The following is a 57,671-nucleotide window of genomic DNA, read 5'->3' as shown; positions in this document are numbered from 1 at the left end:
AATTATAGTCATTCACTTCAATAGTGACAGGTTCAACGGCATAAACTTCATCAATCGAATCGTCTGACGTGATTAATTCAAGCAACCCTGAGTCCGCTATATCGTCGCTTTGCTCATCGTTATTAACATTCATGTTGTCACTAAACACTGCTTTTGCATTACTTGCCTCGAGTTTTTCAACCTCAGCTTGGCATATTGGGCACATATCTACATGAATAGATACGGCTAAGCTTAGTGATGCGGGAAGTGTTGCTGCACAGTATTGTGTCAGTAGTGTTTCACTCGGGTGATGTTTAATCATGCTGATCTCCCATTTCATTACGTAATTTCTGCAAGGCTAAACGTAATCGTGATTTTACCGTGCCTACTGGAATGTTTAATTGTTGAGCAAGCTGCTCTTGCGACATATCTTGAAAGTAAACACCGCGTACCACTTCTCTTTGTGCTTGTGGCAGTTTATCTAGGTAGCGCTTAATTTGTTTATCTTCAAGGTGGTCACTGTATTCGTGATGTGTATCTTCTGATTCATTCAATAACGGCCAGATGTCTTCGCTGATATTTTCTTCTTTGTTACTTTTCATTTTTCGAAGCATATCAAAGGACGCATTACGCATTACCGTATAAACCCACGTAGTGGCTGCGCCTTTGTCGCTGTTGTACAAATGCGCTTTTCGCCACACTGAAGTGAGCGTTTCTTGCACCAACTCCATTGCTTGGGCTTCTACACCAAACTGCTTAATGCCAAAGCGTTTGATCTTTGGTGCAAAATATTCAAACAAGTACGCGAAAGATTTTTTATCGCGAGATTGGGCTACATTAACTAATGCTTCCCTGAGTTCCGTACTTGGCGTTTCTGGCATGGCAGTATACTTACCTGTGTTAGGTTCACAACGTAATGTTTGTTGTTGACTTACCATAGTAAAATGTCCCGTTATAGCTTTTGTAAGTACCATTACGAGCTAAGAATGTAAGCGGATCAAAATTATTTTAGGCAAATTCGTTATTAATCACAGTATGGAGGAAATTCAGCAAGTTATCAAAATTAGTTTCAAATGCAAGTTGTTGTTTTTTCTCAATAGAAATAGGGAGAAGCTCAAGCCATCTGGCAACAACCCAAGTAAGTTGATTAAACTGGGTATGTTTATAAAGAGACTGTAGCTGTGGGTTATTAGAGAATACTTCTTCTAGTGCCACTTGAAGTAGTTGATGTTCACCAATGTCATGATTACTGCTATTGTACCAATAAGGTGTATTGCACGCAGAGACCTCGCCATGGCGTAACTCCTGTTCGTCTTGGTACACGTTATCTAGTTGCACACTTTTTGATGCAAAAACATCAATCAACAGCATACCGCTTTCGTCTTGATCAAAATCAATAATATCCATTAAACACCCTTGGGCGCTTATATTAAATGGTGTGTCGTGTTCGAAGGTGCAAAGTACAAAACCGCTGTTTGTTTTTAATGCGTTTCTAACCATCGTCAAATAACGAGGCTCAAATATACGTAATCGCGTATAGCCTTCAGGTAATATAAAAATCGGTAATGGGAAAATCGCACGTTTCATAAAGTCTACTTCTTTCAAACACTCTGCCTTTATTTACGTGCGCTCTATTGAAGTCGATCAGCTTTAGTTACATCGATTGTTTTACCGTGTAAGTGCATTCGCTAATTAAACCTCGTTCCCACATTTTTTATCATGTAAGCGATGTAATATACACTCAGTACACTTGCCACTGGCACCAACATCAGGGCTAACAATTCGAACTCGCTGTTCATCACTTATTCCCTATTTTTATTGCTTTTGTTGTGTTTTTACTACAAGTTGCTTTTCATCAATGCCACTATTATCAACAACTGGGTTGGTTTGTAGTAAACCATCTAAAATAGCTTGGGCATCAAAAGAAACGGCTTCTTTTACTGACTGTTCAAGTTCATGGGTTGCTTGTGATACATAAGTTGTCACCGTTTTAGTCAACATATCTGTAATATCTAAATCGACCTCTGTTGCATGTACTTGAGATGAACCTAATAAAAGTAAACTAGCCAGTGTCATGTTAATTGAAGTTTTCATAATGTTATTCCTTGTTTGTTTATTGGTTAATACACCTAGATACAATCAAGGGCTGTGCCATAAAGAAAAAAATCAATAAACCTTTGTTTTATAAGGATATAAAATAAAAATGTTAAGATTTGCAAAATATGTGTTAGTTAATTTAACTAACAATTTAAAAAATATAACCAAATAGTAGTGTATTTTTTAACATGCCGTAATCCATAAACTGGCAGCACCATGTCAATCAATTCTCAATTGATAATTTCAGCGTACACTTGTACACTAAACGTTAAATTGTAAGTGGTAGGATCTGTTATGTCTTTTGAAGCGCCCTATTCTAAAAAAGAAGAGCTATTAAATGTTGTTAGCCATGCTTTAGGTATTTTATTTGCTGCATTTGTAATTTGGGATTTATTTAAACAAGCTAACTCTGTAAAAGGTTACGCCAGCACAGTCGTTTATGGCAGCAGCTTATTTATTTTATTTTTGTCCTCTACACTTTATCACGCCAGTGTTCGTCCTAAATTAAGAGCGTTTTATAAAAAATGTGACCACTGTGCTATTTACATGCTTATTGCTGGCACATATACCCCTTTTTTATTACTCTCTTTATCTGGGATTTGGTCTTGGGCTACCTTGGTATTTATTTGGACAGTAGCTTTAGCCGGTGTTGCTTATAAACTGCTTGTTAAAAATGGCAATAAAAAAGTGTCACTCGCTACCTATTTATTAATGGGCTGGTTTGCACTGGCAATTATATACCCACTTTACTCAAACTTACCTATCAACGCACTATACTGGCTACTTACTGGCGGTTTATTTTATAGCGTGGGTACATTGTTTTACAGCGCTAAAAACACTCAATATAGCCACGCTATTTGGCATCTTTTTGTCATTGGCGGTTGTGTAAGTCATTATATTGCCATTACTCACTATGTGTATTAACTAAATACACATAGTGCCTTCCTAGCTAATCTCACAATGTAGCCTATTATTTCACTCAAGCTTTAGTAAATCACGGTGGTTATTTTAAAGTATAATTAAATCTCCCTAATGCTTTAGATGACTGTTTGCTATACTGTTTCAGGAACTTAAAACGCCATTGTTCTAAATGGACGCGGCTTAAACAACGCTAGGTGTTATTTACATTGTCACCATCTAATACTCGACCACAGATACTGAGCTTGTTTATAAAAGCAAGACTGGTGTTGATCACATTGTTAATCTCAACGCTTGCATCTGTGTATTCAATTTATCTACTCGATCAATACATTTATCAGCAAAAGCAAAACTCTATCAGAAAGGTGGCGGGTAGCTACGTTAACCATATTAGAAATAATCTTAACCAAGCACTTTCTGCAGCCTATCCTATTGCGGCATTAATTCGTACTCAAAATGGCGAGACTAAAGGCTTTGAAGAACTCGCTTCTGAAATGTTAAGTCTTTATCCTGGTCTTGACGCCTTACAACTTCATAAAAACGGTATTCTTACACACGTTGTTCCACTTAAGGGCAATGAAAGTGCTATCGGTAATAATGTTTTAGAGAACCCACTGCGAACGCAAGAGGCATTTTTAGCCAAAAAAACAGGTAAATTAACCCTTGCTGGCCCTTTTGAATTATTTCAAGGTGGTATGGGTGCAGCGGCTAGGCTGCCTGTGTATCTAGATACCTCACAGGGAAACCAGTTTTGGGGATTTGCCACTGCGCTTATTCGTTTTCCTGATATTCTTCAAAGCGTTAATTTAGCTCAACTGCCACAGGCAGGCATTGGTTATGAGCTTTCAAAAGTCATGCCCGATACAAATGATGTGCAAATCATTGCTACCTCAGACAACCAAATAACAAAAAACACGGTCGACTTTAACATACAAGTGCCAAACGGCGTTTGGGTATTTAAAGCCTACCCTATCAGGGGCTGGCAAGACAATAGTATGCTGTTACTTGGTATTGCTATTGCGGTTGTGTTTACTTTCTTAACTTCACTTTCATCTTATCTGATAACCCGATTAAGAGCGAGCCACCTAAAATTAGAAAAAAAAGTAGAGCAACGTACTCATGCATTACAAAATAACATTAAAGCATTAACTGATACCGAAAGACGACTTCTTTTAAGCCAAAAAGTGGGGGGAATTGCGACTTGGGAATGGGACATAAAAACCAATATAATCCGCTTTTCTGAACATGGTATAAGACTAATTACTGGCAATGTTAAACAATTAGAAATGACTAAAAATGAATACCTAGCCAGTATTCACCCAGATGATCGCGCCAATATAGTAGGCGATATAAATCAATGTATTGACGCGGCGAAAGAATATAATGTTGATCACCGTATTATTACTAAACGGGGTAACGTTCGTTGGTTTAATACTAAAGGGACTCTTGTTAGAGACAGCTCTGGCAGCGCAATTACCATGTTGGGTGTCTCGGTTGATATTACTGAACGTAAATTAATTGAAGAAAAACTGCATTTATCCTCTCGGGTTTTTAGAGATACCCATGAAGGGATTATTATTACAAATGCTGATAAAGTTATTGTTGATGTCAATCCTGCCTTTTGTCATATAACCGGTTATAGCCACGATGAAGTTATAGGCCGCAATCCATCATTTTTAAATTCGGGCAAACAAACAGAGTCATTTTATAAAAACATATGGAAACAGCTCAGCCTATATGGTCATTGGCAAGGTGAAGTGTGGAACTGTAAAAAAGACGGTGAACTTTATGCTGAGCTACTTAATATTTCAGTTTTAAAAGACGACAACAACGTTACTTTTTACTTAGGAATATTTACCGATATCACCCAAGCTAAACGCCAACAAGAGCAACTTAGCCGTATTGCACATTATGATTTATTAACTAACTTGCCAAACCGCGTATTGCTTGCCGATAGGCTCAGCCAAACCATGTTGCAATGCCGTCGCCATAACAATTCTCTGGCGGTGGTGTTTCTTGATTTAGATGGATTTAAGCATGTTAATGATTCTCATGGCCATGATATTGGCGATAAGTTATTAATTGCACTTTCAATCCGTTTAAAAGATGCACTTCGTGAAGGTGATAGCTTGGCCCGTATTGGTGGCGATGAATTCGTTGCTGTATTAACTAATTTAGGATCAGTTGCCGATTGCGTACCTGTACTTGAGAGGCTACTGGCTGCAGCAGCAAAACCTGTCACTGTTAACGATATTGTTTTGAATGTCTCTGCCAGTATTGGGGTAACAATATACCCAGAAGATAATTTAGATGCTGAACAACTGATGCGCCATGCCGATCAAGCCATGTATATTGCCAAACAAATGGGCAAAAATCGTTATCATTTATTCGATACAAGTCAAGGAGATACAGTTAAAGCACAGCAAACCGGCATTACACTTATCCGTGAAGCCTTAGCTAATGATTGGTTTGTACTTTATTATCAACCAAAAGTAGATATGCGAACGGGTAGTATGATTGGCGTTGAGGCATTAATACGCTTGCAACACCCAGAGCGCGGGTTGCTTAGCCCTATTGAATTTTTACCTGTAATTGAAAACAATGCGCTAATGATAGACGTTGGCGAATGGGTTATTAACGCTGCATTATCTCAAATTAACCACTGGCAAATTTTAACACCTAGTTTAAACATAAAAGTGAGCGTTAATGTTGCCGCAGTTCAATTACAGCAGCCTGAATTTACAGCGCGGCTAACTGAATTACTATTGGCACATCCACAGGTCGATGCTAGAAACCTAGAGCTAGAAGTACTGGAAACCAGTGCGCTTAACGATGTAGCCCACGTATCTAAAACCATGCAAGATTGTAAAGCTTTGGGCGTTGAGTTTTCATTAGATGACTTTGGTACGGGTTACTCCTCACTCACATACTTAAGGCGTTTACCTGCAAGCCTAATAAAGATAGATCAAAGCTTTGTTAGGGATATGCTTGAAGACTCTAACGATTTAGCAATTGTAAAAGGCGTTATTGCACTGGCCAAATCGTTTAAACGAAGCGTTATAGCTGAAGGCGTAGAAACCCCGGAACATGCAGCAACACTAATGCTACTTGGCTGTTATTTAGCACAGGGCTATGGTATTGCTAAACCAATGAAAGCCGCAGATATTCCTATTTGGCTAGACGAATGGACCGCAGATGAAATTTGGGCTTTAACTGACTTACAAAAAATGGATTATTAATTTATTGCCAGCGGTGTTTTGCCATATTAATTCGTTGATTATTAAAAGTAACGCCCTCAGCAAGTAACTTTTCTCGTTGTATTTGATACTGCGCACAGCCCTGTGCAAACGCTATTTTACCTTGGCTGTTAACCACTCTATGCCATGGGATAGTAGAATCTTTAGGCATCTCTTTTAATAATCGACCAACTAGCCTTGCATTATTAGGATACCCTGCAAGCGCCGCTACTTGGCCATAACTGGCAACACACCCTGAGGGTATACTCGCAATAATAGTGTAAATAACCGTTTCTTTATTAACGTCCATTATTGTTTAAATACTCCTGACTGAGTAATTCAAATTGCTGCCAAATTTTACGGGCAACAGGACCATGGTGCATAGCATGTTGACGAAAAGCACGAATTTGCGCGCTAAACTGATGCTCTCTGTCTGTTACTATTATTTGCTGTAATGAGCCCGCGGTAATTTCTTTTTTACAGTGGCCTAAGCTCATCATTGCCCATCCTGCACCTGACAATAAAAACGACTTTAGGGTAGATATGTCATCTATTTTCATTACCGCAGCCCCTTTAGAATAAGACAACCTGTCGCTGTCTATGCTCAAGCCACTTTCAAACATCGCTAAACACGGGTAAAGTTGTAACTCATCGTAGGTAAGCTGCTTAGGTAAAATCCCTTTTGCGCCAACAATGCCTATATCTAGCTTGCCTATCGGTAAGCTTTCTAAATCGCCGGTGGCATGAAATAAATCAAACCATGGGCCAATCCCAAGCTCGGCTTGGCCGGTATTCACTTGCTCTAAAGATACAAACCGTTTACCACTGGTTAAACGAAATTCTGTACTAGAAAAATGCTTAAAAGTATTACTTATGATCTCGTTATAACTTTGCACATGACAAATTTGCTCATAGCAAACTCTATATTGCGCTTCATTCCCCAGCGCCAGCTCGGTTGCAAGCTGTGTAAGCTGCTCATTCGCGTTTAAAAGCTGTTTAGCTTCACGATGAAAAATACGTCCTTTTTCGGTAAGTTGTAATCGGTATTTAGAACGGTCGAGTAGATCAAAACCTAATTTCGCCTCTAAGTTTTTAATCGCCAGTGTCAATGCAGGCTGAGTTTTATGTAACTTTAATGCAGCGCCACTTAAGCTCGCACTTTGCACAATAGCATCTAAAATTTGTAATTGATTAAGTTTCATAGTCAGCCCAGCACATTATAAGTAAAACTTATTGAGTTTCTAAAATTTAATGAATTTTATTTTATATGTTTGCAGCGTATGCTGCACTGACTTATTTAGCCTTTTTTTATCATGGAGATATCATGCCACTGTTTCGCTTATGTTTACTATCTGCGACATTACTAAGTTTAATAGGCTGCTCGGAGCCCGAGAAAATAGTTAAAGAAGAGCCGATTCGCCCTGTTAAATTATTTAGTATTGGTCATGATTCGCAAACAAACATACGCAGTTTTCCTGCGGAAGTCGTTGCAAACCAGGGCTCGTACCTGGCTTTTAGGGTCAATGGTGAGTTGGTTGAATTTCCTGTATTAGCCGGTGAGCAGGTAAAAAAAGGGCAACTATTGGCGAAATTAGACCCTGAAGATTTTCAATTACAATATAATGAGCGCAAAGCGCGCTATGAACTGGCTAAGTCGCAGCTAAAACGTATTAAACAACTATTTGATAAAAATATCACCAGTCAATCCGAGCTTGATCAAGCGGTTGCCAATGAACAAGTCGCTGAGTCAGCGTTTAAAATTGCAGAAACGAATTTAGAGTACAGCGAACTTCGCGCTCCTTTTGCTGGCATAGTAGCCAAAGTATTTGTAAAAAACTTTGAAAGTATTCAAGCAAAACAAAATGTTTTGCGCTTAGAAACCCGCGATTTTATGGATGTAGCAATACAGGTTCCTGAAAAAATCGTGGCACGTATTCAAAAAGATACCCAATATCAACCTATGGTTGAATTTGATGGCTATCACGACAAGCAATACAAACTCACGCTTAAAGAATGGGATACCCAAGCCGATCCTGCAACACTCACCTATAAAGTGGTGTTTTCATTACCGGTGCCAGAAGATTTTAACTTACTTGCGGGTATGTCGGGACAAGTGATGATAGATTTGAGCAAAGTTACACGCTCACAAACCCCCTACACTATTTTACCTATTGAGTCGGTATTTTCAGATCCTAATAAAAGCCTAAGCGATAATGCCTATGTGTGGGTTTTTAATCAGCAAACTGGCACTGTGCATAAACAAGCAGTACAAGTGGGTCAATTGCATCACGACACTATTGAAGTGCTTAGCGGCGTAAAAGAAGGCCAACAAATTGTCTCTGCTGGTGTTCACTCTTTACAAGAGGGCATGTCTGTTCGTCCTTGGAATAAAGAGCGAGGCTTATAATTATGGGCTTTGCGCAACTATCTATTGAGAAAAAAGTCATTAGCTGGATGTTTACGCTGTTGCTGTTAATTGGCGGCAGTGTATCTTATTTTGATTTAGGCCAGCTGGAAGACCCTGAATTCACTTTAAAAAAAGCCATGGTGATCACTTTATACCCGGGCGCCTCTCCACAGCAAGTCGAAGAAGAAGTCACATTTCCGATTGAAAATGCCATTCAACAGCTCCCCTATGTTGATTATGTCACCTCTATTTCATCCAATGGTAAATCACAAATTACCGTAGAAATGAAAAGCACCTATCGTAAACAAGAGCTTAGACAAATATGGGATGAAATGCGTCGTAAAATAAACGACCTTAGCCCGTCGCTGCCAAGTGGTGTTTACCCCAGTAATGTGATTGATGATTTTGCCGATGTTTACGGCGTTATGTTTGCCGTCACGGGCGATGGCTACTCGTATGATGAATTAAAAGACTATGTTGATTATTTAAAACGTGAACTTGTTTTAGTCAAAGGAGTGAGCAAAGTTACAATTGCGGGCCAACAGCAGCCACAAGTAATGGTTGAGGTATCGACGCAAAAGCTTGCCCAACTTGGTATTGCGCCTAGTCATATTTATGATTTACTGCAATCACAAAACACCGTATCTAACGCTGGACGTATTCGCGTGGGTGATGAGTCTATTCGCTTGCACCCTACTGGTGAATTTAAAGATGTAAAAGAACTTGAAACCTTATTAATTTCAAAATCAGGTGCCAGCGAACTCATTTATCTAGGCGATGTTGCAAAGGTTTACCGTGAATATGCTGAAGTACCGACCAATGTGATTCATTACAATCAACAACAGGCTCTGCTTATTGGTGTGTCGTTTATGTCTGGGGTCAATGTTGTTGATGTGGGTAAACACATAGATGAGCACTTAGCATCTCTTGAGTATCAACGCCCGCATGGTATTGATATTAGCTCAGTGTATAACCAACCTAAAGAAGTAGAGCAGTCGGTAGATGGCTTTATTGTTAGTTTAATAGAGGCCATTGCAATAGTTATTGTAGTACTACTTATTTTTATGGGCTTTAAAAGTGGGGTTTTAATCGGCGGTATATTATTACTGACCGTATTAGGCACCTTTATATTTATGAAACTGTTTGCGATTGACTTACAACGTATATCATTAGGTGCGCTAATTATTGCACTAGGTATGCTGGTCGATAACGCCATTGTTGTGACCGAAGGTATTCTCATCAACCTCAAGCGCGGACAAACAAAGCTTAAAGCGGCAGTTAATATTGTCGATCAAACTAAGTGGCCACTACTTGGCGCAACAGTTATTGCCATAACCGCTTTCGCACCGATTGGTTTAAGCTCAGATGCCAGTGGTGAATTTGCTGGTAGCTTATTTTGGGTGCTGTTTATTTCTTTGCTCTTGAGCTGGATCACCGCAATTACGCTCACGCCGTTTTTTGCCCACTTGATGTTTAAAGAAACCGAATTTAAACACGAACATAATCAAGAGCATGAAGACCCTTACCAAGGCATCATATTCAATGGTTATAAAGCGATATTAAATTTAGCTATGCGCTTTAGAAAAACAACCTTAGTCCTTATGGTTGCTCTTTTATGCAGCGCTGTAGTGGGGTTTGGTGCTGTGAAGCAATCATTTTTTCCAGCCTCGAATACCCCGATGTTTTATGTCGATTACTGGCAAGATCAAGGCGCTGATATTCGCGCAACCCTTGAGGGCATTAAGCAGCTAGAAGCTTATTTACAAAAGAATGAACTGGTCACAGAAATCACCAGTACGGTTGGCCAAGGTGCGCCGCGTTTTATGCTGACTTACGCGCCTGAAAAATCCTACCCTGCTTATGGACAGTTAATTATTCGTGTCACCAATCGTGAAGCCGTCGCAAAAGTCATGCAAAAAGTGCGCGATTACGCAAAGCAACATCCACTGTCAGCAAAGTTAAAAGTAAAACCAATGGAGATTGGCCCCTCAACTGATGCCAAAATAGAAGCGCGGTTCTCAGGCCCCGATCCGGTTGTTTTAAGACAGCTTTCATCACAGGCTAAAGAGATTATCGCTAAAGACGACGGTGCCTTTAACATTCGAGATGATTGGCGTGCACGCACTAAAATGATTCGTCCGCAATTTAATGAACAAAAAGCGCGCCGTTTGGGGATCACCAAATTTGATCTTGACCAAGTTCTGTTAACGAGCCTGTCGGGTAAGCAAGTGGGTGTGTATCGTGATGGTACGCAATTATTGCCTATTATTGCCCGTTCACCGGCAAGCGAGCGTTTAAATGTAGACAGTGTTCACGATTTACAAATTTATAGCCCTGTTTTACGCGTGTTTGTGCCGGTTACCCAAGTGGTTGATGAATTTATTGTTGAGTGGGAAGACAGCTTAATTATGCGTCGCGATCGTAAACGCACCATTACTGTGATGGCAGATCATGATGTTTTGGGTGATGAAACGCCTGCAAAATTATTTGCTCGGGTTCGCGCTGAGGTTGAAGCAATTGATTTACCCCGTGGCTATGAAATGCAATGGGGCGGCGAGTTCGAATCATCAAGCAAAGCGAAAAAGGCTATTTTTGGCTCGTTACCACTGGGCTATTTAGCAATGTTTGCAGTAACAGTATTACTGTTTAACTCAGTGAAAAAACCTTTGGTTATTTGGGCAACTGTACCGCTGGCTATTATTGGTGTTAGTGCAGGCTTATTAGTGATGAATGCGCCGTTTAGCTTTATGGCGCTACTGGGCTTATTAAGCTTAAGCGGCATGCTAATTAAAAACGGCATTGTACTGGTTGATCAAATAAACTTAGAACTGAGTGAAGGTAAATCGCCATATCAAGCAGTGTTTGACTCAGGCGTAAGCCGTGTACGCCCTGTAGCCATGGCCGCTATCACGACAATACTTGGCATGATCCCATTACTATTCGATGTATTTTTTCAGTCGATGGCGGTCACCATTATGTTTGGCTTAGGGTTTGCCACCATACTTACGCTAATTGTAGTGCCGGTTTTATACACTGTGGTATTTAGGATTGATTACCCCAAACAGTAGGCTAACAAAAAACGCAGCTAAGGCTGCGTTTTTATTTGCTTTTTTACACAAGCTTAATTACTTTTTTAAGCTTAACGTGCCACTGCTGCGGGTTTTGTTTCCTGTGGCAGTATTTGCTTTGTGAGTATTTGATTTACCCACATAAGTAGTAGAGCGTTTTTGGTAAGGGGTATTTCGACTATTTTTTTTAGCGTGCTTTTGTTGCTCGTCATTATTTTCACGACGTAGTTTCCCGCCCTGAAAATCACGCTTATGAGCAGATTTAGCGCCACTATTTTTATCTTGTTCAGTGTACTTGCGCTGTTCAGTATCATCATAAAGTGAGTGTTCTTGCGTTTTACCTGAATCAGCAATTGAATCGTTAATGACCGCCATTTCAGCGTCGCTTAAATGTCGCCACTGCCCTACTTTTAAGCCTTTGAGAGTTACGTTCATAATACGCACACGTTTTAGTGTAACCACTTCGTAACCTAAGTATTCACACATACGGCGAATTTGACGGTTTAAACCTTGGGTTAAAATAATGCTAAATTGCTGCGCACCAGTCTGAGTAACTTTACACTTTTTAGTCACGGTATCTAAAATAGGAATACCGTTCGCCATTTTATTTACAAACTGACGATTAAGTGGTTTGTCTACAGTTACCACATATTCTTTTTCGTGGTTATTGCCAGCTCGCAAAATTTTATTAACGATATCGCCTTCATTGGTTAAAAAAATCAGCCCTTCTGAGGGTCTGTCTAAACGACCAATCGGAAATATACGTTCAGGATAATTAACGGCTTTAACTATATTACTTTGAATTTTACGCTCTGTGGTACAGGTAATGCCCACAGGCTTATTATAAGCAATATACACACGTTTAGGTGGTGCTTTTAATTGTTTACCATCAACCAAAACTACATCTGATTGGGCAACTTTAACACCCATTTCTGGTAATTCGCCATTAACGGTAACACGACCTTGCTCAATATATTTATCGGCTTCGCGGCGAGAGCAAAACCCGGTTTCACTAATAAATTTATTTAAACGCTTCAAGTCTGTCATCAGGCAAATCTTCTTAAATATAAAGGCGCATAGTTTAAACTACTCAAGCTATTTTTTCGCGGTTAATTTTCGCTAATTTACGCCATAGGTATTCAAGCGGGCCTTGCTTAAAATACCGGCAATAAATAGCTGTAAATATAAGCTGTACAATCACTAAGCTAATGGCGAGCAGCCAATAATCGAGTCGATTAAAACCAAGCGTCCACTGCGGAAAAAACACTTTAAACAATAATAACTGCATAATGGTTTGGCTTATGTATAAAGTAAACGCTAAGCGTCCAACTTGTTGGATAAGCCCCCCTATGTGGGCGCTGTTGTCACAAAGTTTAACGATTAAATGAATATAAAGCAGTGCAACACATAAGGCAGCAAGTTCATTAACAGGCTCTTGTAAGGCATAACCAATACCTTGATTGTATGGCACTAACATTAACCTTAAGCTAATAAATAACGCACTTAATAGAATAAGCTTAATAAGCAGCGCCTTACTAAGCCCTTTACTAAACACACCGTATTTGTAAGCCAAAATACCAATTAGCATAAACCCAGCACTAGCCCACAATAATAAAATAGGCACAGCCAACAACATATAGGCGCTCATTGCTATATTTTGGCTAAAGTGAGCACCGATGCTTTGGTAGTAACTAGTGTATATTTCGTAGTACTCGGGGGAATCTCTGTATAAGGGCGTCTCATTAAGTCCTAACATAAATATGGCAATGGTCATTAAAGAAATAAAAGTAAAAAGCGCCGCTTTGTTTTTAAGCTCTTCATTCGTGTAATCTAAATAGCGCAATATAAATAAACCTGACACCCCATATAAAAACAAAATGTCGCCCGCCCACAATAAAAAACCATGTATTAAGCCAAACACAATTAGCCAATGTAATCGTTTTTTTAGTGGCTCAGTGCATTGGTATCGCTGATACTGAATATAAAGACCCGCACCAAACAGTAAAGTGAATAAAGTGCGAAACCGACCTTCAAAAAATATAAGGCTTAGTATGTTTAGAAACTGATCGCTAGGTGGTGGTGTTGTGAGTGGCGTATAATTAAGCTCGAAAATAGCGAAGGAAAAACAGTTAATAAACACCAGACCAAGTACGGCTATGCCCCTTATAAAGTCCATATTATAATTGCGCAAAGCATGAATTCCCTAAATATTATCTTTATAGCTATCGGCCCATTGTACCGCTTGTTTGTATAATTTTGGTAAAAAAGCACTGTCTAAATTAATCAGTAATACCGCTTTCTCAAGCGCCCACCAGCTTCCTGTTTCGTAGGCTTTGACTGTTTCAAGGATATAATATAAGTTATTTTTTTCACCAGTTAACGCTGCTTTTATATCTTCCGGGAATGGAAGTTTATCAACCAGCAAGTCCATTGGCTTGTCTAAAATAGCATCGAGCAGTGAAAAAAGCCCCGTTAAAAATGCTTCACCTTGAACCTGCTTAGCAACTTTAGCGGCTATTAATTCACAAAACCGTGCGCGAATAACGCACATCTGCATGAGCTCTATAGGCTTAGAGCGTGCTGTATGGGCAGTGACAATTAAACTAACAAACTTTTTTAAACGCGCTTGGCCGAGGTAAACTAACGCTTGTTTTAATGACGAAATTTGGCTTTGTAGCGGAAACACACCGCTATTTAATAAACGCAGTAACTTGTAGGCCAATGCCGCATCAAGCTCAAATAAACCGGTGATCACTTTAACATCAGGATCTGGCTTCATTACTTCCGAGTAAATGGCGATCACTAGGCCGTAATTATAGTGAATATCTTTTTGTTCTATCATCACTGGGCGCGCAAAATAATAACCTTGAAAATAATCAAAGCCCATTTTACGGGCCAATTTATATTCTTCATCGGTTTCTATTTTTTCGGCTAGTAGTTTAATATTTTTGTACTTTTTAAGCTTATTAACCACCAGCGGAATTTCAGCAAGTGGAGTAAGGCGAATATCAAATTTAATTAAGTTGACCAGCTTTAAAAAGCGCTCCCACTGCGGCGTATAAACAAAATCATCAAGGGCTAATTTGTAGTTACTGTGAAATAGTTTGCGACATAGCTCGTAGGTATCGTCGGTGGGCTCTATGGTTTCAAGTAATTCAATGACAACATCTTTACAAGGTAAAAAATCACACAAATCAAGTTTTAACGACTCAGGGCCAATATTGATCAATGCTTTTTTACCCGAGGTAATGTGACGAGTACCTAGGTTAAGCTGGTTTTCCATGATAAGCCTCGCCGTTGCTTGACCATCAGATACACCAGGAAAGCAATTTTCAGGACTATCGCGAAATAGCAGTTCATAAGCAACTACATTTTGATTTCGATTTAGTATTGCTTGCCTTGCCACAAATACAGACACATTACCTACTTTATATTATTTCCACCAGACTAAGTAATTAAAGCGTAAATAAGAACGGATGTCACTGAACTTTATAAAATTTTTTAATATAAGTATGTTATATAATCAGTTACCACACTATCCCAACTAAATCGTGCATCAGCAGCTCGCCTTTTTATTGCTTGCCATTGCTTAGGGTTTGTTTGATATAGGCTAAGTGCCTCAGTTAAACTCTGCAAGAGTGCATCAGCTTGTGTACTTAGCGTATCGCCGTTAAAACAAAATCCACTGACATTATGCTCTACGGTATCTTTTAAACCTCCGACACTGTGCACTAAGCAAGGTTGGCCGGCTCGCATTGCGAGCATCTGGCTAATCCCACAGGGCTCAAAAGAACTCGGCATTAAAAATAAATCACCTAATTGATACATTAAATCGCCAACACCTTGCCCATAGCCTTTTAAAAACAAAAAGTTGTTATTACGTGCCATGGCGCAGGTAAAAAGGTGTTCAAGTTTACTATCGCCTGAGCCAAGTACAAGTAAACGCCCCTTAAATTGATTAATGATCTGACACACTGAATCAATAGTCAGGTCTTTGCTTTGTTGCTGGCAAAGTAACAATACTTTTTGCTCAGTGAGCCGCCCTACACTTGTTACAAGTGGCCCTTGCTTATCACACGCCATAAATTGTAAAACACGCTGATGGGCAATGTAGTGGCTGCTGTGTAATTGCGCGCTTTTTGCCATCCAACTAAACAAAGTCGATTCTATTTGCTCTAATAGCTGACTATAGGTTGCTTCATGTTCGTCTTGAATTGCGTAATCACAGCCGTTGAGTATGCCAATTAATTTGCCTTGCTCAGCCGCTTGTTGTAAATCTCGTTCAAGTCCTTCGCCACCAAAGAATCCGTGGGCGTCATTACTTGCTATTTGCACTTCTTGGCTATAACTCGGTGAAACCACATGTACTTTGTCGGCTAAATTAATGGCACTGCGCATAGGGTTAAAGCAATGCGGATAACGAGGGTCACATAATCGTTGCCCGTCGTAACTTAACGAGGGAAACCATGCTTCTAAGCTGGAATCATCCCCTTTAAAAGGACGAATTCCCTGCAAAGCTAAATTGTGCACCGTATATACCAAGCGCAGCTTAGCAAGCTTGCCATAACGAGGGTTAAATTTAAGTAACACGGCCACACAGGCAATGTGCCAATCATGCAAATGTAATGTGTTGGGTTGTGTTAATACGCCCTGTATCAGGGCTTCACAAATAGCGGCATTAAACAGTGCAAACTTGGTTGCATCGGTAGCAAATGGTCTATTATCGTTGTCGTTACAATACACACTCAATGATTGACTAAAAAGAGGATGACTTATAACTATTTGCCTCACTCCTTTTTGATTCTGTGGAATTTCAAACAAAGATAAAACGTGGGTCTCTGACTTAAATGCCACACTCACTTCACCAATAAAACAGCGCTCACCTAGTTCAAAACCATAATCAGGAATAACCACATCTACCGTCAGCCCCTGCGCCACTAACGCCTTTGGTACATCACGAATAACATCAGCAACACCACCAACTTTGGCATTAGGTAACGCATCATTCTCTGCAGCAACCATTAATACATGCATTAATTTACTCTTATAGTTTGCTGCAAGGCTTTCGCCTTGCTCTTTTAATTATTATTTATTAACGATGTGACTTATTGTCTAACTTCATCAGCATATCGCGGGTGACCAATACAATCCCTTTTTTTGATACCCGAAATCCATTGGCTTCATCGGTTTTACGATCAAAACCAATCTCTAATCCAGGTGGGATCTCACAGCTTCTATCTATAATTGCTCGCTTAATTTTACACCCTCGATTTACAATAGCACCGGGCAAAATAACCGACTCCTCAATGGTACAATATGAACGAATATGTACATTAGAAAATAATAATGATTTTCTCACTAACGAGCCGGAAACAATACACCCACCCGACACCGTTGAGTCAACCGCCATCCCTCGGCGATCATCATCATCAAAAATAAATTTGGCAGGAGGAAGTTGCTCTTGGTAAGTCCAAATTGGCCAAGTAGGATCGTACAAATCCAGTTGAGGCTCCGGCATAACTAGTTCCATATTTGCTTCCCAAAACGAATCTAGAGTTCCCACATCGCGCCAATAGGGTTGTCCTACTTGTGCGGGATCTCTAAACGGGTAGGCAAACACATTATGTTCTTCAATAATGGCAGGAATTATATCATGGCCAAAATCACGCCCTGAGCCCTCTGTTTGCGCATCTTTTTGTAGCTGCTCAAATAAAAACTCAGTATTAAATACATAATTTCCCATTGATGCTAAACAGGTGCCTGGTTTACCAGGCACTGAGCTGGGCTCGGCAGGTTTTTCGTCAAAACGACGTACACGACTTTCTTCATCAACCGTCATCACACCAAAGGTACCCGCAGCTTCTTCAACCGGTACTTCTAAACAGCATACCGTCATGTCGGCGCCATTTTCTACATGCTTTGCCAACAGCCCGCCATAATCCATACGATACACATGGTCGCCAGATAAAATCATCACATATTTAGGTAACTCATGGCGAATGATATCCATATTTTGAAATACCGCATCGGCAGTACCGCAATACCATTCATCACCATGGCGCTGTGACGCAGGTAATATTTCAACTGACTCACCTAATTCCTTTTTAAAATGCCCCCACGCACGATTTACATGGCGAATCAGTGAGTGTGATTTATATTGCGTTGCAATTCCGACACGTCTTACACCTGAGTTAATGCAATTTGATAGTGGAAAATCAATAATACGATGTTTACCACCAAAATAAACGGCGGGTTTAGCACGCCAGTCGGTTAGCTCATGCAAGCGAGAACCGCGACCTCCGGCAAGAATTAAAGCGTAGGTTTCTCTGGTTAAATTACTTATATAACGATTTGCATAACTGGGCATATTACTCTCTCCGTTTAGTGTCAGCTGTTAGTGTCAGTGTTTGTTTTTACTGTTTGGTGTGTGGTATCTAGTGGAGTTAAATGCCATATATCATCACAATATTGACTAATTGTTCTGTCACTAGAAAATGAGCCACTGGCGGCAGTATTTAAAATACTCATTTGAGTCCAGTAGGTTTGATCTGCATAGGCTTTATCAACATCACGTTGCGCAGCTATATAGCTGGCAAAGTCATGAGCGGTTAACCAAGGATCGTTGTTACCTTTAATGCCATTAATCACATCGTCAAATAAGCCAGGTTCAAATAGATTGAAATGGCCACTTTCGAGTAAGTGCATCACACTATTCAAATCAGGGTTATTCGCAATTATTTCACTGGGGTTATAATGCGCTTTTATGTCGTCAATGTGCTCAGCTTGTGCGCCAAATAAGAAGAAGTTCTCAGCCCCAACAGCGTCACGTATTTCAATATTAGCGCCATCTAGGGTGCCTATTGTTAGCGCGCCATTCATCATAAACTTCATGTTGCCGGTACCTGAGGCCTCTTTGCCTGCTGTTGACACTTGCTCCGATAAGTCCGTTGCAGGGCAAATGGTTTCCATGGCGGTGACATTATAATTAGGTAAAAACGCGACTCTTAGAAAAGCAGATACCTGTGGGTCTTTATTGATCACCTCAGCAACATTATTAATGAGTTTAATGATTTTTTTAGCCATCATGTAACCCGGTGCTGCTTTACCACCTAATAAAACGCAACGAGGCACCATACCTTGTGTGTCGCCACGGCGTATGCGGTCATATAAATGAATAACGTGTAAAATGTTAAGTAACTGGCGCTTATATTCGTGAATACGTTTTACCTGCACATCAAATAGCATATTAATATCAAACTCTACGCCACATCTTTGTTTTACTAAATCAACTAAGCGTTGTTTGTTTTGCTGTTTTGCTTGCTGCCACTTTATATGAAACTGCGGGTCATCGTAGTAACGACGTAATTGGCTAATTTGTGCAAAATCACCTATCCAGTCTTTGCCTATTTTTTCGCTAATGATCTGGCTTAAACTCGGATTGCAGTATGCAAGCCAGCGCCGTGGAGTAACACCATTGGTTTTGTTGTTAAATTTATCAGGCCATAGCGCATAAAAATCTTTAAACAAACCCGCGGTTAATAACTGCGTGTGTAGTGCTGCCACACCATTAACAGAATAGCTGCCGACAATGGCTAAAAAGGCCATACGTATTTGCGGCTCGCCCCCTTCTTCAATTAATGATAAATCCCGTTGTTTTTGCACATCACCTGGCCAATGCATGGCCACCTCGGCTAAAAAGCGGGCATTAATTTCATAAATAATCTCTAAAATACGCGGTAATAATTTAGCAAATAACGATACCGACCACTTCTCTAATGCCTCTGGTAGTAAAGTATGATTTGTGTAAGCCATGGTTTTGGTGGTGATATTCCATGCCTGATCCCAATCCAGTTCATGGTCATCAACTAAAATTCGCATAAGCTCGGCAACCGCAATACTTGGGTGGGTATCGTTAAGCTGAAACACATGATGCTGAGCAAATTCAGTAAAATCATTACCGTATTGTTCAATCCATTGTGTAAGTACATCTTGAATACTTGCCGATGATAAAAAGTATTGTTGACGTAATCTCAGCTCTTTACCATTTTCACTGCTGTCGTTAGGGTACAACACCATGGTTATTTGCTCAGCGAGATTTTTTTGTGCTACCGCTTCAGAATAACTTCCAGCATTAAATTCTGTTAAGTTAAATTCGTCCGTTGCTTCAGACTTCCAAAGTCTAAGGGTATTAACAATATTATTTTTATAGCCCGGAATAGGTACATCATAAGGCACTGCTAATACATCTTGAGAACTGATCCATTGGCGATGCTCACGGCCAAATTTATCGGTGTAGCTTTGTACATAACCAGAAAACTTAACCCGTTTAGCTTGCTCCGGTGCGCTCAATTCCCAAGGATGACCTTCTCGTAACCAGTTATCTGGTTGCTCAACCTGATTACCCTCTTTTATTGACTGATTAAACATGCCATATTCATAACGAATACCGTAACCGACCACTGGCAGCGCTAAACTGGCACAGCTATCTAAAAAACAGGCCGCTAGTCGCCCTAAGCCGCCATTGCCTAAACCGGCATCATGCTCAGCTTGTTCAACACTTTCAAGCTCAGTACAGTAAGCTTGCAGTGCCTTTGTAACTTGTGATTCTAAATCTAAATTTAATACTGCATTACCCAGCGCTCTGCCCATTAAAAACTCTAACGATAAATAGGCTGTTTTACGGCGTTTTTGTTGTTTTATTTGTTGATTGGTTTCCCTACAGCGTGCCACTAACCGGTCTCTGATCGTCAGTGCTAATGCATGATACAAATACAGCTGTGACTCGCCCACCACATCACGCCCTAAGGTGTAATAAAAGTGTCGTGTTAAATCATCACTTAAAGTACTTTCGTCAATCACTGGGCCTGCTTGCCAGCCTTTTACTACACACACTTGCTCGTCTTGCTTAGTCATAATCATCGCCTTCTAAATTGGCACTAAAAACCCAACTACTTTGTGCTGAAATATTTACGGTTGCATCTTCTTGAATAACAGATGATGCGTTATTTACACTTGATAATACTAACGTCCATGGCGCGATAATGGGCGATTGTGGTAATTGGCAGACCACAGGCTGTTTACTAGCATTAAGAATAATTAATAACGCATGCTTATTTTGCTTATCAAGTAAGCTATACATTAAAAATTGCCGTGTATCTTCATGCCAATGTGTTTCATCCATTTTTTTACCTTGCTCGGTAAACCACTTAACGGTGAAGCGCTCATCAATATCATCCAAAAACACACTGTGTTTAAATGCACTGTGACCACGCCTGATTTTTAGCGCATCATCAATAAACTGAATCAATGAATGATTCAGTTGTGAGTCTTTCCAGGCAAGCCAGCTGGTGCGATTATTTTGACAGTAAGCGTTATTATTACCGCCTTGCGAGTGCGCCATCTCACTGCCAGCGGCTATCATTGGCACGCCTTTGGAGAGTAATAAGGTGAGTAGAAAGTTTTTTTGTTGTTGTAAGCGCAAACTCATTACTTCTGGGTCGCTGGTAAATCCCTCAATCCCGCAGTTAAACGAATAATTAGCGCTATGGCCATCTTGGTTGTTTTCACCATTGGCCTGGTTATGTTTTTGCTCATAACTGACTAAGTCGGCTAACGTAAACCCATCATGGCTGGTAATAAAGTTAATGCTATTTAGCGGGCCTCGGTTACTGTGTTCAAAAATATCAAACGAGCCATGTAAACGCTTTGCGACATCACTAATAATGCCTTTTTCACTTTGCCAAAAGCGTTTAATCACATCACGATATTGATCGTTCCACTCTCGCCAAGGTGAAGGAAATGCACCAAGCTGATAACCACCAGGGCCTATATCCCACGGCTCACTGATCAGTTTAACTTTATTTAACACAGGATCTTGGGCAATTGCTTGTAAAAAGGTGTGAGACGCACTAAAGCCCGTATTTGAACGCGCTAAAATGGTGGCTAAATCAAATCGAAAGCCATCAACGCCCATAACTTCAACCCAGTAACGTAAGCTGTCGAGTACCAATTGTAAGGTTTTAGGGTGATCGATATTTAACGTATTGCCACACCCTGTATCATTAATATAAACATTGGGTTGCCCCTCAATGGTGCGATAATATGTCAGGTTGTCGAGCCCTCGCAGAGATAAAATAGGGCCATCATTTCCTCCCTCTGCGGTGTGGTTGTATACCACATCCAAAATAACTTCAATATTGGCGCGATGTAACTCACTCACCATTTGTTTAAATTCGTTTATATCGTCATTAACCAAATAGTCTTTATGAGGAGTAAAAAAATTAAGACTATTATAGCCCCAGTAATTTTGCAGTCCTTTAGCGGTTAAAAACTGTTCGCTTATAAAAGCATGCACAGGCAAAAGCTCAATAGCCGTTACCCCTAAACTTTTTAAATGCTCAATAAAACTGGGATGACTCAAACCTAAAAATGTCCCTTGTAGCGCTTTAGGGATATCAGGATGGCGACAGGTAGCACCTTTAACATGGCACTCATAAATAACGGTATTGGCCCAACTATGCTGTGGCTTATTATTTGAATAAGCAACCGGCGCAGTCACTTTTGATTTAGGCATATCTATCGCATTATTAACCACGCTTTTAGTGCCAATGGGCATTTGCCCGTAATGACGTTCGCTCCAAGTAAATTCGTTAAACAAGTCTTTTGCATACGGATCAATCAGTAATTTATGCTCATTAAACAACATGCCTTTTTCTGGGCTGTATTCGCCATCAACCCTAAAGCCATACAATGCGCCTGTGCTTAATGGGGCTATGTGAATGCTCCATACGCCGCCTTCATTAATATTCATGGCTATTTTTAATATTTCTGTATGACCACTTTTATCAAATAAGCACACAAAAGCTTGGCTTGCATTAGGGGCATACAAGGCAAAGTTAACGCCTTGGTTTTGTACACTCGAACCCAGTGGCAAAGGCGCACCCTGAGTAACCTCAAAGCAATTACTCATCATTCACCTTTTCTAAGTAAAGTGTGGTTAAGCCACCAATATTAACTGTAATACTGTGATCAAACCCATGACTTGGCTGAACGACTGAATGGATAAGCTGGTTTTTATCCTCTGTGACACGATAACCTGAGCCAAAAAAGCAAACTTCATCGGTATTTAATACCACTTTATATGTGCCCTTCGCTGGCACACCTAAGGTGTAGTGTTGATAAGCCGTTGGTGTAAAGTTAGCGACAATAACCATAAAGTGGTCAGCATTTTTAGCATAACGAATAAAGCTAAACATACTCTGCTGGCTGTTATTATTATCTATCCATGAAAAGCCCGTTGCACAGCTATCAAGCTCATATAAAGATGGATGCGCTTGATACACTTGATTAAGACGTTTAACCGTATGCTGAATCCCTTGATGGCTTTGATGCTCAAGCAAGTGCCAGTCTAGTGAATGGTCATGATCCCACTCTTTGCGCTGTGCTATTTCGGCGCCCATAAACAGTAATTTTTTGCCTGGATGTGCCCACATAAACGCATAATAAGCACGTAAGTTTGCAAACTGCTGCCAATCGTCACCGGGCATTTTGTTTAGTAGTGATCCCTTGCCATGCACCACTTCATCATGACTGAGCGGTAAAATATAATTTTCACTAAATGCATACACCATAGAAAATGTCATTTTATGATGGTGATATTTTCTAAATAACGGATCTTGCTGCATATAATCTAAGCTGTCATTCATCCAGCCCATATTCCATTTATAACCAAAACCTAAGCCATTGTGTTCAACACTTTGCGTGACCCCAGGCCAAGCCGTTGACTCCTCGGCAACCATCATAATGCCGGGGTTATTTTTATAACTGCGTAAGTTCACTTGTTTTAGGCACTCTATTGCCCCTAAGTTTTCTCGACCGCCATAACAATTAGCTACCCACTGTCCTTCTTTACGACTGTAATCAAGGTAAAGCATTGACGCCACCGCATCTACACGCAGTCCGTCTATGCCAAATTGGCTAAGCCAATACATCGCATTAGAAATTAAAAAGCTTTTTACTTCAGGGCGGTCATAATTATAAATATAGGTGTTCCAATCAGGATGAAACCCTTGGCGCATATCAGCGTGTTCGTATAAATGGGTGCCATCAAAGCAATGTAAGCCATGTGGGTCGCTTGGAAAGTGCCCAGGAACCCAATCAAGTAATATGCCTATGTTAGCTTTATGACATTGCTCAACTAAGTATTTAAAGCTGTTGTAATCACCAAAGCGGCTCGTAGGTGCAAACAGCCCTACTGGCTGATAACCCCAAGAGCCATCAAACGGGTATTCACTGATCGGCATAAGTTGTAAATGCGTGAACCCCATTTCAATCACGTAGCCTACAAGCTTATCTGCAAGCTCGGTGTAGCTTAAGTAACGGTTATGCTCAGCGCGTTGCCAAGAGCCTAAGTGCACTTCATAAATACTAATAGCGGCATCAATATGATTACGCTTTTGGCGATTTATAATCGCTTGTTCACTTAGCAAAATAGGCGCTGGTTTGTACTGTAATATACTGGCAGTGCCCGGTGCTTGCTGCATTTTAAATGCAAAAGGATCGGCTTTATCTAAAACTTCGCCACTGAGCGTAGTAATAGCAAATTTGTAGCACATGTCTGCACTTAAACCCGGGATAAATAATTCCCATACCCCACTTGCCGGATGAAATCGCATAAAATGGCGATTCGCTTGCCAAAAATTAAACTCACCAATAACCGATACACTGGCGGCATTAGGCGCCCACACACAAAAACGAACACCATCTACCCCTTGTTGTGTAGTAAATTGCGCACCTAGGTGAGTATAAGCATGCTCAAGGCTACCTTCGTTAAACAAGTACATAGCCTGTTCATCCAATGTACTGCTGAAGCTGTATTCATCATAAAATCTAACATCGCTATTTTCATAACTAACCTGGCATTGGTAAACACTGCTAGGCATGCTTGATAACTCAGCGATAAATAAATCACTGTGTTTATAGCGTAACGCGCTAATAACTTGACCATCAATTAACAGTTCGACGCGTAATGCCGCTGGCAAATACACGCGTATTTCAGTGCCACTTTGGGTGTTGTGCGCGCCTAAAAAACTAAACGGGTCTTTAAATCGCCCTGCAGTTAATGCGTTTACCTGTGCGTCATAATCAACTAATTGCGTTGATACCCTATTTTTAGTACTGCCCATTTACGCATTCCTTATTGAATGTATTGCAGCCAAAAGAGCAGCATTATCTTTAAAAATATCGTCGCACGTATGTGTGAGTACCCGTCGCCAATTAGGATACTCTTTATCGGTGCCAGGAATATTGACTGGGTAGTGTTGCTTGTCTAAATCATCAAGCTGTAATGCAAATAAACGAGACGGCGATTTAGCTAAACATACAGCCAAAGTGCTATAAACGTCAAAAGCATCCGTGTTAAGTGACAAGGAAGTGTTTTGTGGGTTTAAAAAGCGTAATAACCGGTGTTGCTCTTGCTCTCGCTGCTGAACTAACTGCTGATACTCATCAGTATCAATCAGCCCATACTGCTGTTTAATTTTTAAATCGCTATGCTGCCACCAGCCCACAAATGGCGGTACATCATGATTGGCTATCATCAGCAGGCATTGATCGCTAAGGTCATCGCTGTTTACAAACTCATCATTTTGTTGTTTTTCAAAATAAAATAAGCTGTTTGAGAAAATGCCACTATCAACCAGTGCCTCTTTTACCTCCGGTGGAACAACCCCTAAATCTTCGCCTATTACTATGGCCTGATTAAGATGAGATTCAATTTTTAAAATTGCTAATAAATGCTCAAATGGGTAGTACACATAACAGCCATCTTGGGTATTATTGTTTATGAAACACCACCACAAACGCCTAATCGCCATTACATGGTCGATTCGTAACCCGCCTACTGCATCCATATTGGCGCGTATGAGTGAACGATAAAACTGATAGTTATTGTCAGCAAGGCGCTGCGGGTTTATTGCTGGCAGCCCCCAATTTTGGCCGTTAGGTGCCCAAGGATCTGGTGGTGCGCCAAGGGTTGCATCTTGACTAAATAATCCCTGCTGATATTTAAATTCAGTGCCCTCATTAGCACAGCCCACCGCTAAATCATTAATTAAACCAATCGCCATCCCTTGGGCAATACAATGCTGTTGGCATTGCGTAAGTTGGCTGTGTGCTTGCCATTGGAGGTAATATTCAAATGTGGGCTCTGTGGTTTCTAACATAGCAAGTACATCACTGTACTGTTTACAAAACGCACTAAATTCGTTTTGCCGTGCTTGACTGCCCTGTTGTTGAAAATGCTTAAAAAGCAGCTTAAAAGCAGCATATTTACACTCAGTAACCGTTTTATAATCAATAAAGGCTACACCTTGGTCGCTGTATTTACTTGAGGTATTAGCAGATAACAACTTAGTTAAATCCGAATTGTTAAAGCTGTCTGGCGATAAATTAATTGCGATATATAGCGGATTGAGTAAGGCACGATTGTTTGGGTTGTAGGGGCTGGCGCACTCAGGGTTATCTGCAAACAATAAGTGCAATGGGTTAAGTAAAATATAGTCCATATTTTGCTTTGCACATAAGGTTGCCAACTCAAGTAAATCACTAAAATCGCCAATCCCGAGTCCGGCTTTATTTTTTAATGTATATAACTGAATTGATAAGCCAAAGCGTTTTTTATCCGCTATTTGGTAGGCTTGTTTAGGGGTCGACCAAATTTGTGTTTTCGCTGATTGCTCACCCATCGTTAATAACGCATCATAATAGCCGGTTGGTAAATGCGTCAGTGGTAGCGCTATTTCTATATAACGACACCCATTTACAAAGTACTCACCTAATGCTGCATACTGAGCAATGTGTTCAAATTGCAGCTTTATATTTAATGCTGCCACAGTTAATGTAATTTTGTGATGCGTATCAGCTTCATTAACACGCACCTTTAGCACATTACTAGCCTGATCTATTATGCTAACAGCAGGTGCGAGTGTTAACCACGTAGCCGCATCCAATTGATAATTTAACTGGGTTATTTGCGCCGTATCACGTGTGTCAACGCCACAGCAGTGCAAAGCAGATTTACGGGTGTCTTCGCTAAATATAACGTGTTCACCCGTATACTTAGTGTATTCGTAACCAATACCATGCAAATAAAACAATTGCGATAGTGCGTCCATTCAGCGACCTTAATTAATGCGTTGTGTATTTACTATACTATTTTCTGTACCAAAATTATTAGCAATATACCCATCAGCCTGATGATCGTTATCCCACTGTTTACCATTTATTAAATAGCGAAAATGAAACTCTTTATCAACGGGAAGACGTTGCTTGCATTTAAATACACCAAGCTTTTTGTTGTGCTTCATTGGCACCGGCTGCCAATCATTAAATTCTCCAAGTAAACAGACATCATCTGCATCTGGGTGAGAAAATTCAAAGGTTACTTCTGCTTCATTTTTTGTTTTAAAAAAGCGTTTATTCAACATAATAGGCTCCAACTAAACCATAAGGGTTATTCATCTTTGCCACAGGCCAAACAGCTTAAAAAGGCGATGTGGAATCCATTCATTCACATAAAAACAGCTTTAAAGTTAATCAAAACTTTATTTACGCATTATTACAGTGCGTTATTTATTTTACCGCACTGGTTTGGTGCAATTTTAACCATTAAAACTGATTTTTAAGTAAGCACTGCAACTGAGCAACTTTTAAACCAACTACACCATAACAGCTAATTAATTTGCTTTTGTCCTTAAACACATACTTATTAATTTTTATTACTACATTAAAACTATAAAAACCTTTAGCTTAACAACATCATCAGCGATAATAACTATCTACTCAGCCAACCCGATGAACACTTAAATACAATGTTGAAAAAAAGCATCCTTATTACTTCTGTTATCGTCTTTAGTATCATTACGGCTGTTGTAGGCAGTTCAATTTATACACTATATAGTAAAAAGGTGGTCTCTGTAGACCCAAAACTAAAAGAAATTTCAGGCATTGAGTTTGATAAACATAAACGGCTTTGGGCTATTAACGATAGTGGCGACGAGCCTAAGCTTTATAGGCTCAATGACGATGGTTCAATTGCAAAAGAAGTACTCGTCACGAATGCAAAAAATATAGACTGGGAAGATATGACGCAAAATAAGTTTGGTCATTTCTTTTTAGGCGACTTTGGTAATAATAAAAATGAACGTAAATGGCTAACAATTTATAAAATAGAAAACCCCATAGATATAAAAACCAATACAACAGAAGCTGAAATTATAAAGTTTACCTACCCAGAATTAGATGGCAGCCCAATACAACCTGATCAACGTAATTATGACTTAGAAGCGTTTGTGGCTTTTGGTCGACATTTATACTTGTTTACTAAAAATCGCACAGAGCCATTCGATGGAATTACTAACGTTTACAAAGTAGGTGACCATGCAGCGAATTTTGATGCCCAGCTGATAGATTCATTTAAAACGTGCACCACCATGGAAAAGCTTTGCTGGATCACATCCGCAGCACTTAGCCCAGATAGAACAAAGCTCGCACTATTAGATTCAACCAGTATTTGGCTGTTTGAAAACTTTAAAGGCGATAAGTTTTTCTCTGGCGATGTATTTAAAATTGACTTAGGTATTGTAACCCAAAAAGAGGCAATCACCTTTTATGATGACAATACCATCGCCTTTACCGATGAAGAATTCAAAGGCATTGGCGGCAATGTTTATTTTATAAAGCTCGACCAAGTAACCAAAGTGAAAGTGCAGCGAAGCCATCCTCAGCCGCAGTAGTTTAAAATAAATCTATTTCTGAGGAATTAACTTGTACACTGATTAAGTTCTCGGCAAGTAAATCTTCATAGATACAAAATTTATCTCGGCCATTATTTTTTGCATAATAAAGCGCTTTATCTGCGCTTTCTAGCACTGCAATTGGAAAATCATAAGGACTAATACGCGCTAAACCAGCACTGATCGTCATATTTTCAACAAAAGGAAACGATGTATCTCTAATGAGCTGTATAAATTCAGCCATTTTATTACTGATTGAGTCAGCGTCTGTGGGCTCAAAAACAATCACGAATTCTTCCCCACCAAAACGAAAAATTAAATCTGTTGAGCGAAAAAAGTGACGCATTTTTTGCGCTAATACGAGTAACACTTCATCTCCACAGATATGACCGTATTGATCATTTATATTTTTAAAATGATCAATATCTAAAATAGCCAGCCAAGATGTTGATGCCTGCTTTTGTTGCCTTTTATCCTTATCTCGGGATGAGCCGTGCATTTTTAATACTTGTTTTTCAATTAGCTGTTTTATTTTTTTCTCAAATGTCTGTCTATTTAACAGCCCCGTTAATTTATCTCTTTCGTTTTCATGGAGTATCACTAAATAGTTTTCAAATATGCGGCAAAAAGCATTTAGCATCACTTGAGCCGAACTATCTAAACTTTTTGAAACCACAGAAATGGCAGCAACTGTTTTTTCTTGGCGGGTAATGGGGAGCCAACGGCGTTCAATTCCATCGGCAGACTGAACAGTAATAATACAGGCAGAACGTAAACACGATAGAAGTTCATCCTCAGGCTGTGCAACAATTTGTCGTTGTACCCACTCGAATTGCTTTTCACCCGTGACTTTTAAGCAAAGACTTTGCTCAATAGTCAGTTGGCCTTGAACTTCTATATCTTTATAAACTGAGACTTCTTTACAGCCTATAAATTCTTGGATGGTCGATATCAAACTATATTCAAGAGAATCTACATCTCTATTTTTTGTTATTTTGATGACTGAATTCAGTAAATTTTCTTGCATTGTACTCCCTAAAGCAAACTGGGCGTTTGAGCATTAATAAAATTTAGCATAGACCACGCAGTGGAATATGCTAAATAAAAATTAAAGCATCAATGCTCATCCAGTTTAGGAGCCGCATTATTAATAGATTAAGAACTGTAAGTGCTATTTTAGCTATTGGTCATGCAATTAATAAACTTCTCAGAGAGCTGTGTTATAGCCACTTTATCAGTGTACATAGGCTCGTTATTTTTTATTATAAACTCAGCACATTGTGCTTGAGATTGTTTGAATTTTTGCTTACATGAATTTACCGATTCGCCAATTACTTCTTGGTAGATGCTTTCATCACACAAGCTATCGGCAAATTGACTCGCCCCGGTAATAATTTCATTAATGCTGACAGGAGAGGATTCTAATTTGAAGAATATATCGCTGTAAGTTTCAACCGTTATGCTCTGTGCAGGGTCAAATAAAGTCGCTTTTGCACTTAAATATGAGCCACCTATTAATAATGCCACAGCAGCCATTGTTGTGTATTTCATAACTTTTCCTTGTAAAGTCTTTGCGCAGTGGTGCCAAAAACGTCCTATTTCACTCACACCTTATTAGCCAATGCTAATAAGATTAATAACTGTATTGATGAGATTTTTTAAGTACTGGAGGATTGCAACAAATGCAGGGCTATAAACCTATTGATTTGGTTAAAAACATTCCTTGTTCCTAATATCAAGTAGACTACAATCAAGTTAGCTTAAATGCAAATAATTAATGCTCACTGAATGTACTAAATAAATCGAATTAACGCTTAAATTTAGTCTCTAAAATAACCGATGAACGGGTACGCTCTACCCCATCTAAGTTACCAATATCATCCAGCAAGTGGCTTAACTGCTCAAGGTTCTGTGCTTCTACAATAGCAATTAAATCAAACTCTCCACTAATTGCATACAACTGAGAAATCGCATCAATTTGCTTTAATTCAATATTAGTTTTTGTTGTTAGCTTCTGTTTTACTTTTATTGAAACATGCGCAAAGACCAAGCTATTTAAAAAGTCATCTCCAAAGTCAACGCTATAACCCTTAATGATCCCACTTTGCTCTAATTTTAGCATTCGGCTTTGCACCGTTGAACGAGATAAACTCAAATGCCTTGCAAGATCAGAAATGCTAGCGCGGGCGTTCGTTTTTAATACTGAGAGTAGTTTTTCATCTTGGGGAGTTATCATAATGCTAATTAAATTCGTTAATTTGACTATTATTCTAATCATTTTTCACAAAATAGCACTGCAAATTTCATTCATAACCTTTGATAATGACATTTTTAATAAGTAAAACACATTGTATTGCTGAATCATCCTGACCTTATCGTTATTTTTTCAGCAACGTATTTTTTTATGTGAATAATTTAGGTGTAAAAATGCAAGTAACCAGAGATTTATTTAACGACGTAATGGTCCCTAATTACAACCCTTCAGCTGTTGTTCCTGTTCGCGGTGAAGGCTCACGTGTGTGGGATCAGAACAATAACGAATTTATCGATTTTGCCGGTGGTATTGCAGTTAATTGTTTAGGGCATTGCCATCCTGCATTAGTCGGTGCACTTAAAGAGCAAGGCGAAAAAATTTGGCACTTATCAAATGTAATGACCAATGAGCCAGCTCTTCGTCTAGCTAAAAAAATGGTTGATGCCACGTTTGCTGAAAAAGTTTACTTTGCAAACTCAGGGGCTGAAGCAAACGAAGCAGCATTAAAATTAGCACGTCGCTTTGCACTGGATAAATTTGGTGCTGAAAAAACTAAAATTATTGCTTTCAATAAAGGTTTTCATGGTCGTACATTTTTCACTGTGACAGTGGGTGGCCAAGCTGCTTATTCTGACGGTTTTGGTCCAAAACCTGCTGATATCGTGCATTGTGACTACAATGATATTGCCGCTTTTGAAGCCTTAATTGGTGATGATACCTGTGCGGTAATGATGGAGCCATTACAAGGTGAAGGCGGCATTGTGCCACCAACCAATGAATTTGCACAAAAAGTACGTGAACTGTGTACTAAACACAACGCACTACTTATTTTTGATGAAGTGCAAACCGGCGTTGGCCGTACAGGTCACTTATACGCATACGAAGGTTTAGATGTTATTCCTGATATCTTAACGACGGCTAAAGCCTTAGGTGGCGGTTTTCCAATTGGCGCTATGATCACCACCACGGAAATTGCAGCACACCTAAAAGTAGGCACGCATGGTTCTACATATGGTGGTAACCCGTTGGCTTGTGCTGTTGCAGAAGCGGCATTTGATACCGTTAATACGCCTGCTGTATTAGATGGCGTAAAAGAGCGTGAACAAATGTTCCGTGATGGTTTAAATGCAATTAATGAAAAATACCATGTATTTAGCGAAGTCCGTGGTAAAGGCTTACTAATCGGTGCGGTATTAAATGAGAAATTTGAAGGCCGTGCTCGTGACTTTTTAGTAGCAAGTGCAAATAACGGCTTAATGAACTTAGTAGCCGGTATGAACGTTATTCGTTTTACACCTTCATTAGTGATCCCATTTGAGGACATTAAAGAAGGCTTAGCTCGCTTTGAAAAAGCAGTAAGAGATGTAGTAAACGGTTAATAACTAAGTAAAACATAACTAAGTCCTGAGGCAAACACACGTTTACCTCAGGATTTTATATGTTGTTGGAGCAAGTAGTTAATGCAAGTATTACGTCCTATTACTGTCAATGATTTTGCAGCACTTAAAGAGATTGCCATTGAGTCTGGCCATGGCTTTACCTCTTTACCTGTCGATGATGGGCAACTACAAGAAAAAATTGCTCGTGCGCAAAACAGTTTTACTAAAAACGTAGATAAGCCCATCGACGAAAGCTATCTATTTGTTTTAGAAGACAGTGAAACCGGCAAGGTAATTGGTACTACCGCCATAGAAGCGGCCGTCGGGTTATCTGTACCTTTGTATCATTATCATCTAGGTAAAACCGTTCACCATTCACCCACTTTAAACGTTTACAATACCGTAGATATTTTGAGTATGTGTAATGACTACACTGGCTGCTCAGAAATATGTACTTTATTTTTACGTGAAGACAGTAGAAAAGGCTTAACGGGACGTTTTTTATCACGTTCACGTTTTTTATTTATGGCGCAACACAGTGAGCGCTTTGCCGACACAGTAATTGCTGAGATGCGTGGTGTTAGCGATGAAGACGGTCACTCGCCATTTTGGCAATGGTTGCAGGAACACTTTTTTAGCATTGAATTCCCACAAGCAGACCATTTAGTGGGGTTAGGCGATAAAGTGTTTATTAGCGAACTCATGCCTAAATACCCTATCTATGTGAATTTGCTGAGCAAAAAAGCACAAGCGGTGATTGGCCATGTGCATGATAAAACCAAACCAGCACTTAAACTGCTTGAAAAAGAAGGTTTTGAACACCGCGGATACGTTGATTTATTTGACGCAGGCCCCACAGTAGAAGCAAAGCTCGGTAATATTCGCAGTATTCGTGATTCACAGGTGTGCCCTATTACTATTGGCGAGCTTGAACATATCAATGAGCAAAGCTCAGACACCCTTGCTATTTGTAATCAAGGGGTTAGTGATTTCAGAGCCACATTCACCAAACATGCTCATTACAATCAGGCAAAGCACACCTTAATCATCAGCCAAGAAGTAGCTGATGCACTTCATTTAAAACAAGGAGATGCAGCGCGATTTTTCCGCCTGTAACATTATTTATGAACACACAACTAATTAATAATCAATGGCTTGTAGGCAAAGGCCCTGCGTTTGATTCTATTAACCCAAGTAATGGTGAAATTGTATGGCAAGGTAATGGCGCCAACGCAGAGCAAGTTGACAGTGCCATTAAAGCGGCAAGAGCCGCGCAAGTTCAATGGGCAGACATGCCAATTGAGCAACGTATTACCATTTTAGAAAACTTCGTAGCCCAATTAAAAGAACACAGCAAAGAGTTTGCCACTATTATTGCTCGTGAAACAGGTAAACCGCTATGGGAAACACGCACAGAAGTGGGCGCGATGACAGGCAAAGTGGCCATTGCGATCCGTGCTTACAATGAACGTACTGGTACAACCGAAAACCCAATGCCTGGTGCAAAAGCCTTTATTCGCCACAAACCTCACGGTGTGGTCGCTATTTTTGGTCCGTATAATTTCCCTGGGCATTTACCAAACGGCCATATTGTACCAGCCATACTAGCCGGTAATACCGTGGTATTTAAACCATCAGAATTAACTCCTCATGTAGCACAGTTTACCTTAGAACTATGGTTAAAAGCAGGCTTACCTGCTGGGGTTATAAACCTCGTTCAAGGTGAGTTAGAAACAGGTAAAGCGCTGGCCTCACACAAAGATATAGATGGCCTATTTTTTACTGGTAGCTCAAACACAGGTCATTTATTACATAAACAATTTGCTGGCCACCCAGGTAAAATTTTAGCGCTTGAAATGGGCGGTAATAACCCGCTAGTGGTTAAAGATGTTGCTGATGTTAGCGCCGCTGTGCACGATATTATTCAATCGGGTTTTATCACCTCTGGCCAACGCTGTACTTGTGCACGCCGTTTATTTATTGAAAAGTCGCCCAATGGCGATGCTATTTTAGAAAAGCTGATCAGCGCCACTAAAAATATCCTAGTAGACGATAGCTTTGCGGACGATCAACCTTTTATGGGTGCCATGATCAGTGAAAAAGCCGCATTAGGCATGGTTGCAGCGCAAGCTAAGCTAGTTAAACAAGGTGCTGAGATTCTTGTTGAGCTTAAACAGTTAAAATCAGGCACTGGGTTTGTAAGCCCAGGCATTATTGATGTCACTAACATTAGTGAAATTGCCGATGAAGAACACTTTGGCCCGCTTATAAAAGTATATCGTTACACTGATTTCAATAGCGCTATAACAGAAGCAAACAACACCAGCTTTGGTTTATCTGCTGGTTTACTTGCTGATAGCGAAGATGATTACAGTCACTTTTTAAAACGTATTCGTGCCGGCATTGTTAACTGGAACCGCCCTATTACAGGCGCATCAAGCGCAGCGCCATTTGGTGGTATAGGTGCCAGTGGCAACCACAGAGCCAGTGCATACTACGCTGCAGATTATTGCGCATACCCAGTGGCCTCTGTAGAGTCAGAAAAAGTTAATTTACCGCAAACCCTCGCGCCGGGCTTAATAATTGAATAACAATTTAAACAGATTTAAGGATTTACCATGCATACTGATGTAAACACATTATTTGATAACCTGTGGCAAAACTATCTAAGCGTAACGCCATCGGCTGACAAAATTCATGACCTATTAGGCTCAACGCAAAAAGACGATATAATCAACGATCATATTGCGCTGCGTACCTTTAATATTGAAAAAGTGGGCCTTGAAAAACTGGCAGCGCACTTTTTAGCCATTGGCTACAAAGAATGTGGTGAGTACCATTTTGAAGCAAAAAAACTCTACGCTAAGCACTACGAGCACAGCGATCCAACGCAACCTAAAGTGTTTATTTCTGAGTTATTAGTTGAAAAATGCTCGCCTGAGCTTCAAGCAATTGTCACTGATATGGTTTCACAAATTGACGAAAGTGCGGTGACTGCCGATAACTTTTTATATTCAGGCACGCATTGGCAAGTAAGCACTGATACTTACAAAAAGCTATTAGCAGAGAGCGAATATGCGGCGTGGATGTCTGCGTGGGGTTATCGTGCAAATCACTTTACTGTGAACATTAATACCTTAGCTAAGTTTGATAACATCCATGATGTAAACCAAGCTCTTAAAGATGCAGGTTTTTCACTTAATACCTCAGGAGGCGAAGTAAAAGGCTCACCAGAGGTGCTATTAGAGCAATCATCAACATTAGCTGATGAATACGCTGTAACCTTTAGCGATGGCGATATGTGCATTCCTAGCTGTTTTTACGAGTTTGCTATTCGTTATCCAAAACCTGACGGTGAAATTTACACAGGTTTTGTCGCTGCCTCTGCAGACAAAATATTTGAAAGCACCAACGCACGATAACCAAAGTGTGTTGAATTTAAAAAGCCCACTTTTGGGCTTTTTTTTGCCTAATGAATGGGTTAAAACAATTTTATGTATCGATAAAACGATAAATAAAAATGACAACAATCAATTGCCCCCTTATGGGCATGCAGGCTTATGTGTGTAAACTTAAACGCAGTTGCTCATTTCAACTGCGTTTTTTTGCTAAAAAAGGAACCTGCGCTTCCTTTTTAAAATTATAAAAACAACGGCTTATAGTCGTTTTCTAGTTGTTCGAATGACAAATCGCCAATAAATCGACCAAAGCTGAGCCACGTAGCAAGGCCTCTTAAATCTTTAAAATGAGGCGGCACAAATTGCGGATTTTCAATGACACCTAAGTCATGCAATTGCGATATTAATCTAAAGTCATCAATTGATATTTTACCCACCAGCAATAATGGCAACTGATCAATTCGACCAAGCTGTATCGCCACCCTAATTAAGTTGTAAACTAAAACAAAGCCTTTTATGTAAGCAATATCTTTGGTAAAGGGTAAGCCGGTTGCGGTACTGCCTCTAAAAACGCGCTGTGCAAGAGTATAGCTGTCGTCTTTTGATAAACCTTGAGCAACGTAATCTCGGTAAATATCGATAAACTCAGCACCATCAATCACTTTCGTCACCGCTTGAATACGGTTTACTAATTTTGATAAACGACGTGGTGTTGATTTAAGAGTAATAATTTCCGTCAGTACTGCAAGCCCCTCTTGGGTAACCGTAGAGCTTGGTGTGCCTTTACTCAAGCAAGTTAAATAAGGTTGCGCTAAGCCATTTTGAGTCGTGCCTACATGGATCCATCCCTCGTGCACTTCTAAAATATCTAATTCGCGCTGAGAAAACTTAACATCTTGATTGAGCTTAATATTATTAGCACCTGCTGCCGCATCGCTGACAATACCATCACTTAGCATCACCTCTACGTTTATTCCCGGCATGCTGGCATTGACCTGTTCAGATAAAATTCGCACCGCGTCGCTGGCATCAATATTTTTAGGATCTTCAGGCAAAATATCCGCTGCAAGTAAATTTTTTAAAGGCTGTTCGAGCATATTAGCCAGTTCTGATAGCGATGGCTCACCGGCATGAAACAAATCTTTAGGATGACCAAATAGCTCCACTGATAAGTCATGAAACTCTGGCGTACCGCGGTATTCAAGCATGCTCAGAACCGTTTTATATTCGGTACACATTTTACCCATATATTGTGCAATTGGGTTTAATTGCCCCAACTGGTTAATAATATTGCGGTGCAGTGTTGAAAATGCTTGGCGCAACTCGCTAGGAACAAACCCTAAATCGCGCTGTTGATAATAAGCACGATCAATAAGTGGATTTTTTTGACATTTTTGTCTAAAAAATTCCTCTTTAATTTGTTTATCCCAATTTATTGCATCGAGTATTCTAATGGGTGTTTGCAATGCAATGAGTTGGTCGGATAATTCACGAGTTTTCAAAAGTAACGCTTTGTCTATCATGGTAAAAGCTCAACAAAAAGTGAACTTTGAGCATAATTTATAAATGAAAAATAACAAAGCAATATCATACTTTTTAGACTATTGTTTTTATGATGATCGACCCTCACTTCTATAGCGTATGAGTGATTAAATAAAAGGGACAAACAATGAAAAATGAAATCGACAATAAACAGATTCTAGCGGTTTACGAACGCATTCAACAACGCGGAGAAGTCACAGAAGAAGGTAAATTTTATCAAGGGATCACTGCATTTTCTGATATTGACGGCTATACCGTCTATTTACAAGGCAGTGGTGTTTTACTTCGCTTTGGGTTTCATAATACTTATCACCTTGATTATGAACATGACAAACACAAAGACGACTTTTTGAAAAAACTTTACAACATAGCTAATGAAGAGTGATGCGATCAACAAATAGAAGAAACAGACCAACCAGTTCGCGCAATTTGCAGTTTATTAACCGAGTTATTGCGCAATTAAAAGCAGAGCCTGAAAAACTGCAACTCATCAAAAACAACCTTGCTTATTACCGTGCGCAAACGCATTTAAAACGTGGATTTTTACTTGCAATAGAACGCTTTGATTGGGTATTTGAAGCGACCGATAATATTGATGAAATTTGCGACCAAATTATGGCTGACGATTATATTGGCAACCGTTTAAGACGTTATCCTTTGTTATTTAAAGGCGTTGTTGAAACCTAAACAGCGTCTTTATTTATCTCTTCACTAAGTTAACATTTCTGTAAATTAATCTCATATTACACTTCCTAAATCTTTTTTCTTGGATCTTCCCACAAACTCGCCTTACCGCTTTTTAAAGTAACCTGCCCACAAAAAATACAATTAGTACTCTAATATTTATCACACTAATAAATAAATCACTAAAAGTTTCACCAATTATGTAAAAAAAATATTTACACCGCAAAAAGCAATCAAAAAAACACACGTAACAAGTTGTTATTAAATGATATTTTATAAAAATCCAGCTTGTTAATATAACTTCATTTTAGACTTATTTTATTAATTATTTATCCACATTTCAGACACTCACCATTTGCACGAACCTTGAATTGTTAGAGCTATTACCTTAAGCTTATCTTTATTGAACGATCAATTAATAAAAATTATGCCTAAAGTTGGAATGGAACCTGTAAGGCGTCAGCAGCTAATTGACGCAACAATAGAGTCAGTTGCTCAAAAAGGGTTACAAGCAACCACAATTAATAGTATTAGCAAAAATGCGGGGATGTCCTCTGGCATAATTAGCCATTACTTTGGTGGGAAACAGGGGCTAATTGAAGCAACTGTGCGTTACTTACTGTCTAACTTGAAAGATGACTTGATCAGCAAAGTAGATGAAAAGACCACGCCAACTCAAAGGTTAATGTTTATTGTTGAATCAAACTTTGCGCTAGTACAACAACGAAAAGACACCACTCGGACGTGGTTAAGTTTTTGGGCGCAATCAATGCACGACAAGGAACTTCATCGTTTACAAAATGTAAACAGCAAACGCTTGCAAAGCAATTTAACCGTTTCATTTAAGCAATTAATGCCTTTAGCGCAAGCAAATCTCGCGGCAGAGTTAACCGCAGCAATGATCGATGGTTTATGGCTACGAGCCGTATTAAGCCAATCAGACGAAAATCAGTTTAAACACAGTGAATCACTGGCTAAAAACTACGTGCATTCACTTATCAAGCAATATGGAGCCTAACGTGACTACACCTATCTATCAAAACTTTATCAACGGTCAATTCCTTGCAAACAAAAGCGGCGAAACATTTGATGTAGTAAATCCTGCAACCGGCCAAGTAATTTATGCCGTTGAAGTTGCCGATGAATACGTTCAAAACGCAGCAATTGAAAGTGCAAAACAAGGCTTTAAAGTTTGGTCAGCCATGACCCCTATTGAGCGCAGCCGTATTTTATTAACCGCCGTTGCTATTTTACGCAAGCGTAATGATGAGCTTGCACTAGTTGAAGTGCTCGATACCGGTAAACCAATGCAAGAAGCTAACTGCGTAGATGTTGAAACAGGTGCAGATGTAATTGAATATTTTGCAGGCCTTGCCCCTGCACAAGTTGGTCAACAACAAATGGTTGGCGATGACTTTTACTACACACGCAAAGAGCCTTTAGGTATTTGTGCTGGTATTGGTGCATGGAACTACCCATTACAAATTGCATGTTGGAAGTCTGGCCCTGCCCTTGCAGCGGGTAATGCATTTATTTTTAAACCTTCAGAAGAAACCCCGCTTGGCGCAATTAAATTAGCAGAGGTGTTTATTGAAGCAGGTGTACCCGCTGGCGTATTCAATGTAGTTCAAGGCGCGAGTGAAGTAGGCCAATGGCTTACTGCACACCAAGATATTGAAAAAGTATCGTTTACTGGTGAAGTAGGTACCGGTAAGAAAGTCGTCGCCAGTGCTGCAGGTACATTAAAAGATGTGACTATGGAACTAGGTGGTAAATCGCCGTTACTTGTCTTTGACGATGCCAATATAGAGCAAGCAGTAAGCGCGGCAATGTTAGGGAACTTTTATACCCAAGGTGAAATTTGTACTAATTGCACTCGTATCTATGTTCACAAAAATGTGTACCAGCAGTTTATTGATGAGCTTAAAACTCGCACCGAAAACAATATTATTGCCGGTGATCCACAAGATTTAAACACTAACTTTGGCGCGCTTATTTCTAAAAAGCATCAAGATTTAGTGCTGAGCTACATCAACAAAGGCCTTGAAGAAGGGGCAACGCTATTAACCGGTGGCTCAACGCTTTCACCAGCATCTGCGCCAAATGGTTATTTTGTAGCGCCAACCGTATTTGTTGATTGCAACGATGAAATGACCATCGTTAAAGAAGAAATTTTTGGCCCAGTAATGAGCGTTTTAGTATTTGATGACGAAGATGATGTAATTGCACGTGCTAACGGCACTCACTTAGGTTTAGCTGCAGGCGTTTTCACCAGCGATATTAAACGTGCTCATCGCGTTATTCATCAGCTACAAGCCGGTATTTGTTGGATCAATGCTTACGGTAACTCGCCGGCAGAAATGCCTGTAGGTGGCTATAAGCAATCAGGTATCGGCCGCGAAAACGGCATACAAACGCTTGATCATTACACGCAAACTAAGTCTGTTTATGTTGGTATGGCTGACATAGAAAGCCCATTTTAAGGAATCATTATGAACCACTCTTTTGATTATATTATTGTAGGCGCAGGCTCTGCAGGCTGTGTGTTAGCAAATCGCTTGTCTGAAGATTCAAGTAACAAAGTATTGTTACTTGAAACCGGCGGCAGCGATAAAAGCATCTTTATTAAAATGCCCACTGCTCTGTCGATTCCAATGAATACCGATAAGTATGCGTGGCAATTTCATACGCAGCCAGAAAAGTACTTAGATAACCGTGAAATGCACTGCCCACGCGGTAAAGTGCTTGGCGGCTCATCATCTATTAATGGCATGGTGTATGTACGTGGTCATGCGAAAGATTTTGATGAATGGCAGCAACATGGCGCTAATGGCTGGGATTATCAAGCCTGTTTACCGTATTTTAAAAAAGCAGAAAGTTTTTACCTAGGTGAAAACAGCCATCGTGGTGGAAAAGGCCCCCTTGGCGTTAATAACGGTAATAACATGGAAAACCCTTTGTATAGCGCCTTTATTGATGCTGGTGCTCAAGCGGGTTATGCCACTACAGCTGATTATAATAGTGCTCAACAAGAAGGCTTTGGCCCTATGCACATGACCGTTAAAAACGGTGTGCGCAGCTCAGCCTCTCGTGAATATTTAGATCCGATTAAGCATCGCAGTAATTTAACAATTGTAACCGGTGCACTTGCGCAGCGCGTTATTTTAGACGGTAAAAAAGCAACCGGTATTGAATACAAGCTCAATGGCACAGTTAAAACAGCCAAAGCAAATAAAGAGGTTATTTTAAGTGCGGGCTCTATCGGTTCACCTCACCTGTTACAACTGTCCGGTATTGGTGATACACAAATACTTGAAAAAGCAGGTGTTGAAGTAAAACATCACCTACCAGGTGTTGGTCAAAACTTGCAAGATCATCTCGAGTTTTACTTTCAATATAAGTGTAAACAACCCATTACTTTAAACGGTAAATTAGGCTTGTTTTCAAAAGGCTTGATTGGTGCAAAATGGCTGCTTACCCGTAAAGGTTTAGGCTCAACTAATCACTTTGAATCATGTGCGTTTATTCGCTCAAAACCCGGTGTTGAATGGCCAGATATTCAGTATCACTTTTTACCGGCAGCAATGCGTTACGATGGACGCAGTGCTTTTGCAGGGCATGGTTTTCAAGTGCATGTAGGTCATAACAAACCTAAAAGTCGTGGCAGTGTCACCATTGCATCAGCTGATCCAACACAACCACCAAAAATTGTGTTTAATTATCTTGAGCATCAAGACGACATTGAAGGCTTTAGAGCGTGCGTACGTTTAACGCGTGAAATCATTGAACAACCTGCCTTTGACAATTTCCGTGGTGAAGAAATTCAACCAGGGCAACAAGTTCAAACTGATGAGCAAATTGATGCCTTTGTGCGCCAAGCAGTAGAAAGTGCTTACCACCCTTCTTGCTCTTGTAAAATGGGTGAAGACGCCATGGCGGTGGTTAATTCAAACACTCAAGTGCATGGCATGCAAAGCTTGCGTGTGGTTGACTCGTCAATTTTTCCAACAATACCTAACGGTAATTTAAATGCGCCTACCATTATGGTTGCCGAAAAAGCCGCTGATATTATTTTAGGAAATAAGCCCTTAGCTCATACAGGAGTTGATGTTGTGAATGCCACTGATTGGCAAACTACACAACGAAATAAAACCCTTTAATTTAGCCTGCCATAAAGGCCACTCCTTTAAGCAAAATGCTTTAAGGAGTGCCTTTATGCGCCTTGCAGTGGCTCACAAGCATAAATAGGTTATGCCTGTGTTAATGCAAGCACAATAAAAAACGGAGTATATATGTGTTACTTTTATTCATTCTGGGAGGGCGATAATGACTATTTGGCTTAATGCTGGCATTATTTTCACCTTACTTGCGATTGTTGCTATTTTAATTAAATGGGGCAATGTACGCGTAGTAGGCGTCACACCAGTGAGAACATTCACCTTTATAGCAATCCTGTTTACCTCGGGCCTAGACGTTGGCCTCATTATGTTTCCTTTAACCGAATTTGCCGGTTATGCAGACATAAAAGCAAGCCCAGAATATGCATTTGCCAACCCTCTCTCTATTGAGTTTGGTTATTGGGGATTTTTAATTTGGGGATTTTATTTTCTTACGTGCTTTTATTTCTGTGTAATAGAACCCAAAGTAAAATTTTTTGAAATTCCATGGGTTAAATTTTTAAACAACGTAGTTATCATTGGTACTTGTGCGTTTACCGCTTACTTACTATTGAGCAACCTACCGTGGTATTTACCTGAACTCGGAGACGGCTCAAATGTTATTCCTGAGTTTTACTTAATCGTGCTTGCCGCTATTTGTTTTGCGGTGTATTCAAGTACCGATATTAAATATGTACGCTTTTTAAGTATTGCAACTACTTGGTTGTTTATAGCCCTAATTGGCTTTATGTGGGCTGATGCCTTCTTATTTGGCGATAGCGAACTCTCTGCATTTACTAAAAACATTGGATTAATTGGTAATTACTTTGCCAACATCAATGAGTTTGTATTACCACTGAATGATTACCATGAGTTTTACTTATTTTGGTGGTTTGCGTGGAGCATTATGATTGGTCAATTTACATCGCGTTTTGTGGGCGGTTTAAAAACCTATCAAGTCCTTGGTGCTATGCTGATTTTCCCATCGATTCCAATCGCTATCTGGTTTAGTGTGTTATATCACTACCATGAAGCCGGTATTCCAACCGAGGGAATCAAAAACTTTGCTATGGTGTTTGTAGGTATCGTATTTGTTATTAACTCGCTCGATTCACTGATTCGTTTATACACAGATAATTTAAACCTAACCGTAAAACGCTTTGGTAAATTTAAATATATTGCCATGAACGTTGTCGCTTTGTCGCTACTAACATTGCTATTTAAGCTTGAGTTTTTGCAAATTCAATGGGTGGGTGCTTTAGTTATAGGGTTATTCTTTATTTGCCTTGGTTTTATTGCCTACAGCAAACTTAAAACGGTCAGCAATATCGAAGGATCGCCTAAAGCGAATAAAATTGATTACACAAAAATAGAAACTATCAGCTAGTAAAACACATGAACAATAAATTAAAACAACTTTTTATCGCTTTACCGTTCACCGTTTTATCAACAACGGCAGCGGCTAACTGGTCAACAACGATTACGGCTGCATCTGATTACACCTTTAATGGTGTATCACAAACAGATAACGATCCGGCACTGCAAGCAAGCCTTGACTACGCGTATGATAACGGTGTTTATGCCGGTGTATGGGCATCAAACGTAGATTTTGGTGATGACACCGACTTTGAACTAGATGCTTATGTAGGCCGATACATTCAGTTAAACGAACAAGTAAGCCTGGATTACGGTATTGCTTATTACACTTACCAAGGTAATAACAGCGATGGTAACTACGCCGAAGCGTATACTAAATTTGGTTACACCAGTGACTACGGCCAAACAGAGCTTAACTTTTGGTACAGCTGGGATTACTTTGGCTACGATACTGGCCATGTGATTTCTATGATTGCGCACACTTACGAGCTTGCGCCAAATCATGCGATTCGTGCCAGCTTTGATATTTCAAACTCACTCGATGGCAATAAGTTCCAATGGGATGAAGCTAAGGGCGATAAATCGTATCATCATTATCGCTTAGCATACCAAACAAGCTATGAAGGATTTGGTATTGAAGTAGCAGCTGAAAATACCAGCCTAGACTACGATTATGCCGATGAGCGAATTGTACTTGCTATCTCACGTACATTTGACTTGTAATAACTAGGTTTACCATTTAGTAAATACAAAAAAACACGCTACTGGTTAGCGTGTTTTTTTATTGCCTAGCAAAATCTTACTTTTATATTATTTATAGCGTTATAACTGCCACGCATAACTGACTTTAGTAAAGAAAGTACGTTGGTCTCGCTCAATGCTTTTTAACGAGTCATCCTGATAACCTTTATCTGAATAACCTAAATAAAATAGCGTTTGTGCGTTAATTTTGTATGAGTACACCAGCTGACTACCGTAATCTTTGTTGATTTCGCTAACCTGATAAAAGTAAGCATCCTCATCTCTGTCTATATCTTCAAACTGTAAAATCAGCTTAAGCATAGCGCGCATACTAAACTTATAATAAAGCCTAAAATCAATAAGGTTTGCGGTAAAAACACGTCGCCCTTGGTAATCATCTAAATGGCTATAATTATGCCTAACATCGACCTGCCAATGGTTATTAATATCCCAAACAGCCTGCGATTGTGTGGTTAAAACATCGCCTAGCTGCTCATTAGTGTAATCTATACGGCTTGCATATTCGGCATATAACGATAATCTCAGATCTTTTGACGGTCTAAAAGCCGTATAAAAATAACCAATATTTTGGTTATAAAACTTGCCGTTATAATTTTCATAGCGATTTAACAAACCCAGCTCAAATACAGACTGCTTTTGACCTTGAAAGGTCATGTAACCTTCGTATTCTTCTTCAAGTAACTCGCCATTTTGCGCCCAGGTTTTATCCCAATCGGCGGTGTATGACCAGGTTGTTAGCATATCATGTTCATCACCATACCAAGTTTGTCCGCCACCAAAACCTACTTTTTCATAGTCTACCTTTTCTTGATAACCTAAATCGGTCCGGTAATCCTCACCAATATTGTCATAGGTCGCGTAGAGCTTATAATCACGCTTATCGCGTGTCAGCTTTAATGCATACGCCATATCCGACTGAGAGTCTGCTAAATTGTAGTTATCAACTAAAAACGGCGAGTTATTGGTATCAGCATTCGCGATTTGATAATTAAGCGTATCTGACTGATTAAACCAATAGCTTCCATCAACCGATAGCACCGTATTATGGTAGTCACTACTTTCTCTATGTGTAGAAGTGACACCAATAGTACCTTGTTGGCCAATATCATATTGATAACGTGCCACCGCCGCTTTGGTTTTATCATTTAAGTTGGCAAAGCCCGAGCCTTGGTTACTTGGCAATAAAATATTACTGTTATCGTCATCTGCAAACATCAGCGCATAACTGTGACTGTCGGTTTTACCGGTCAGCTTGGCGCCAATATTTGGCTCAGCTATGGTACGGGTATACAGCAGCTCAAATAAATTACTTTTAAAATAAGACGCGCCATCTAAGAAGAACGGACGTTTTTCAGCGTAATAAATAGAATAAGTGGTGTTTACATCCAGCTCTAACGAATCGGTTTCTACCTGAGAAAAGTCTGGGTTTATTGTGGCATTAATTACCGCATCTTTGGTAACCCCCCAACGAAGGTCAAGCCCTATCTCAGTGTCTACATCGCCATTATCCCACGCACCAGGTACTTGTGTTTTTTGATCGTTTCTTAATGCGGTTAAGGTTGGCGTTAATTGCAGGTTTTTACTCGGTGCTAAATTATTAAATCCGCTTATTTTATCAAACTGACATAAACTACATTTAATATCACGGTCAAAGCCTGTGCTTGATAATTGATACAACACATCACGCTGATAGTTTCGCATTACAGCAAAACCCCAGGTAGATTGATCTTTATTTTGCGCAAATCGCAGCGCTTTAAACGGAATACGCATTTCAACTACGTAACCTTGCTCGTTTACGGTACCGGCACTGTCCCAAATGGCATCCCACGATAAATCTGACACCCATTCATCGGTATCCGTCATGCGAAGGTCACCTTGAGCGCCCAGTGGGTTTACATAAAACTCATAGCCTGTACGTTCATCGTTAAAGGTATCAATCACCAAACCGACAGTATCATCTTGCCAGAGGGTATCTCTGTCACGAAGCGCCGCGCGAATTTTACTCGGATCGGGGTCATAAGCTACAAACGCCACATATAAATTATGACCATCGTCATAAAGGTATGCATCGGTTTTTACTGGCGGTGTGCCTTTTTCATTCGGCTCATCTTGATAATTTACCGCAACATGTGTTGCTTGTTGCCAATGTGGCTCGTTAAGCACGCCATCTACATCAATATTTTTATTAATGTGCGCGAGTTGATAATTAAGCTTATCGGCAAGTGCATTAGGGCTGAGAGTTAAACCGAGGCTGAAGCTGATAAAACACAGCAATGTTGTTATTTTTATAGGTATAAAGTACTGCATAAACATCCATTTAGGTTTATTTACTTGTTAAAAGTAAACTTTGCTCAGGAGTGTAAATTATACAGGTACATTTGTTAATAGTTGCGCGCTATTATTTGCAATAAAATTAACAAAAAACCAATACACAACGAAGTGGAATGATTATGTGTCGAGAAGTTTTAATTTATTAGCCACACCATTCCAGCTATCGGCATCTTCTGGGGCGGGTTTAACTTGGGTGATGCGTGGCCATATTTCTGCTAGCTCCGCATTTAATTGGGTAAACTCTTTTTGCGATTCAGGTAATTCATCTTCTTGAAAAATAGCATCAGCGGCACACTCAGGTACGCATAAACCACAGTCAATACAGTCAATAGGGCTAATAGCCAAAAAATTAGGACCTTCAAAAAATGCATCTGCAGGGCATACTGATACGCAATCAGTATACTTACATTTTATACAGTTTTCGGTGACTACAAACGCCATAATGGTTTAATACCTAATGTTTCACAATAACAGCTGCGGATCATACCCAACCCTTACCAAAACACAATAAATAAGTGCCAAAAGTGGGCAATTTAACGTAACATATGGCGCTTATAAATCAGCGCTTTGTGCACACCCCTTATTGTGAGCGGAATTTACTTTCCGCTATGACACCAAAAGAGATATTAATGATACGTTTAACCGAAATAAAGCTGCCGCTTGACCATGACGAAAATGCCATTGGCCAAGCCATCATCAATAAATTAAATATAAGTCCAGAGCAGCTACACAGCTACAATGTGTTTAAACGCGGTTACGATGCACGTAAAAAAAGCGCCATTTTACTGATTTACACGCTTGATGTTGAGGTAGATAACGAAGCACAACTGTTAGCCTCGTTTGAAAAAGACCAACACGTTAAAGTCTCCCCTGACACCAACTACAAATTTGTAGCACACGCTAATAGCAGCATTAAAGAGCGTCCTGTAGTAATTGGCTTTGGCCCATGTGGTTTATTTGCCGGTTTAGTGCTGGCACAAATGGGCTTTAAACCAATAATTCTAGAGCGCGGTAAAGAGGTACGTGAACGCACCAAAGACACCTTTGGCTTTTGGCGTAAAAAGGCCCTCAATACCGAATCAAACGTTCAGTTTGGTGAAGGTGGTGCAGGCACGTTCTCAGACGGTAAGCTCTACAGCCAAGTAAAAGATCCTAAACATTATGGCCGTAAAGTGATCACTGAATTTGTAGAGGCTGGTGCTCCTGAAGAAATTTTATACGTTAGTAAGCCGCACATTGGTACTTTTAAACTAGTAACCATGATTGAAAAAATGCGCGCCCGAATTATAGAACTTGGTGGTGAGATTCGTTTTAGCACCCGCGTTGACGATATCCATTTAGACAACGGCCAAGTTACAGGGCTGACACTTTCTAATGGTGAAAAGCTTGAAACTCGCCATGTGGTTTTAGCGGTTGGTCACAGTGCCCGTGATACGTTTAAAATGATCCACGATAAAGGCATTTATGTTGAAGCAAAACCCTTTTCAGTAGGCTTTAGAATAGAACATAAGCAATCAATGATTGATGAATGCCGCTTTGGTGATAATGCGGGTAACCCTATTTTAGGCTCTGCCGATTACAAATTGGTACACCATTGTAATAATGGCCGAACTGTATATAGCTTTTGTATGTGCCCTGGCGGCACTGTAGTTGCCGCTACCTCTGAAGAAGGCCGTGTGGTTACCAACGGTATGAGCCAATATTCACGTAGTGAACGTAATGCTAACAGCGCTATTGTAGTGGGTATTTCGCCAGAAAAAGATTTTCCAGGCCACCCTTTAGCTGGTATCGATTTACAGCGTAAGCTAGAAGAGCAAGCCTATGAGCTGGGTGGTAAAAATTATGATGCCCCAGCACAGCTGATTGGTGACTTTTTAAAAGGTAAATCGTCGGCTAATTTAGGCGATGTACAGCCTTCGTATACGCCAGGTATAAAACTGACTGATTTAAGCAACGTATTACCTCCTTTTGCGATTGAAGCCTTGCGTGAAGCAATTCCAGCCTTTAACAAGCAAATTCGTGGTTTTTCAACTAATGATGGCTTACTCACTGGGGTAGAAACGCGTACTTCATCACCAATAAGTATCAAGCGCGATAAAACCTTCCAAAGTATTAATACTAAAGGGCTTTACCCTGCAGGTGAAGGCGCAGGTTATGCAGGCGGTATTTTATCAGCGGGTATTGATGGCATTAAAGCCGCTGAAGCGGTTGCGTTATCGATGCTAGAAAACGCCTAACTCGATTTAATCGACCTTTATCGAAAAACCTCACAACGTGAGGTTTTTTTGTGCTAAAAATAACCTATGTTTTCACAAAATAGATAATAACAATGAGTATAAAACGGCTACTTTTAACATTATGTGTTTGTACGATAACTAACTTACACGCAGCGGCTAACAATACAGAGCTTAAAACCATTAGTGACATTCACAGTGCCTATAAAAATAATACCACCACGGCTGAGCAGCTTACCCGCACTTATATCGACAGAATAAACGCTCTCAATCCTAAATATAATGCGGTAATTAGTATTGAGCCCACTGCAATTGAACAAGCCAAACAACTCGATGCGCTGTTTAAAGCCAGAAAATGGGCAGGCCCTTTACATGGTATTGCGGTATTACTAAAAGATAACATTGAAACAACAGGTACATTACCCACCACAGCAGGTTCACTGGCACTTAAAAATAACGTTACCGATAAAGATGCCTTTGTGGTTAAACAATTACGCCAAGCAGGCGCTATTATTTTAGGCAAAGCGAACTTAAGTGAATGGGCTAATTTTCGCTCATCATATTCGTCATCTGGCTGGAGTGCCATTGGCGGACAAACCCATAACGCCCATGATGTAACTCGTAATCCGTGTGGCTCAAGCTCAGGCTCTGCCGTGGCGGTTGCTTTAAATTTTGCGCCTATTGCGCTGGGCACAGAAACCGACGGTTCGATTACCTGCCCTGCTTCGGTTAATGGGGTGTACGCCATTAAACCCAGTATGGGGCAAGTTTCACGCGCAGGCGTGATCCCCCTTTCTAGTAGCCAAGATTCGGTAGGTCCAATGGCGCATTCTTTAAAAGATGCACTCGCAGTATTGTCCGTCATTCAAGGGGAGGACCCTAATGATGTATCAACACTCAACGTAAATAGAACGCTTGATGGCATAGCGCCTAAGCCGTCACTGAGAATAGGCGCTTTACCTGCCAATAAGTTTACTGTGGCAACACAAAAGCTTTACGCTAAGCAGTTACAAACATTAAAAGACGCAGGTCATACGCTAGTCAATGTTGAAGTAAAAGATGATTTAAGCACGCTTTACGTTGATGAATACGCCATCCTACTTTACGACTTTAAAGCCGAAATTAACCACTACTTAAGCAAAACACCAACGCAGGTAACGGTAAAAAGTTTAGACGAGTTAATCGCATTTAATATCGCAAATAAACAGCAGGAAATGCCCTACTTTGAGCAAGATATTTTACAACAAGCTAACGCGGTTGATTTGAGTGAAAAACAACAATACAAAAGCACCAAAGCGCGATATCGCGCACTTGCAAAGCGCGCTATTAGCAATTTATACCGCAATAATAAGCTAGATATTGTAATTACGCCCACCGTTTCACCGGCTTGGAAAACCGATTTAATTAACGGCGATAACTTTAAAGGCAGTAGCAGTTCATTGCCTGCCATTGCAGGGACGACCCATATTACTTTACCGGTTGGCAAATTAAGCCACTTACCGGTAGGTTTGTCGGTTATTGCTAATCAAAACGATGAAGCGGCTGCTTATGCGTACGCTGCTATTATCGATAATGTATTAGGCACAAAAAAACCTGAGTAAACTCAGGTTTTTTTAATGGCTTAGCTGTCTTACTTTTTAAGTGACAGCTTTTCGCCTTTTAAGCTTTTACGTACATTAGAAATTCGCGAACGGTTTTTCGCTCTCGCTTCACCGGTAGCCTGGCCTGATGGCTTGTTAGCACGGGTACGGCGTAAATGCGCTGGCTTTTTACCAATCTTATCAATCAGTACTTCACGATTACTTACTTCGTAACCTTCTAAGTAAACACGTTTAATTTTTTGACCAATTAAGGTTTCAATTTCAAACAACATGTTTTCTTCTTCGCGACTCACAAACGAAATTGCTTGTCCTTGGTTACCAGCACGACCGGTACGGCCAATACGGTGTACGTAATCTTCAGCAAGCCAAGGTAAATCAATATTAATAACGCGCGGTAAACCGTCAATATCGATACCACGGGCTGCCACTTCTGTTGCAACTAGCACGCGTACTTTGCCTTCTTTAAATTCACGCAACGCACGACGACGGTTACCTTGCGATTTATCGCCATGACATACTGCCGCTGGGATACCGTCTAGGTTAAGTTCAGTCACTAACTCATCTGCGGTTTCTTTCATGTTTACAAACACTAGCACTTGCTGCCAGTTTTTCTTACCAATCAGTTCAGAAAGCAACTCTTGCTTACGGCGCTCTTCTACTGGGTAAACCACGTGTTGTACTGTGCTTGCGGTGCTGTTAGTTTGATCAACACGGACAATTTCAGGCTGCTTTAACACTTTAGAGGCAAACTGTTTAATTGCTGCTGGGAAAGTAGCTGAAAACAATAAAATTTGACGCTCATCAGAACAGCTTTTTATTACGCTTTGCATGTCATTAATAAAGCCCATATCAAGCATACGGTCAGCTTCATCAAGTACTAAGTGTTTTACTTGGGCAAGGCTTAAGTTACCTAAACGAATATGATCAAGTAAACGCCCTGGTGTTGCTACTACAATATCCACACCTTCTTTGAGTGCAATTTCTTGTCCTGCGGTATTAACACCACCAAATAAACTCACTACTTTTAGCGAAGTGTACTTAGCAAAGTCTTTAAAGTTATTCGCTATTTGCTCTGCAAGCTCACGCGTAGGTGCAAGGACTAAGGCGCTTGGCGCATTCGTAGTACTGCTATCTGACTCAAATAACTTTTGGATAATAGGGAGTGCAAAGGCAGCGGTTTTACCTGTGCCGGTTTGCGCACTCGCTAAAACGTCTTTACCTTTACGAACAGCCGGAATAGCTGCGCGCTGAATGGGCGTAAGGGTGTGGTAATTAAGTTCGTCTAACGCCTGAATAAGTTCAGGGGCAAAACTAAAAGATTTAAAATTCATTGCTGTATAACCTGCGGCCACATTATCAAGGGTCGCAAATTATACAGTAAAATCGCTTAAACAGTTAGTTTTAAACACCATAAAACACTAATTTATAAAATGCGGGGTAATTAGCTATTATTAGACGCTGTTTGAGTTAGCTAAATGATTTTAACTCGCAATATTAATCCTCGCTTATTCACTTCTTTATTGCGATTTTATAAACTTTACACCGTTCTTTTACATTGTGTTACATAACCATTTGCATTTAAATAAAAAAAGCAGGTACACTTTCCCGCCCATTTTGTTGGGTGAATATAAATTAAAGGAAATTAATAATGATAAAAAGATGTTTAACTGCTGCGGTATTAGTAAGCGCGTTTGTTTCAATGCCGTCACAAGCAAAAAGTGGCATCAACCCATGGCAACAATGCGGTATTGGCGCGATGGTTTTCCCAGATAATGGCGTTGCTGCAGCAATTTCTAATATTATTTGGGATTTAGGCACAACTGCAGTGTCTTCTAACATCTCTTCAGTAGAAAGTTGTGAAGGCGCTAACGTAAAAACAGCGCAGTTTATTCAACAAACTTTTCCTGTATTAGAACAAGAAATAGCACAGGGTGAAGGCGAGTATATCGCTGCAATGCTTAACGTACGTGGTTGTGATGTAACTGCACATCAACAAATTATCACTTCGGTACGTAACGATTACGCAAACGCGCCAATAGACAATGCACAAGCATTTTATGAATTAGTTGAAGGTAAAATTACAACTAACTTTTCATCTCAATGCGCTGCAATCTAATAATTAAAGGGCTTAACAGCCCTTTTTTTTGGTTAAACAATGAAACCTCTATTTTATTTAATTAGTGCTTTTTTATTCATCTCTTTCTCAAGCTCTGCCACGCAATCTATCTCTGTTTTAGCCAAACACCCAATATGGTTGAAATTAGGGCATTACAAAAACCAACCAGCTACCATCAGTTATATTACTAACGCATCATTTTTTATTGCAGATAACGGACGTACTGATCCGGCTGCCGAATTAAAAGCAACAATCCATGCTTTTAATAACCTGCCCTCAATGCCATGTCGCTACCCTGCTCGTTACCAATGGCTCAAAGAGCAAGGTTTAACCTTTTCAATGCCAGCTGCAGAGTGCCCAAAATTAAAGCAATGGCGAGAGCAACAAGCAATTCACTCTGTTAGTTTAGTATTTGCATCTGGTTATATGAGTAATCCCGCATCATTATATGGTCATTTATTACTTAAACTTAATCGCTCGACCGAATCAAAAAACAAATTATTAGATTACAGTATTAACTATGGCGCACACGTTCCAGATAATGAAAACGGCTTGGTGTATATTATCAAGGGCTTGTTTGGTGGTTATAAAGCCGGTTTTTCAGATCAATTGTTTTATCGCCACCAGCACAACTATGGTGAAATAGAATTAAGAGATTTATGGGAATATACCCTCAATCTAAACGAGCGCGATGTGGTTTTTATTGCTAATCACTTATGGGAAATTTTAGGCACTGAATTTGATTATTACTTTGCCGATGAAAACTGCGCGTTTCATCTTGCTCAAATTATTGAACTTGTTATTGGCGATCAACTAACCAGCGAAGGCGCTCCTTGGGTAATACCAGCCACTATTTTTTCAAGATTAAACACGGCCACTTACCAAGGCCAATCGGCGGTTAAAAAGATCACATTTACCCCCTCGCGCGACACTGTATTTACCAAACATGTTCAATTTTTAAGTGAAAAAGAGCTCAGCTTTGCAAAACAAATCTTTGCCGAATCACCTGTACTTAAAAACGAATCGTTTTTAGCTTTGCCAGTACACTCTCAAAAAGCCATTATTGGCGCTTTATTTGAACTCGTACAAGTAAAACAAATTCAAAAGCAAACCCCAGTAAAAATAAGTGAGTTAAAGAATGCACTTATTAAAGCGCGCTTAAAGCTGCCAATGGGCGAAAACAAAGTAAAATTTCAATTTACCCAACAGCCACCACATCAAGGGCAAAAGCCCTCTAATAGCTCAGTTTCTGCGGTGCACACGGCTGAGCAAACACAGTACACTTTGGGTTTTAGGTTGAGTTATTTTGATACCCTTGCCTCTGATATTGCCCGCATTCCATTTTCTAATTTAGAAATGTTAGATACCGAGCTGATGTTTACTGATGGCGAAACTTACATAAACAAAGTTCATTTATTAGATTTGGAGTCATTCAATCCAAACCAATTATCTTGGGCTAATGAATCTAAGTGGTCGTGGAAAATTAATGTTGGATTCGACAGACAACCAGCACTGTGCAGAACCTGTAAACGTAGCTTTGTTATGGGGGGAGCCGGACAAGCTTGGCAATTTAGCAACAACACCTTAGCCTATAGCTTAATTAATGGTTATTTAGGTGGTTTAGCTAAAAACAGCCACTTTTATGATTCGTCGGGAGAAGTGGGGATTATTACTGGTACTGACTCAGGTATTAAACTTAAAGCATCCTACGAAAAGTCATTCTTAAATGCTAAAAACCCTGCGCAAACCAAACTAGAACTGGCAGTGCCTATTAGCCAAGATATTGATATTAGATTAGCGGTCACTCACGCTAATTCAGTTATGTGGCAGCTTAAACTCAACTACTATTGGCAATAATATAAAAAGCAGCCTCTGTGTTCACAGTAGGCTGCTTTGAAAATTTAGTATTTAATAAATAGTCTAACAGTTTAAGATAAAATCAAAACCTTACTAATATCCACACACTGCGCTCGACTACCGACAAAATCTTGCTCATTAAGCTGATTAATTAGGGTTTCACCTTGTTGCTGTTGCTCATCGCTAAGCGGCACATAAGGCATTCTAAACACTGGGTTAACCGCGCCTGTCATGATCATCGCGGTGTTAATGGCAATTGGGTTTGGCTCGCAAAACAGCCAGTTCATTAATGGTTGTAATGAATTATTTAACGCATCATTTTTGCTATCCATTAATTGACGGAACAAACCCGGGATCAAGTTAGACGTAACTGAAATAACGCCATGTGCTTTATGAGTATGGCGTGCATCGTGTGCTTCGTCATCATTACCAGACCAACACGCAATACCTTGTTGTTCATAGTGCGCTATACGCTCATTGCCACCACATTCTTTAACACCAATAAAGTGCTCATGCTGGGCCAGTGGTTCAATAATATCAGGGGTGAGGTCTTGGCCTGTGCGCCCTGCTACGTTGTAAATAAACGCCGGACCAATATCAAGCACACGTTTAAAGTGTTCTTTAACACCGGCAATTGATGTGCGCCCGTAGTAAGGGTTAATTTGTAATGAGGCATGCATGCCGCTGGCAAAACCATATTTTGTTGCTTTAATTGCTTCGCGCGTATTGTTACTACCGGTGTTACCTATAATCAGTAATTGCTCACCAAATTTATTGGCACTGTGCGCAATTAGCATTAAATGCTCTTCCCAGTTCATTAACTGGCCTTCACCGGTGGTGCCACCAACAACTATGCCGTCAACACCCGCTGCAATTTGTATTTCAACGAGTTCATCATACTTTGCAAGATCGATCTCACCATTGGCTAAGTAAGGTGTTTTAATTGCAGTAATAAGGCTTGCTTGTTTAATTTGTTCTAGGGTGCGCATAAAAAAATCATTGTTATTAATACTTGCCCTATTTGTACCATATTTACTGCGCTATTTGCAGTGATAGCCAGTATTTAATTATAAAATGGCTTGTGTTATTGAGTTTGATGATACAAAATAAACAACTGTATAAATAAACAGTATTTTGTTTTTTACTATTAAGCGAGCCACTATGCGTTTATCTGACTATTTAAGCACTCACTTTTATCACACTGATGAGTTATGCCAAGCACTCAACATAGACACTGAAACTCTTGAAGATTGGCAAGCTCAAAGCATTTTTCCTAAGCCAAGTTATTGCATTAAAAACCAGATGAGTTGCAGCTCTTACTCAGGCTTATATGAGTGTGAAGAATACGACGATTATTATCCCCGAGGTTGTGTAAATTGGGGGCAAGGATTAGTTAAACAAAAAATTGAATCATCTAACAAAGCTTTTAATCTGTTTGCCCAGCACTATACCCAATGTTTAGCAAAGCTTGCTCAGCAAGGCTTTATATTTAACGAAGAATTGTTTGGCTGTGAAATAGAAGAACATTTACAGCAAGTGTGGCAACAATTTTTATGCAGTAAATATGGGGTGCTCACCCAAAACGGCTTAATTGATGAAATTGTGGCTGTGGATATTGGCAGATTATTAGTAGACGATATAACCGAGTTGCGCAGCAAAGCCAGTTTAGATAAAGATGAGCGCATCCGCATTCACCCTGCCATGAAGCTTCTAAATAAAGCCCTCAGCCATGGCGCCGATCACGAAAAGCAACTCACATTACGTAGCCGCTATATTGATGCTCTTATTTTAAAATACGATTTATCGATTAAGTAAAGGGTCGTGTTTGGCTGAGGAGTTTAGCTATGTATGGATTGTTGGTTTTATTAAACAATGCCAACACTGTGCTTTGCGGCTTATTTTTAGTGCAACGAGACAAACAGTCCGACAACTACGCCTTGTTAATTGCAGATTTACGATTTAGATATGATTTCATTAACCGCATGAGATACATCATCTTTTATTACTGACTCTTCAATAATTGGTATTACCCATGAGGCACCAAGCATTTCTAAAGAAAAGCGCCAATCTTTCCATAACTTTCCTTCAATGGTATCAAGACTATCAAGTCCAAATCTTGAAGATGCCCCCCACTGAGCAATTGAAGGAAGCTTTGGATCAACACTTTGCGCACCTAAAATAAACGGACGCTCCATATTGTCTGGCATGATTGCAAAGTAATACTCTACTTTTTCAGTCTTATTTAGAAATCTCGAGATAATTACCATTTTTTACCAAACTGAACTGTCATATAAAAGGATTGAAAGTTTTTTCTAAAATTATGGAAATGTTAATATGGCACTAATCTTGAAAAAAGTTGATAATTTGACTTTATTTTCAATAAATTAAATAACTATAGAAGCTGTAATTATATAAATATACATTGATTCCAACACTAAACTATTTGTAAGGCTGAAGCTTCAACAACTGACATTAGCGCGAAATTGATTGTTCTGTTAGACAATGCGTTTACAAAAATGAGCAGCCTCGGGACATTTCAGGAGAAACGGAGCAAGGCCACTTGAATTTTCAGGCACCCATAGCAGCCTAAATTCTCTTTGTGTTGCATAAAGATCAGGCGGTTTTACGAAACCAATAGGACCTGGAGGCGACTCCATGCCGGTATAGCTTCGATCTTTGTAAATGACCTTACCTGCAGCAGCTTCTTTTATCTTTTTTGATTTTTCCAAGGATTCAGAAATTAAAACAAAAAAGTCCTTCGGGTTTGTAACTTCTACGCAGTATCGACCAAACGTTTCGCTTAATTTTTCAGGAGAAAATTCTGTAGTTGTGCACAATACATAAGCATCTGGAAGTATGGTTTTAGTTGTATTGTTACTTAAGGTTATGTTACTACAACCGGGGCCAATATAAACCCCACTTCTTCGGGCTACCTCAACAAAGCCCGGATCATTACTACCTCCTACAGCATAACCAGAATTGTAGGTTTCATAGGCCTCTTCAGGATCTCCTTGCTCAGGATCTTCGTATGCCCTGCAAGCCTCTAACGTGCTTAACCAAACTTCGCCACGCGCAAGGGCATCAGCTTGCCACTCTTCTTGAAAAAAACGATAGATAGATTGATTGTGCTCACCAAACAACAAAAGTGTATTGGCTGTTCGTTCAATTAATCCATGCTGTTCTAATTCCCTACGCTCTTTTTTTAACCTACTTTTTCTTCCCACGACAATTATCCTTTCGCCTAATCATTTTTTTAAGACTTTTGTCGGTTTATAAACCGTCAAATGTCCCTATATTCCTTTGTGTTTATATTAATCATCAAAAAATATTTGTAAACAATTAGTTAGCTTTTAACCTGCTTATGGCCGTGTAAAGTTACATAAAAAGGGTGTGCTCAGTAATATCAGAAAAACTACTACTACCAATGCAAACAGTATTTCTTATTTAAGATGGCTATTATGAAACAGTCTTTATAAACATC

At 39.8% G+C, this 57,671-nt stretch carries 47 protein-coding genes (1 of these 47 running past the window's edge); 21 read left to right on the top strand and 26 right to left on the bottom strand.

The features are described from left to right. From ACTRWE_RS07010 to ACTRWE_RS06995, 4 genes are all read right to left on the bottom strand, one after another. On the bottom strand, positions 1-301 hold the 5' end (the start) of the coding sequence (locus ACTRWE_RS07010; protein WP_013463254.1) for a ChrR family anti-sigma-E factor. The gene continues 365 nt to the left of window position 1, outside the view; only the first 301 of its 666 coding nucleotides appear in the window; it begins with the start codon at positions 299-301; the stop codon falls past the left edge of the window. Then, entirely contained in the window at positions 294-917 is a 624-nt protein-coding gene (locus tag ACTRWE_RS07005) for a sigma-70 family RNA polymerase sigma factor (RefSeq protein ID WP_013463253.1), read from the bottom strand. Before ACTRWE_RS07005 ends, ACTRWE_RS07010 begins: the two co-directional genes overlap by 8 nt. A 70-nt stretch (positions 918-987) precedes the next feature. Beyond that, complete coding sequence (locus ACTRWE_RS07000) at positions 988-1,566, bottom strand: LON peptidase substrate-binding domain-containing protein (RefSeq protein ID WP_029750255.1); 579 nt, start codon at positions 1,564-1,566, stop codon at positions 988-990. A gap of 228 nt (positions 1,567-1,794) precedes the next feature. Beyond that, on the bottom strand, positions 1,795-2,073 hold the full coding sequence (locus ACTRWE_RS06995) for a hypothetical protein (protein ID WP_013463251.1): 279 nt from the start codon (positions 2,071-2,073) through the stop codon (positions 1,795-1,797). Positions 2,074-2,370: 297 nt separating this feature from the next. On the opposite strand from ACTRWE_RS06995, the gene trhA reads away from it, so the two are divergent. Both trhA and ACTRWE_RS06985 read left to right on the top strand, forming a co-directional pair. Beyond that, positions 2,371-3,000 (top strand): PAQR family membrane homeostasis protein TrhA, encoded by a 630-nt coding sequence (gene trhA, locus ACTRWE_RS06990; protein WP_036954828.1) that lies wholly within the window; start codon positions 2,371-2,373, stop codon positions 2,998-3,000. A 203-nt stretch (positions 3,001-3,203) separates the two neighbouring features. After that, positions 3,204-6,233, top strand: a complete 3,030-nt coding sequence (locus tag ACTRWE_RS06985; protein WP_462879729.1) for a bifunctional diguanylate cyclase/phosphodiesterase — start codon at positions 3,204-3,206, stop codon at positions 6,231-6,233. Between the two features lies 1 nt (position 6,234). On the opposite strand, the gene ACTRWE_RS06980 is transcribed toward ACTRWE_RS06985, so the two are convergent. After that, entirely contained in the window at positions 6,235-6,540 is a 306-nt protein-coding gene (locus ACTRWE_RS06980) for an MGMT family protein (RefSeq protein ID WP_058156002.1), read from the bottom strand. Beyond that, the gene (locus ACTRWE_RS06975) at positions 6,530-7,432 is read right to left on the bottom strand and encodes a LysR family transcriptional regulator (RefSeq protein WP_013463247.1); all 903 of its coding nucleotides are present in this window, start codon (positions 7,430-7,432) and stop codon (positions 6,530-6,532) included. The genes ACTRWE_RS06980 and ACTRWE_RS06975 overlap by 11 nt, the downstream gene beginning before the upstream one ends. A 122-nt stretch (positions 7,433-7,554) precedes the next feature. Between ACTRWE_RS06975 and ACTRWE_RS06970 the strand changes: the two genes are divergently transcribed. After that, a complete protein-coding gene (locus tag ACTRWE_RS06970) occupies positions 7,555-8,637 on the top strand; it encodes an efflux RND transporter periplasmic adaptor subunit (RefSeq protein ID WP_013463246.1) in 1,083 nt (360 codons plus the stop codon). Between the two features lie 2 nt (positions 8,638-8,639). Further along, complete coding sequence (locus tag ACTRWE_RS06965; protein ID WP_013463245.1) at positions 8,640-11,705, top strand: efflux RND transporter permease subunit; 3,066 nt, start codon at positions 8,640-8,642, stop codon at positions 11,703-11,705. 57 nt (positions 11,706-11,762) lie between these two features. Here ACTRWE_RS06965 and rluF read toward each other — a convergent pair whose 3' ends face one another. From rluF to ACTRWE_RS06915, 10 genes are all read right to left on the bottom strand, one after another. After that, the gene (gene rluF / locus ACTRWE_RS06960; RefSeq protein WP_013463244.1) at positions 11,763-12,752 is read right to left on the bottom strand and encodes a 23S rRNA pseudouridine(2604) synthase RluF; all 990 of its coding nucleotides are present in this window, start codon (positions 12,750-12,752) and stop codon (positions 11,763-11,765) included. A 43-nt stretch (positions 12,753-12,795) separates the two neighbouring features. Then, a complete protein-coding gene (locus ACTRWE_RS06955; RefSeq protein ID WP_013463243.1) occupies positions 12,796-13,881 on the bottom strand; it encodes a DUF418 domain-containing protein in 1,086 nt (361 codons plus the stop codon). Between the two features lie 27 nt (positions 13,882-13,908). Further along, complete coding sequence (locus tag ACTRWE_RS06950) at positions 13,909-15,123, bottom strand: EAL and HDOD domain-containing protein (RefSeq protein ID WP_016899728.1); 1,215 nt, start codon at positions 15,121-15,123, stop codon at positions 13,909-13,911. Between the two features lie 83 nt (positions 15,124-15,206). Continuing rightward, positions 15,207-16,739, bottom strand: coding sequence for a glycogen synthase (locus tag ACTRWE_RS06945; RefSeq protein ID WP_013463241.1), 1,533 nt, complete (start codon positions 16,737-16,739; stop codon positions 15,207-15,209). Between the two features lie 58 nt (positions 16,740-16,797). Then, positions 16,798-18,072 (bottom strand): glucose-1-phosphate adenylyltransferase, encoded by a 1,275-nt coding sequence (glgC, locus tag ACTRWE_RS06940; RefSeq protein WP_013463240.1) that lies wholly within the window; start codon positions 18,070-18,072, stop codon positions 16,798-16,800. A 20-nt stretch (positions 18,073-18,092) separates the two neighbouring features. After that, the gene (locus ACTRWE_RS06935; RefSeq protein WP_013463239.1) at positions 18,093-20,618 is read right to left on the bottom strand and encodes a glycogen/starch/alpha-glucan phosphorylase; all 2,526 of its coding nucleotides are present in this window, start codon (positions 20,616-20,618) and stop codon (positions 18,093-18,095) included. Further along, positions 20,611-22,674 carry a glycogen debranching protein GlgX gene (gene glgX, locus ACTRWE_RS06930; protein WP_013463238.1) on the bottom strand — a complete coding sequence of 688 codons (2,064 nt, stop codon included), beginning with the start codon at positions 22,672-22,674 and terminating at the stop codon, positions 20,611-20,613. The genes ACTRWE_RS06935 and glgX overlap by 8 nt, the downstream gene beginning before the upstream one ends. Further along, positions 22,667-24,889 carry a 1,4-alpha-glucan branching protein GlgB gene (gene glgB, locus ACTRWE_RS06925; protein ID WP_013463237.1) on the bottom strand — a complete coding sequence of 741 codons (2,223 nt, stop codon included), beginning with the start codon at positions 24,887-24,889 and terminating at the stop codon, positions 22,667-22,669. The genes glgX and glgB overlap by 8 nt, the downstream gene beginning before the upstream one ends. Next, the gene (gene malQ / locus ACTRWE_RS06920) at positions 24,890-26,878 is read right to left on the bottom strand and encodes a 4-alpha-glucanotransferase (protein WP_013463236.1); all 1,989 of its coding nucleotides are present in this window, start codon (positions 26,876-26,878) and stop codon (positions 24,890-24,892) included. Between the two features lie 9 nt (positions 26,879-26,887). Further along, complete coding sequence (locus ACTRWE_RS06915) at positions 26,888-27,190, bottom strand: isoamylase early set domain-containing protein (RefSeq protein WP_013463235.1); 303 nt, start codon at positions 27,188-27,190, stop codon at positions 26,888-26,890. A gap of 384 nt (positions 27,191-27,574) precedes the next feature. Here ACTRWE_RS06915 and ACTRWE_RS06910 point away from each other — a divergent pair, with 384 nt between their 5' ends. After that, the gene (locus tag ACTRWE_RS06910) at positions 27,575-28,498 is read left to right on the top strand and encodes a hypothetical protein (protein WP_013463233.1); all 924 of its coding nucleotides are present in this window, start codon (positions 27,575-27,577) and stop codon (positions 28,496-28,498) included. Position 28,499: 1 nt separating this feature from the next. Here the strand turns inward: ACTRWE_RS06910 and ACTRWE_RS06905 are convergent, their stop codons facing one another. From ACTRWE_RS06905 to ACTRWE_RS06895, 3 genes are all read right to left on the bottom strand, one after another. Further along, positions 28,500-29,525 carry a GGDEF domain-containing protein gene (locus tag ACTRWE_RS06905; RefSeq protein WP_013463232.1) on the bottom strand — a complete coding sequence of 342 codons (1,026 nt, stop codon included), beginning with the start codon at positions 29,523-29,525 and terminating at the stop codon, positions 28,500-28,502. A 149-nt stretch (positions 29,526-29,674) separates the two neighbouring features. After that, complete coding sequence (locus ACTRWE_RS06900; RefSeq protein WP_008112502.1) at positions 29,675-30,049, bottom strand: hypothetical protein; 375 nt, start codon at positions 30,047-30,049, stop codon at positions 29,675-29,677. 256 nt (positions 30,050-30,305) lie between these two features. Then, a complete protein-coding gene (locus ACTRWE_RS06895; protein WP_462879725.1) occupies positions 30,306-30,734 on the bottom strand; it encodes an Lrp/AsnC family transcriptional regulator in 429 nt (142 codons plus the stop codon). 191 nt (positions 30,735-30,925) lie between these two features. Here ACTRWE_RS06895 and ACTRWE_RS06890 point away from each other — a divergent pair, with 191 nt between their 5' ends. From ACTRWE_RS06890 to ACTRWE_RS06875, 4 genes are all read left to right on the top strand, one after another. After that, positions 30,926-32,131: an aspartate aminotransferase family protein gene (locus ACTRWE_RS06890; RefSeq protein ID WP_013463230.1), complete on the top strand. Its 1,206-nt coding sequence runs from the start codon at positions 30,926-30,928 to the stop codon at positions 32,129-32,131. An 81-nt stretch (positions 32,132-32,212) separates the two neighbouring features. Beyond that, complete coding sequence (gene astA, locus ACTRWE_RS06885) at positions 32,213-33,247, top strand: arginine N-succinyltransferase (RefSeq protein ID WP_138765375.1); 1,035 nt, start codon at positions 32,213-32,215, stop codon at positions 33,245-33,247. 8 nt (positions 33,248-33,255) lie between these two features. Then, positions 33,256-34,722: a succinylglutamate-semialdehyde dehydrogenase gene (gene astD / locus ACTRWE_RS06880; RefSeq protein ID WP_350607706.1), complete on the top strand. Its 1,467-nt coding sequence runs from the start codon at positions 33,256-33,258 to the stop codon at positions 34,720-34,722. 27 nt (positions 34,723-34,749) lie between these two features. Continuing rightward, positions 34,750-35,553, top strand: coding sequence for a 2-oxoadipate dioxygenase/decarboxylase family protein (locus ACTRWE_RS06875; RefSeq protein WP_462879723.1), 804 nt, complete (start codon positions 34,750-34,752; stop codon positions 35,551-35,553). A gap of 218 nt (positions 35,554-35,771) precedes the next feature. Here the strand turns inward: ACTRWE_RS06875 and ACTRWE_RS06870 are convergent, their stop codons facing one another. Then, positions 35,772-37,052 carry a flavohemoglobin expression-modulating QEGLA motif protein gene (locus ACTRWE_RS06870; protein ID WP_064663025.1) on the bottom strand — a complete coding sequence of 427 codons (1,281 nt, stop codon included), beginning with the start codon at positions 37,050-37,052 and terminating at the stop codon, positions 35,772-35,774. Positions 37,053-37,198: 146 nt separating this feature from the next. Between ACTRWE_RS06870 and ACTRWE_RS06865 the strand changes: the two genes are divergently transcribed. From ACTRWE_RS06865 to ACTRWE_RS06835, 7 genes are all read left to right on the top strand, one after another. After that, the gene (locus tag ACTRWE_RS06865; RefSeq protein ID WP_008111462.1) at positions 37,199-37,456 is read left to right on the top strand and encodes a DUF3081 domain-containing protein; all 258 of its coding nucleotides are present in this window, start codon (positions 37,199-37,201) and stop codon (positions 37,454-37,456) included. Further along, complete coding sequence (locus ACTRWE_RS06860) at positions 37,456-37,758, top strand: hypothetical protein (protein WP_290155791.1); 303 nt, start codon at positions 37,456-37,458, stop codon at positions 37,756-37,758. Before ACTRWE_RS06865 ends, ACTRWE_RS06860 begins: the two co-directional genes overlap by 1 nt. 439 nt (positions 37,759-38,197) lie before the next feature. Next, entirely contained in the window at positions 38,198-38,773 is a 576-nt protein-coding gene (gene betI / locus ACTRWE_RS06855) for a transcriptional regulator BetI (RefSeq protein ID WP_008111458.1), read from the top strand. A 1-nt stretch (position 38,774) separates the two neighbouring features. Beyond that, positions 38,775-40,238 carry a betaine-aldehyde dehydrogenase gene (betB, locus tag ACTRWE_RS06850; RefSeq protein WP_008111456.1) on the top strand — a complete coding sequence of 488 codons (1,464 nt, stop codon included), beginning with the start codon at positions 38,775-38,777 and terminating at the stop codon, positions 40,236-40,238. A 9-nt stretch (positions 40,239-40,247) separates the two neighbouring features. Next, positions 40,248-41,915, top strand: coding sequence for a choline dehydrogenase (gene betA, locus ACTRWE_RS06845; protein WP_008111455.1), 1,668 nt, complete (start codon positions 40,248-40,250; stop codon positions 41,913-41,915). Between the two features lie 166 nt (positions 41,916-42,081). Continuing rightward, complete coding sequence (locus ACTRWE_RS06840; protein WP_008111451.1) at positions 42,082-43,299, top strand: BCCT family transporter; 1,218 nt, start codon at positions 42,082-42,084, stop codon at positions 43,297-43,299. Positions 43,300-43,307: 8 nt separating this feature from the next. Further along, the gene (locus ACTRWE_RS06835; RefSeq protein WP_076921792.1) at positions 43,308-44,012 is read left to right on the top strand and encodes a TorF family putative porin; all 705 of its coding nucleotides are present in this window, start codon (positions 43,308-43,310) and stop codon (positions 44,010-44,012) included. 99 nt (positions 44,013-44,111) lie between these two features. Here the strand turns inward: ACTRWE_RS06835 and ACTRWE_RS06830 are convergent, their stop codons facing one another. Both ACTRWE_RS06830 and fdxA read right to left on the bottom strand, forming a co-directional pair. Beyond that, entirely contained in the window at positions 44,112-46,358 is a 2,247-nt protein-coding gene (locus tag ACTRWE_RS06830) for a carbohydrate binding family 9 domain-containing protein (RefSeq protein ID WP_076921844.1), read from the bottom strand. A gap of 141 nt (positions 46,359-46,499) precedes the next feature. Beyond that, positions 46,500-46,823, bottom strand: a complete 324-nt coding sequence (fdxA, locus tag ACTRWE_RS06825) for a ferredoxin FdxA (protein WP_008114035.1) — start codon at positions 46,821-46,823, stop codon at positions 46,500-46,502. A gap of 188 nt (positions 46,824-47,011) precedes the next feature. Between fdxA and ACTRWE_RS06820 the strand changes: the two genes are divergently transcribed. Together ACTRWE_RS06820 and ACTRWE_RS06815 are read left to right on the top strand one after the other, a co-directional pair. Further along, a complete protein-coding gene (locus ACTRWE_RS06820; protein ID WP_290155783.1) occupies positions 47,012-48,619 on the top strand; it encodes an NAD(P)/FAD-dependent oxidoreductase in 1,608 nt (535 codons plus the stop codon). Between the two features lie 92 nt (positions 48,620-48,711). After that, the gene (locus ACTRWE_RS06815; RefSeq protein WP_462879721.1) at positions 48,712-50,217 is read left to right on the top strand and encodes an amidase family protein; all 1,506 of its coding nucleotides are present in this window, start codon (positions 48,712-48,714) and stop codon (positions 50,215-50,217) included. A gap of 29 nt (positions 50,218-50,246) precedes the next feature. Here ACTRWE_RS06815 and ACTRWE_RS06810 read toward each other — a convergent pair whose 3' ends face one another. Next, on the bottom strand, positions 50,247-51,548 hold the full coding sequence (locus tag ACTRWE_RS06810; RefSeq protein ID WP_290155778.1) for a DEAD/DEAH box helicase: 1,302 nt from the start codon (positions 51,546-51,548) through the stop codon (positions 50,247-50,249). 317 nt (positions 51,549-51,865) lie between these two features. On the opposite strand from ACTRWE_RS06810, the gene ACTRWE_RS06805 reads away from it, so the two are divergent. Together ACTRWE_RS06805 and ACTRWE_RS06800 are read left to right on the top strand one after the other, a co-directional pair. Next, on the top strand, positions 51,866-52,333 hold the full coding sequence (locus ACTRWE_RS06805; protein ID WP_008115277.1) for a DUF3015 family protein: 468 nt from the start codon (positions 51,866-51,868) through the stop codon (positions 52,331-52,333). 39 nt (positions 52,334-52,372) lie between these two features. Then, the gene (locus tag ACTRWE_RS06800) at positions 52,373-54,190 is read left to right on the top strand and encodes an Lnb N-terminal periplasmic domain-containing protein (RefSeq protein WP_290155775.1); all 1,818 of its coding nucleotides are present in this window, start codon (positions 52,373-52,375) and stop codon (positions 54,188-54,190) included. Between the two features lie 71 nt (positions 54,191-54,261). Here the strand turns inward: ACTRWE_RS06800 and dapA are convergent, their stop codons facing one another. Next, positions 54,262-55,179 (bottom strand): 4-hydroxy-tetrahydrodipicolinate synthase, encoded by a 918-nt coding sequence (dapA, locus tag ACTRWE_RS06795; protein WP_096039077.1) that lies wholly within the window; start codon positions 55,177-55,179, stop codon positions 54,262-54,264. Between the two features lie 172 nt (positions 55,180-55,351). Between dapA and ACTRWE_RS06790 the strand changes: the two genes are divergently transcribed. Then, positions 55,352-56,005, top strand: coding sequence for a DUF6058 family natural product biosynthesis protein (locus ACTRWE_RS06790; RefSeq protein ID WP_462879719.1), 654 nt, complete (start codon positions 55,352-55,354; stop codon positions 56,003-56,005). Positions 56,006-56,142: 137 nt separating this feature from the next. Here ACTRWE_RS06790 and ACTRWE_RS06785 read toward each other — a convergent pair whose 3' ends face one another. Together ACTRWE_RS06785 and ACTRWE_RS06780 are read right to left on the bottom strand one after the other, a co-directional pair. Continuing rightward, positions 56,143-56,397, bottom strand: a complete 255-nt coding sequence (locus ACTRWE_RS06785; protein WP_290187360.1) for a hypothetical protein — start codon at positions 56,395-56,397, stop codon at positions 56,143-56,145. A gap of 288 nt (positions 56,398-56,685) precedes the next feature. Continuing rightward, on the bottom strand, positions 56,686-57,414 hold the full coding sequence (locus tag ACTRWE_RS06780; protein WP_290187359.1) for a hypothetical protein: 729 nt from the start codon (positions 57,412-57,414) through the stop codon (positions 56,686-56,688). Between the last annotated feature and the right edge of the window lie 257 nt (positions 57,415-57,671).

This window comes from Pseudoalteromonas sp. G5_S1_54_S4 (genome assembly GCF_054968565.1).
Note: the sequence above shows the minus strand (reverse complement) of the source record. Positions and strands in the feature narration are given on the sequence as shown.

Coding starts and splice junctions, on each gene's coding strand:
- ACTRWE_RS06970 (WP_013463246.1), top strand. CDS start 7,555: ATGCCACTGTTTCGCTTATGTTTACTATCTGCGACATTACTAAGTTTA.
- ACTRWE_RS06820 (WP_290155783.1), top strand. CDS start 47,012: ATGATACGTTTAACCGAAATAAAGCTGCCGCTTGACCATGACGAAAAT.
- ACTRWE_RS06830 (WP_076921844.1), bottom strand. CDS start 46,358: ATGCAGTACTTTATACCTATAAAAATAACAACATTGCTGTGTTTTATC.
- ACTRWE_RS06815 (WP_462879721.1), top strand. CDS start 48,712: ATGAGTATAAAACGGCTACTTTTAACATTATGTGTTTGTACGATAACT.
- dapA (WP_096039077.1), bottom strand. CDS start 55,179: ATGCGCACCCTAGAACAAATTAAACAAGCAAGCCTTATTACTGCAATT.
- ACTRWE_RS06890 (WP_013463230.1), top strand. CDS start 30,926: ATGCAAGTAACCAGAGATTTATTTAACGACGTAATGGTCCCTAATTAC.
- ACTRWE_RS06840 (WP_008111451.1), top strand. CDS start 42,082: ATGACTATTTGGCTTAATGCTGGCATTATTTTCACCTTACTTGCGATT.
- ACTRWE_RS06935 (WP_013463239.1), bottom strand. CDS start 20,618: ATGACTAAGCAAGACGAGCAAGTGTGTGTAGTAAAAGGCTGGCAAGCA.
- ACTRWE_RS07000 (WP_029750255.1), bottom strand. CDS start 1,566: ATGAAACGTGCGATTTTCCCATTACCGATTTTTATATTACCTGAAGGC.
- ACTRWE_RS06945 (WP_013463241.1), bottom strand. CDS start 16,739: ATGCATGTATTAATGGTTGCTGCAGAGAATGATGCGTTACCTAATGCC.
- ACTRWE_RS06870 (WP_064663025.1), bottom strand. CDS start 37,052: ATGATAGACAAAGCGTTACTTTTGAAAACTCGTGAATTATCCGACCAA.
- ACTRWE_RS06790 (WP_462879719.1), top strand. CDS start 55,352: ATGCGTTTATCTGACTATTTAAGCACTCACTTTTATCACACTGATGAG.
- rluF (WP_013463244.1), bottom strand. CDS start 12,752: ATGACAGACTTGAAGCGTTTAAATAAATTTATTAGTGAAACCGGGTTT.
- ACTRWE_RS06915 (WP_013463235.1), bottom strand. CDS start 27,190: ATGTTGAATAAACGCTTTTTTAAAACAAAAAATGAAGCAGAAGTAACC.
- astA (WP_138765375.1), top strand. CDS start 32,213: ATGCAAGTATTACGTCCTATTACTGTCAATGATTTTGCAGCACTTAAA.
- ACTRWE_RS06900 (WP_008112502.1), bottom strand. CDS start 30,049: ATGAAATACACAACAATGGCTGCTGTGGCATTATTAATAGGTGGCTCA.
- ACTRWE_RS06965 (WP_013463245.1), top strand. CDS start 8,640: ATGGGCTTTGCGCAACTATCTATTGAGAAAAAAGTCATTAGCTGGATG.
- glgB (WP_013463237.1), bottom strand. CDS start 24,889: ATGGGCAGTACTAAAAATAGGGTATCAACGCAATTAGTTGATTATGAC.
- ACTRWE_RS06860 (WP_290155791.1), top strand. CDS start 37,456: ATGCGATCAACAAATAGAAGAAACAGACCAACCAGTTCGCGCAATTTG.
- glgX (WP_013463238.1), bottom strand. CDS start 22,674: ATGAGTAATTGCTTTGAGGTTACTCAGGGTGCGCCTTTGCCACTGGGT.
- trhA (WP_036954828.1), top strand. CDS start 2,371: ATGTCTTTTGAAGCGCCCTATTCTAAAAAAGAAGAGCTATTAAATGTT.
- ACTRWE_RS06955 (WP_013463243.1), bottom strand. CDS start 13,881: ATGGACTTTATAAGGGGCATAGCCGTACTTGGTCTGGTGTTTATTAAC.
- betI (WP_008111458.1), top strand. CDS start 38,198: ATGGAACCTGTAAGGCGTCAGCAGCTAATTGACGCAACAATAGAGTCA.
- ACTRWE_RS07005 (WP_013463253.1), bottom strand. CDS start 917: ATGGTAAGTCAACAACAAACATTACGTTGTGAACCTAACACAGGTAAG.
- fdxA (WP_008114035.1), bottom strand. CDS start 46,823: ATGGCGTTTGTAGTCACCGAAAACTGTATAAAATGTAAGTATACTGAT.
- astD (WP_350607706.1), top strand. CDS start 33,256: ATGAACACACAACTAATTAATAATCAATGGCTTGTAGGCAAAGGCCCT.
- ACTRWE_RS06875 (WP_462879723.1), top strand. CDS start 34,750: ATGCATACTGATGTAAACACATTATTTGATAACCTGTGGCAAAACTAT.
- ACTRWE_RS06810 (WP_290155778.1), bottom strand. CDS start 51,548: ATGAATTTTAAATCTTTTAGTTTTGCCCCTGAACTTATTCAGGCGTTA.
- ACTRWE_RS06805 (WP_008115277.1), top strand. CDS start 51,866: ATGATAAAAAGATGTTTAACTGCTGCGGTATTAGTAAGCGCGTTTGTT.
- glgC (WP_013463240.1), bottom strand. CDS start 18,072: ATGCCCAGTTATGCAAATCGTTATATAAGTAATTTAACCAGAGAAACC.
- ACTRWE_RS06905 (WP_013463232.1), bottom strand. CDS start 29,525: ATGCAAGAAAATTTACTGAATTCAGTCATCAAAATAACAAAAAATAGA.
- ACTRWE_RS06975 (WP_013463247.1), bottom strand. CDS start 7,432: ATGAAACTTAATCAATTACAAATTTTAGATGCTATTGTGCAAAGTGCG.
- ACTRWE_RS06835 (WP_076921792.1), top strand. CDS start 43,308: ATGAACAATAAATTAAAACAACTTTTTATCGCTTTACCGTTCACCGTT.
- ACTRWE_RS06865 (WP_008111462.1), top strand. CDS start 37,199: ATGAAAAATGAAATCGACAATAAACAGATTCTAGCGGTTTACGAACGC.
- ACTRWE_RS06980 (WP_058156002.1), bottom strand. CDS start 6,540: ATGGACGTTAATAAAGAAACGGTTATTTACACTATTATTGCGAGTATA.
- ACTRWE_RS06910 (WP_013463233.1), top strand. CDS start 27,575: ATGTTGAAAAAAAGCATCCTTATTACTTCTGTTATCGTCTTTAGTATC.
- betA (WP_008111455.1), top strand. CDS start 40,248: ATGAACCACTCTTTTGATTATATTATTGTAGGCGCAGGCTCTGCAGGC.
- malQ (WP_013463236.1), bottom strand. CDS start 26,878: ATGGACGCACTATCGCAATTGTTTTATTTGCATGGTATTGGTTACGAA.
- ACTRWE_RS06895 (WP_462879725.1), bottom strand. CDS start 30,734: ATGATAACTCCCCAAGATGAAAAACTACTCTCAGTATTAAAAACGAAC.
- ACTRWE_RS06785 (WP_290187360.1), bottom strand. CDS start 56,397: ATGCCAGACAATATGGAGCGTCCGTTTATTTTAGGTGCGCAAAGTGTT.
- ACTRWE_RS06800 (WP_290155775.1), top strand. CDS start 52,373: ATGAAACCTCTATTTTATTTAATTAGTGCTTTTTTATTCATCTCTTTC.
- ACTRWE_RS06995 (WP_013463251.1), bottom strand. CDS start 2,073: ATGAAAACTTCAATTAACATGACACTGGCTAGTTTACTTTTATTAGGT.